At 73.9% G+C, this 56,232-nt stretch carries 49 protein-coding genes, 2 rRNA genes and 1 riboswitch; of the genes, 35 read left to right on the plus strand and 16 right to left on the minus strand.

Going from position 1 to position 56,232, the window contains the following annotated elements:
• The 13 genes from ACIQBJ_RS16525 to ACIQBJ_RS16585 form a co-directional block, all read left to right on the plus strand.
• Nucleotides 1-93, plus strand: a 23S ribosomal RNA gene (locus ACIQBJ_RS16525); the annotation flags it as partial.
• Between the two features lie 84 nt (nucleotides 94-177).
• Nucleotides 178-294: ribosomal RNA gene (gene rrf / locus ACIQBJ_RS16530) — 5S ribosomal RNA — on the plus strand.
• 99 nt (nucleotides 295-393) lie between these two features.
• Nucleotides 394-1,005 (plus strand): CDP-alcohol phosphatidyltransferase family protein, encoded by a 612-nt coding sequence (locus ACIQBJ_RS16535; RefSeq protein WP_400709841.1) that lies wholly within the window; start codon nucleotides 394-396, stop codon nucleotides 1,003-1,005.
• 125 nt (nucleotides 1,006-1,130) lie between these two features.
• A complete protein-coding gene (locus tag ACIQBJ_RS16540; RefSeq protein WP_400709844.1) occupies nucleotides 1,131-3,626 on the plus strand; it encodes a sugar phosphate nucleotidyltransferase in 2,496 nt (831 codons plus the stop codon).
• A gap of 126 nt (nucleotides 3,627-3,752) precedes the next feature.
• Nucleotides 3,753-4,787, plus strand: a complete 1,035-nt coding sequence (locus tag ACIQBJ_RS16545; protein ID WP_400709847.1) for a DUF881 domain-containing protein — start codon at nucleotides 3,753-3,755, stop codon at nucleotides 4,785-4,787.
• Nucleotides 4,784-5,116, plus strand: coding sequence for a small basic family protein (locus ACIQBJ_RS16550; RefSeq protein ID WP_043908904.1), 333 nt, complete (start codon nucleotides 4,784-4,786; stop codon nucleotides 5,114-5,116). Before ACIQBJ_RS16545 ends, ACIQBJ_RS16550 begins: the two co-directional genes overlap by 4 nt.
• Before the next feature lie 9 nt (nucleotides 5,117-5,125).
• A complete protein-coding gene (locus ACIQBJ_RS16555) occupies nucleotides 5,126-6,031 on the plus strand; it encodes a DUF881 domain-containing protein (RefSeq protein ID WP_400709850.1) in 906 nt (301 codons plus the stop codon).
• Nucleotides 6,032-6,212: 181 nt separating this feature from the next.
• Complete coding sequence (locus ACIQBJ_RS16560; RefSeq protein WP_400709853.1) at nucleotides 6,213-7,076, plus strand: FHA domain-containing protein; 864 nt, start codon at nucleotides 6,213-6,215, stop codon at nucleotides 7,074-7,076.
• A gap of 65 nt (nucleotides 7,077-7,141) precedes the next feature.
• Complete coding sequence (locus ACIQBJ_RS16565) at nucleotides 7,142-7,885, plus strand: MerR family transcriptional regulator (RefSeq protein WP_400711312.1); 744 nt, start codon at nucleotides 7,142-7,144, stop codon at nucleotides 7,883-7,885.
• Nucleotides 7,886-7,972: 87 nt separating this feature from the next.
• Nucleotides 7,973-8,446, plus strand: coding sequence for a bifunctional nuclease family protein (locus tag ACIQBJ_RS16570; RefSeq protein WP_400709856.1), 474 nt, complete (start codon nucleotides 7,973-7,975; stop codon nucleotides 8,444-8,446).
• A 269-nt stretch (nucleotides 8,447-8,715) separates the two neighbouring features.
• Nucleotides 8,716-9,396, plus strand: a complete 681-nt coding sequence (locus ACIQBJ_RS16575) for a MerR family transcriptional regulator (protein WP_400709859.1) — start codon at nucleotides 8,716-8,718, stop codon at nucleotides 9,394-9,396.
• A 94-nt stretch (nucleotides 9,397-9,490) separates the two neighbouring features.
• Nucleotides 9,491-10,204 (plus strand): vancomycin high temperature exclusion protein, encoded by a 714-nt coding sequence (locus ACIQBJ_RS16580; protein WP_400709862.1) that lies wholly within the window; start codon nucleotides 9,491-9,493, stop codon nucleotides 10,202-10,204.
• 63 nt (nucleotides 10,205-10,267) lie between these two features.
• The gene (locus ACIQBJ_RS16585; protein WP_400709865.1) at nucleotides 10,268-11,698 is read left to right on the plus strand and encodes a DNA polymerase IV; all 1,431 of its coding nucleotides are present in this window, start codon (nucleotides 10,268-10,270) and stop codon (nucleotides 11,696-11,698) included.
• Nucleotides 11,699-11,968: 270 nt separating this feature from the next.
• Here the strand turns inward: ACIQBJ_RS16585 and ACIQBJ_RS16590 are convergent, their stop codons facing one another.
• Together ACIQBJ_RS16590 and ACIQBJ_RS16595 are read right to left on the minus strand one after the other, a co-directional pair.
• Nucleotides 11,969-13,444 (minus strand): MFS transporter, encoded by a 1,476-nt coding sequence (locus ACIQBJ_RS16590; protein ID WP_400709868.1) that lies wholly within the window; start codon nucleotides 13,442-13,444, stop codon nucleotides 11,969-11,971.
• A 165-nt stretch (nucleotides 13,445-13,609) separates the two neighbouring features.
• Complete coding sequence (locus ACIQBJ_RS16595; RefSeq protein ID WP_400709871.1) at nucleotides 13,610-14,767, minus strand: PRC and DUF2382 domain-containing protein; 1,158 nt, start codon at nucleotides 14,765-14,767, stop codon at nucleotides 13,610-13,612.
• Nucleotides 14,768-14,957: 190 nt separating this feature from the next.
• Nucleotides 14,958-15,064: riboswitch (glycine riboswitch) on the plus strand.
• A 218-nt stretch (nucleotides 15,065-15,282) separates the two neighbouring features.
• On the opposite strand from ACIQBJ_RS16595, the gene gcvP reads away from it, so the two are divergent.
• The gene (gene gcvP, locus ACIQBJ_RS16600; RefSeq protein ID WP_400709874.1) at nucleotides 15,283-18,153 is read left to right on the plus strand and encodes an aminomethyl-transferring glycine dehydrogenase; all 2,871 of its coding nucleotides are present in this window, start codon (nucleotides 15,283-15,285) and stop codon (nucleotides 18,151-18,153) included.
• A 236-nt stretch (nucleotides 18,154-18,389) separates the two neighbouring features.
• Here gcvP and ACIQBJ_RS16605 read toward each other — a convergent pair whose 3' ends face one another.
• Nucleotides 18,390-18,764: a DUF1844 domain-containing protein gene (locus ACIQBJ_RS16605; protein ID WP_400709877.1), complete on the minus strand. Its 375-nt coding sequence runs from the start codon at nucleotides 18,762-18,764 to the stop codon at nucleotides 18,390-18,392.
• Nucleotides 18,765-19,218: 454 nt separating this feature from the next.
• Between ACIQBJ_RS16605 and infC the strand changes: the two genes are divergently transcribed.
• The 7 genes from infC (at nucleotide 19,219) to pheT (ending at nucleotide 26,656) form a co-directional block, all read left to right on the plus strand.
• Entirely contained in the window at nucleotides 19,219-19,947 is a 729-nt protein-coding gene (infC, locus tag ACIQBJ_RS16610; protein WP_400711315.1) for a translation initiation factor IF-3, read from the plus strand.
• 131 nt (nucleotides 19,948-20,078) lie between these two features.
• A complete protein-coding gene (gene rpmI, locus ACIQBJ_RS16615) occupies nucleotides 20,079-20,273 on the plus strand; it encodes a 50S ribosomal protein L35 (protein WP_030268653.1) in 195 nt (64 codons plus the stop codon).
• Nucleotides 20,274-20,378: 105 nt separating this feature from the next.
• Entirely contained in the window at nucleotides 20,379-20,765 is a 387-nt protein-coding gene (rplT, locus tag ACIQBJ_RS16620) for a 50S ribosomal protein L20 (RefSeq protein ID WP_400709880.1), read from the plus strand.
• A 106-nt stretch (nucleotides 20,766-20,871) separates the two neighbouring features.
• Nucleotides 20,872-21,735, plus strand: a complete 864-nt coding sequence (locus ACIQBJ_RS16625) for a TrmH family RNA methyltransferase (RefSeq protein ID WP_400709883.1) — start codon at nucleotides 20,872-20,874, stop codon at nucleotides 21,733-21,735.
• Nucleotides 21,736-21,786: 51 nt separating this feature from the next.
• A complete protein-coding gene (locus tag ACIQBJ_RS16630; RefSeq protein ID WP_400709886.1) occupies nucleotides 21,787-22,896 on the plus strand; it encodes an ATP-binding protein in 1,110 nt (369 codons plus the stop codon).
• Nucleotides 22,897-23,024: 128 nt separating this feature from the next.
• Nucleotides 23,025-24,146, plus strand: coding sequence for a phenylalanine--tRNA ligase subunit alpha (gene pheS, locus ACIQBJ_RS16635; RefSeq protein ID WP_400709889.1), 1,122 nt, complete (start codon nucleotides 23,025-23,027; stop codon nucleotides 24,144-24,146).
• Nucleotides 24,146-26,656 (plus strand): phenylalanine--tRNA ligase subunit beta, encoded by a 2,511-nt coding sequence (pheT, locus tag ACIQBJ_RS16640; RefSeq protein ID WP_400709892.1) that lies wholly within the window; start codon nucleotides 24,146-24,148, stop codon nucleotides 26,654-26,656. The genes pheS and pheT overlap by 1 nt, the downstream gene beginning before the upstream one ends.
• Before the next feature lie 102 nt (nucleotides 26,657-26,758).
• On the opposite strand, the gene ACIQBJ_RS16645 is transcribed toward pheT, so the two are convergent.
• Both ACIQBJ_RS16645 and ACIQBJ_RS16650 read right to left on the minus strand, forming a co-directional pair.
• Nucleotides 26,759-27,157: a hypothetical protein gene (locus ACIQBJ_RS16645; RefSeq protein WP_400709895.1), complete on the minus strand. Its 399-nt coding sequence runs from the start codon at nucleotides 27,155-27,157 to the stop codon at nucleotides 26,759-26,761.
• Nucleotides 27,158-27,195: 38 nt separating this feature from the next.
• On the minus strand, nucleotides 27,196-27,723 hold the full coding sequence (locus ACIQBJ_RS16650; protein WP_400709898.1) for a GNAT family N-acetyltransferase: 528 nt from the start codon (nucleotides 27,721-27,723) through the stop codon (nucleotides 27,196-27,198).
• A gap of 191 nt (nucleotides 27,724-27,914) precedes the next feature.
• Here ACIQBJ_RS16650 and ACIQBJ_RS16655 point away from each other — a divergent pair, with 191 nt between their 5' ends.
• Both ACIQBJ_RS16655 and ACIQBJ_RS16660 read left to right on the plus strand, forming a co-directional pair.
• A complete protein-coding gene (locus tag ACIQBJ_RS16655) occupies nucleotides 27,915-28,745 on the plus strand; it encodes a chitosanase (protein WP_400709901.1) in 831 nt (276 codons plus the stop codon).
• A 168-nt stretch (nucleotides 28,746-28,913) separates the two neighbouring features.
• On the plus strand, nucleotides 28,914-29,321 hold the full coding sequence (locus ACIQBJ_RS16660; RefSeq protein ID WP_400709904.1) for a hypothetical protein: 408 nt from the start codon (nucleotides 28,914-28,916) through the stop codon (nucleotides 29,319-29,321).
• Nucleotides 29,322-29,416: 95 nt separating this feature from the next.
• Here the strand turns inward: ACIQBJ_RS16660 and ACIQBJ_RS16665 are convergent, their stop codons facing one another.
• Nucleotides 29,417-30,286, minus strand: a complete 870-nt coding sequence (locus ACIQBJ_RS16665) for a 3-hydroxybutyryl-CoA dehydrogenase (RefSeq protein ID WP_400709907.1) — start codon at nucleotides 30,284-30,286, stop codon at nucleotides 29,417-29,419.
• Between the two features lie 269 nt (nucleotides 30,287-30,555).
• On the opposite strand from ACIQBJ_RS16665, the gene ACIQBJ_RS16670 reads away from it, so the two are divergent.
• Nucleotides 30,556-31,374 carry an SDR family NAD(P)-dependent oxidoreductase gene (locus tag ACIQBJ_RS16670; protein ID WP_400709910.1) on the plus strand — a complete coding sequence of 273 codons (819 nt, stop codon included), beginning with the start codon at nucleotides 30,556-30,558 and terminating at the stop codon, nucleotides 31,372-31,374.
• Between the two features lie 7 nt (nucleotides 31,375-31,381).
• On the opposite strand, the gene ACIQBJ_RS16675 is transcribed toward ACIQBJ_RS16670, so the two are convergent.
• The 3 genes from ACIQBJ_RS16675 to ACIQBJ_RS16685 all read right to left on the minus strand — a co-directional run bounded on the left by ACIQBJ_RS16675 (nucleotide 31,382) and on the right by ACIQBJ_RS16685 (nucleotide 34,544).
• Nucleotides 31,382-32,413: a ketopantoate reductase family protein gene (locus ACIQBJ_RS16675; protein ID WP_400709913.1), complete on the minus strand. Its 1,032-nt coding sequence runs from the start codon at nucleotides 32,411-32,413 to the stop codon at nucleotides 31,382-31,384.
• 91 nt (nucleotides 32,414-32,504) lie between these two features.
• A complete protein-coding gene (locus ACIQBJ_RS16680; protein ID WP_400709916.1) occupies nucleotides 32,505-33,344 on the minus strand; it encodes a polysaccharide deacetylase family protein in 840 nt (279 codons plus the stop codon).
• A 267-nt stretch (nucleotides 33,345-33,611) separates the two neighbouring features.
• Nucleotides 33,612-34,544 carry a DMT family transporter gene (locus ACIQBJ_RS16685; protein ID WP_400709919.1) on the minus strand — a complete coding sequence of 311 codons (933 nt, stop codon included), beginning with the start codon at nucleotides 34,542-34,544 and terminating at the stop codon, nucleotides 33,612-33,614.
• A gap of 138 nt (nucleotides 34,545-34,682) precedes the next feature.
• Here ACIQBJ_RS16685 and ACIQBJ_RS16690 point away from each other — a divergent pair, with 138 nt between their 5' ends.
• The gene (locus ACIQBJ_RS16690; protein ID WP_400709922.1) at nucleotides 34,683-36,092 is read left to right on the plus strand and encodes a PLP-dependent aminotransferase family protein; all 1,410 of its coding nucleotides are present in this window, start codon (nucleotides 34,683-34,685) and stop codon (nucleotides 36,090-36,092) included.
• Here the strand turns inward: ACIQBJ_RS16690 and ACIQBJ_RS16695 are convergent.
• Nucleotides 36,085-37,035, minus strand: coding sequence for a rhomboid family intramembrane serine protease (locus tag ACIQBJ_RS16695; protein ID WP_400709925.1), 951 nt, complete (start codon nucleotides 37,033-37,035; stop codon nucleotides 36,085-36,087). The two genes, ACIQBJ_RS16690 and ACIQBJ_RS16695, sit on opposite strands and share 8 nt — an antisense overlap.
• Nucleotides 37,036-37,157: 122 nt before the next feature.
• Nucleotides 37,158-38,369, minus strand: coding sequence for a methyltransferase (locus ACIQBJ_RS16700; RefSeq protein ID WP_400709928.1), 1,212 nt, complete (start codon nucleotides 38,367-38,369; stop codon nucleotides 37,158-37,160).
• Between the two features lie 67 nt (nucleotides 38,370-38,436).
• Here ACIQBJ_RS16700 and ACIQBJ_RS16705 point away from each other — a divergent pair, with 67 nt between their 5' ends.
• Nucleotides 38,437-39,378 (plus strand): ADP-ribosylglycohydrolase family protein, encoded by a 942-nt coding sequence (locus ACIQBJ_RS16705; protein ID WP_400709931.1) that lies wholly within the window; start codon nucleotides 38,437-38,439, stop codon nucleotides 39,376-39,378.
• Nucleotides 39,379-39,716: 338 nt separating this feature from the next.
• On the opposite strand, the gene ACIQBJ_RS16710 is transcribed toward ACIQBJ_RS16705, so the two are convergent.
• Both ACIQBJ_RS16710 and ACIQBJ_RS16715 read right to left on the minus strand, forming a co-directional pair.
• Entirely contained in the window at nucleotides 39,717-40,931 is a 1,215-nt protein-coding gene (locus ACIQBJ_RS16710) for a beta-ketoacyl-[acyl-carrier-protein] synthase family protein (RefSeq protein ID WP_400709934.1), read from the minus strand.
• A 200-nt stretch (nucleotides 40,932-41,131) separates the two neighbouring features.
• Nucleotides 41,132-41,848: a MerR family transcriptional regulator gene (locus ACIQBJ_RS16715; protein ID WP_400709937.1), complete on the minus strand. Its 717-nt coding sequence runs from the start codon at nucleotides 41,846-41,848 to the stop codon at nucleotides 41,132-41,134.
• 77 nt (nucleotides 41,849-41,925) lie between these two features.
• Here ACIQBJ_RS16715 and ACIQBJ_RS16720 point away from each other — a divergent pair, with 77 nt between their 5' ends.
• Nucleotides 41,926-43,143 carry an erythromycin esterase family protein gene (locus ACIQBJ_RS16720; RefSeq protein WP_400709940.1) on the plus strand — a complete coding sequence of 406 codons (1,218 nt, stop codon included), beginning with the start codon at nucleotides 41,926-41,928 and terminating at the stop codon, nucleotides 43,141-43,143.
• Between the two features lie 79 nt (nucleotides 43,144-43,222).
• A complete protein-coding gene (locus ACIQBJ_RS16725) occupies nucleotides 43,223-44,737 on the plus strand; it encodes a hypothetical protein (protein ID WP_400709943.1) in 1,515 nt (504 codons plus the stop codon).
• A 324-nt stretch (nucleotides 44,738-45,061) separates the two neighbouring features.
• Here ACIQBJ_RS16725 and ACIQBJ_RS16730 read toward each other — a convergent pair whose 3' ends face one another.
• The 3 genes from ACIQBJ_RS16730 to ACIQBJ_RS16740 all read right to left on the minus strand — a co-directional run bounded on the left by ACIQBJ_RS16730 (nucleotide 45,062) and on the right by ACIQBJ_RS16740 (nucleotide 48,006).
• Nucleotides 45,062-45,700 carry a hypothetical protein gene (locus ACIQBJ_RS16730; RefSeq protein ID WP_400709946.1) on the minus strand — a complete coding sequence of 213 codons (639 nt, stop codon included), beginning with the start codon at nucleotides 45,698-45,700 and terminating at the stop codon, nucleotides 45,062-45,064.
• Between the two features lie 62 nt (nucleotides 45,701-45,762).
• Nucleotides 45,763-46,677 carry a ribokinase gene (locus ACIQBJ_RS16735; protein WP_400709949.1) on the minus strand — a complete coding sequence of 305 codons (915 nt, stop codon included), beginning with the start codon at nucleotides 46,675-46,677 and terminating at the stop codon, nucleotides 45,763-45,765.
• Nucleotides 46,678-46,788: 111 nt separating this feature from the next.
• On the minus strand, nucleotides 46,789-48,006 hold the full coding sequence (locus ACIQBJ_RS16740; RefSeq protein ID WP_400709952.1) for a hypothetical protein: 1,218 nt from the start codon (nucleotides 48,004-48,006) through the stop codon (nucleotides 46,789-46,791).
• Between the two features lie 130 nt (nucleotides 48,007-48,136).
• Here ACIQBJ_RS16740 and argC point away from each other — a divergent pair, with 130 nt between their 5' ends.
• From argC to argH, 7 genes are all read left to right on the plus strand, one after another.
• Complete coding sequence (gene argC, locus ACIQBJ_RS16745) at nucleotides 48,137-49,165, plus strand: N-acetyl-gamma-glutamyl-phosphate reductase (RefSeq protein ID WP_400709955.1); 1,029 nt, start codon at nucleotides 48,137-48,139, stop codon at nucleotides 49,163-49,165.
• Nucleotides 49,166-49,185: 20 nt separating this feature from the next.
• Nucleotides 49,186-50,340, plus strand: coding sequence for a bifunctional glutamate N-acetyltransferase/amino-acid acetyltransferase ArgJ (argJ, locus tag ACIQBJ_RS16750; protein ID WP_400711318.1), 1,155 nt, complete (start codon nucleotides 49,186-49,188; stop codon nucleotides 50,338-50,340).
• A 24-nt stretch (nucleotides 50,341-50,364) separates the two neighbouring features.
• Nucleotides 50,365-51,297: an acetylglutamate kinase gene (gene argB, locus ACIQBJ_RS16755; RefSeq protein ID WP_400709958.1), complete on the plus strand. Its 933-nt coding sequence runs from the start codon at nucleotides 50,365-50,367 to the stop codon at nucleotides 51,295-51,297.
• Nucleotides 51,294-52,493, plus strand: a complete 1,200-nt coding sequence (locus ACIQBJ_RS16760) for an acetylornithine transaminase (RefSeq protein WP_400709961.1) — start codon at nucleotides 51,294-51,296, stop codon at nucleotides 52,491-52,493. The genes argB and ACIQBJ_RS16760 overlap by 4 nt, the downstream gene beginning before the upstream one ends.
• Before the next feature lie 25 nt (nucleotides 52,494-52,518).
• Complete coding sequence (locus ACIQBJ_RS16765; RefSeq protein ID WP_400709964.1) at nucleotides 52,519-53,067, plus strand: arginine repressor; 549 nt, start codon at nucleotides 52,519-52,521, stop codon at nucleotides 53,065-53,067.
• A 112-nt stretch (nucleotides 53,068-53,179) separates the two neighbouring features.
• Nucleotides 53,180-54,373: an argininosuccinate synthase gene (locus tag ACIQBJ_RS16770; RefSeq protein ID WP_400709967.1), complete on the plus strand. Its 1,194-nt coding sequence runs from the start codon at nucleotides 53,180-53,182 to the stop codon at nucleotides 54,371-54,373.
• Nucleotides 54,374-54,462: 89 nt separating this feature from the next.
• A complete protein-coding gene (gene argH, locus ACIQBJ_RS16775; RefSeq protein ID WP_400709970.1) occupies nucleotides 54,463-55,884 on the plus strand; it encodes an argininosuccinate lyase in 1,422 nt (473 codons plus the stop codon).
• Nucleotides 55,885-56,232: the final 348 nt, after the last annotated feature.

The raw sequence follows: 56,232 nt of genomic DNA on the forward strand, positions 1-56,232 counted from the left end.
GGCTCCCAGTAGACGACTGGGTTGATAGGCCGGATATGGAAGCCTCGTGAGGGGTGGAGTTGACCGGTACTAATAGGCCGAGGGCTTGTCCTCAGTTGCTCGCGTCCACTGTGTTGTTCTGAAACAACGACCCCCGGCCCGTGCAGGGTTGGGTGCGGTCGGACAGTTTCATAGTGTTTCGGTGGTCATAGCGTGAGGGAAACGCCCGGTTACATTCCGAACCCGGAAGCTAAGCCTCACAGCGCCGATGGTACTGCAGGGGGGACCCTGTGGGAGAGTAGGACGCCGCCGAACAATCATTGTGGAGAAGCCCCCTGACGGGAAGTCAGGGGGCTTCTTTGCTGTAGGGTCAGTCCGCACACTTGTCACTGGTAGTACAGGAGGCTCCCCAAGGTGGAGGTCCAGGAGACGCGAGTCCAGACCGACCGGGTCCTCACGATCCCGAATCTGCTGAGCATGGCTCGGCTGGTGGGCGTGCCGATCTTTCTGTGGTTGGTGTTGTGGCCGGTTTTCGGGGGGCCGCGGAATGACGGGTGGGCGATCGTCATTCTGATGCTGAGCGGGATCAGTGACTACCTGGACGGGAAGCTGGCCCGGCGGTGGGGGCAGATCAGCCGGCTGGGGCAGTTGCTGGACCCGGCGGCGGACCGGTTGTACATCCTCTCGACGCTGGTGGGGTTGACCTGGCGAGAGATCCTGCCGTGGTGGTTGACGGCGGTGCTGGTGGCGCGGGAGCTGTTCGTCGGGGTGGTGCTGCTGCGGCTGAACCGGGCGGGGTACGGGCCGCTGAACGTGAGCTTCCTGGGGAAGGCGGCGACGTTCAATCTGATGTACGCGTTTCCGCTGTTGCTGCTGGGGGTCGGTGAGGGGTGGGTGCACCGGGTTGCGGGAGTGGTCAGTTGGGCGTTCATCTGGTGGGGGACGACGCTGTACTGGTGGGCCGGCGCCTTGTATGCGGTACAGGCCCGGCAGATCCTGAAGACGGAGCGGGCGACTGCCGTTTGAGACCGGCCTGAGACGTTTCACACGGCCCTCACGGTGAGTCGGATTCTTTGTTCCGGGTAGGGATGCGTCGGACCGGTTTGATGGACCCGAAGGGGTTCACCACCGCGAAGGAGGACGCACCCGTAATGAAAGCCGTAGTGATGGCGGGCGGGGAGGGCACTCGACTCCGCCCCATGACCTCCAGCATGCCCAAGCCACTGTTGCCCGTTGCCAATCGGCCGATCATGGAGCACGTGCTGCGGCTGTTGAAGAGGCACGGCCTCAGTGACACCGTGGTGACGGTGCAGTTCCTGGCCTCGCTGGTCAAGAACTATTTCGGCGACGGTGAGGAACTGGGAATGCACCTCACCTACGCGAACGAGGAGACGCCGCTGGGGACGGCGGGCAGCGTGAAGAACGCCGAGGACGCGCTGCGGGACGATTCGTTTCTGGTGATCTCCGGTGACGCGCTCACCGACTTCGACCTTTCCGAGCTGATTGCCTTTCACCGGGAGAAGGGCGCACTGGTGACGGTGTGTCTCACCCGGGTGCCGAACCCGCTGGAATTCGGCATCACCATCACGGACGACGAGGGCAAGGTCGAGCGCTTCCTGGAGAAGCCGACCTGGGGCCAGGTCTTCTCGGACACCGTGAACACCGGTATCTACGTCATGGAGCCCGAGGTCTTCGACTACGTCGCGGCCGGCGAGTCGGTGGACTGGTCCAGTGACGTGTTCCCGCAGTTGCTCAAGGAGGGCAAGCCGGTGTTCGGCTATGTCGCCGAGGGCTACTGGGAGGACGTGGGCACGCACGAGAGCTACCTGAAGGCGCAGGCGGACGTCCTGGAGGGGAAGGTCCAGGTCGAACTGGACGGGTTCGAGATCTCGCCCGGGGTGTGGGTGGCCGAGGGTGCGGAGGTGGACCCGGAGGCGGTGCTGCGCGGGCCGCTGTACATCGGTGACTACGCCAAGGTCGAGGCCGGCGTGGAGCTGCGCGAGCACACCGTACTGGGCTCGAACGTGGTGGTGAAGCGCGGGGCGTTCCTGCACAAGGCCGTGGTGCACGACAACGTGTACATCGGGCCGCAGAGCAATCTGCGCGGGTGCGTGGTCGGCAAGAACACCGACGTGATGCGGGCCGCGCGGATCGACGAGGGGGCGGTGATCGGTGACGAGTGCCTGATCGGCGAGGAGTCGGCGATCGCGGGCAGCGTCCGGGTCTACCCGTTCAAGACGATCGAGGCCGGCGCGTTCGTCAACACCTCGGTGATCTGGGAGTCCCGCGGGCAGGAGCACCTGTTCGGGGTGCGCGGCGTGTCGGGCATCCTGAACGTGGAGATCACGCCGGAGTTGGCCGTGCGGCTGGCGGGGGCGTACGCGACCACCCTGAAGAAGGGGGCGACGGTCACCATCGCGCGTGACCACTCGCGGGGTGCGCGGGCGCTGAAGCGGGCGATGATCTCGGCGCTGCAGACCAGTGCGATCGACGTCCGCGACCTGGAGAACGTGCCGATGCCGGTGGCGCGGCAGGCGACGGCGCGGGGGAGTGCGGGCGGGATCTTCCTGCGGACGACTCCCGGGGTGCCGGACTCGCTGGACATCCTGTTCTTCGACGAGCGCGGGGCGGACCTGTCGCAGGCCGGGCAGCGGAAGCTGGACCGGGTGTACTCGCGGCAGGAGTTCCGGCGGGCGTTCCCGGGCGAGATCGGCGACCTGCTCCACCCGGCGAGCGTGTTCGACTCGTACGCGACGAACCTGTTGCGGGCGGTGGACACCTCGGGGGTGCGGGAGGCCGGGCTGAAGGTCGTGGTGGACGCGGCGCACGGCAGTGCCGGGCTGGTGCTGCCGAGCATCCTGGGGCGGCTCGGGGTGGAGGCGCTGACGGTGGCCGGCGGTCTGGACGAGGCGCGGCCGACCGAGGACGCGGACACCCGGAAGGCGGCGCTGGCGAGGCTGGGCGAGCTGGTGGCGTCCTCGCGGGCGGCGTTCGGGGTGCGGTTCGACCCGGTGGGTGAGCGGGTGTCCTTCGTGGACGAGCTCGGCCGGGTGATCCAGGACGACCGGGCGCTGCTGGTGCTGCTGGACCTGGTGGCGGCCGAGCGCCGTTCCGGGCAGGTGGCGCTGCCGGTGACGACGACGCGGATCGCCGAGCAGGTGGCGGCGTACCACGGCACGCAGGTGATCTGGACGACGACCTCGCCGGACGACCTGGCGAAGGCCGCGGCGGCGGACCACACCATCTTCGGCGGGGACGGGCGCGGCGGTTTCGTGGTGCCGGAGTTCTCCGGGGTGCTGGACGGGGCGGCGGCGTTCGTGCGGCTGGTCGGCCTGGTGGCGCGGACGCAGCTGACGCTGAGTCAGATCGACGCGCGGATCCCGCAGGCGCACATCCAGAAGCGGGACATCGCGACGCCGTGGGCCGCGAAGGGCATGGTGATGCGCTCGGTGGTGGAGGCGGCGGGCAACCGCAAGCTGGACACCACGGACGGGGTGCGGGTGGTCGAGCCGGACGGCCGGTGGACGCTGGTGCTGCCGGACCCGGCGGAGGCCGTGACGCACCTGTGGGCGGAGGGCCCGGACGACGAGGCGACGGAGCGGCTGCTCGACGAGTGGGCGGCGGTCGTGGACGGCGCCGGGCGGTAGCGCGCCGAGTGGGGGGCGGGGCCGGTCGGTCCCGCCCCCCCGCGCTCGGGGTTTGTCACGATCCTGTGCCGAAACCGTCCTGCCGGGCCGGGGCCTGGTCGTGTGGCGGCTTCCGGTCGTGAAACGATGTGCCGCATGCCAGCAACGCCGACGCCGAGTGACCGGGAGGGGCGCTTCCGCCGCCCGGACGCCTCGATGTCCTTGCTGACCACGGTGATGGACCACTCGCTGGACGACGGCTACGCGGAGGCGGCCCGGGCGCGCGGCGCGGAGGGCAGTTCGCGGTTGCCGGCGACGGCCAGGGGCCGGTTGGTGCTGGCCGTGGGGCTGGCGCTGGCGGCGGCCGTGGTGACGGTGGGGGCGGTGAACACGCAGGCCGCGGCGCCGGTGCTGGCGAAGGAGCGGGACGCCCTGGTGAGCCGGGTGAACGACGCGAACAAGGCGGCGGACGCCCTGCAGCGGCAGGTGGAGCAGGACCGCGACCGGGTCGAGCAGGCGCAGGCGCAGGCGTTGGCGTCCGGTGACGACGGCGGGGTGGCCGAGCTGGCGGCGCGGACCGGGACCGGGGAGATCACCGGGCCGGGCGTGAAGCTGGTGATCGACGACGCCTCGGGGACGGGCGCGGGCGGCAACGTCAGCGATCCGCGGAACGCGGAGAGCTTCGGGAACAGCGGCCGGGTCAAGGACCACGACCTGCAGTACGCGGTGAACGGCCTGTGGCTGGCCGGCGCGGAGGCGGTGTCGGTGAACGGGCAGCGGCTGACCGCGCTGTCGGCGATCCGGGCGGCCGGTGACGCGATCCTGGTGGACAACCGTCCGCTGGTGCCGCCGTACACGGTGCTGGCGATCGGGGACGGGCCGCGGCTGGCGCAGTCCTTCCAGGACAACGAGGGCGGCCGGTACCTGAAGATCATCCAGGACAGCTACGGGATCAGGTCGACGGTGACGGCGCAGAAGTCGCTGACGCTGCCGGCCGCGCTGGGCGTGACGCTGCGGGTGGCCGGGGCGGAGCCGTCCGGGTCGCCGTCGCCGTCGGCGTCCGCTTCGGTGTCGTCCTCGCCGTCCCCGTCCCCCTCTCCGTCCGCGAAGGCGTCGAGGACGCCGTCGGGGCGGTCGACCGTGAAGTCCACTCCCTCCGGAACAGGAGCTGCTGCACCGTGATTGCCGTACTGGGTCTCGTGATCGGCGTCGTCGTCGGCGTGTTCGTGCAGCCGGAGGTGCCGAACGCGGTGGTGCCGTACCTGCCGATCGCCGTGGTGGCGGCGCTGGACGCGGTGTTCGGCGGGGTGCGGGCGATGCTGGACGGGATCTTCGACGACAAGGTCTTCGTGGTGTCGTTCCTGTCGAACGTGGTGGTGGCCGCGCTGATCGTGTTCCTGGGCGACCAGCTGGGCGTGGGGTCGCAGCTGTCGACCGGTGTGGTCGTGGTGCTGGGCATCCGGATCTTCTCGAACGCGGCCGCGATCCGCCGGCACGTGTTCCGGGCGTAGGGAGCGGCTGTGGGCGAGGAGAAGAAGGAGCACCCGGAGGCGGAGTCGGTGCCGGACGCACCGGACGTGTCGGAGGAGCCGGACACGCCGGAGCCGGTGCGGGAGCTGCTGGAGGAACCGGCGGTGGAGCCGGTGCAGGAGTCCGGGGCGGAGTCCGGGGTGACGGCGCGTCAGCCGGTGCGGCTGCCCGCGGAGGGGCGGGCGCGGCTGAAGGCGGCGATGTGGCCGCCGCGGGTCTCGCGGGGGCAGCTGGTGGTGGCGCTGCTGCTGTTCGCGCTGGGGCTGGCGTTGGCGATCCAGGTGCGGTCGACGAACGACCACAGCCAGCTGCGCGGGGCGCGGCAGGAGGACCTGGTGCGCATCCTGGACGAACTGGACGGGCGCCAGCAGCGTCTCCAGTTGGAGAAGACGCAGCTGGAGCAGTCCCTGGCGCAGTTGGAGAACTCGTCCAACCAGGCCAAGGAGGCGCAGGAGCAGACCAGGAAGAAGGCGGCCGAGCTGGGGGTGCTGGCGGGGACGGAGAAGGCGACCGGCCCGGGGATCGTGCTGACGATCGATGATCCCCAAGGGCAGGTGAAGGCGGATATGCTGCTGGACACCCTGCAGGAACTCCGAGCGGCGGGGGCGGAGGCGATTCAGATCAACGACGTGCGCGTGGTGGCCGGAACGTACTTCACCGACAACCCGTCGGGCGGCGGCGTGCAGATCGACGGGAAGGGCGTCTCGCAGCCGTTCCGCTTCGTCGTGGTGGGCAATCCGCAGGACCTCACCCCGGCCCTGAACATTCCCGGCGGGGTGGTGCGCAGCCTGGAGAAGCAGCAGGCGCGGGCGACCATCGTCCAGCAGCAGAAAGTGGTGGTGGACGCGTTGGCCACCCCGAAGCCGTTGCAGTACGGCAAGCCGGCGGCGAAGTGACGGGGCGCGCTCCGTACGGTTCGTCAGCTGCGGTCGGCCCCCGGTGGTGGGTGTCCGCGGCGGATCGGCGACACTGGGTCTTACCGATCGTCAGTCCCCGGTCCGATGCCGGGCCCACCGCCACACCGAGCCTTGAACCCTGCCCCGCGGGCGGTTCTGTCACACGCAAGGGGATTCGCCCGTGAGTTTTTTCTCGAAGCTTTTCGGCCGTAACAAGCAGGCCGCGGCGGAGGCGCCGACCGCGCGCTACCGGCAGGACGAGGCGGGTGTGCCGCCGATGCGCCCGGCGCCGGACGGGCAGCGTCCGCTGTACCGGGACGACGTGACCCAGGGCGCGGGCATCCCGACCGGGCAGTTCGACGCCGGTTACGGCGCGTCGGTTGATTCGACGGGCGGGCCGCGCATAGGTTTCGCGTCAGGACCCTCAACCTCCGGTGGAGGGTTTGCCCCGGACCCCTATGCCCCGCACGTCCAGTCGGGTGTGCCGCGCCAGGAGGCTGCGAACATGGCTGGCACCAGCCCCTGCCCGCGGTGCGGGAACCAGAACCCGGCGACGGCCCGTTTCTGTTCGAACTGCGGGACGCAGCTGCGTGGCGGCTTCCCGGAGGGTGCGGCCGAGACCACCTCGACCATCTCGATCTCCGGCATCGAGTCGTACGACCCGAACGCCACCTCGACGGGCGCCACTCCGGCGCTGTCGGCCGAGGTGATGGCGGCGATCGACGCGCTGCCGCCGGGCTCCGCCCTGCTGATCGTGCAGCGCGGCCCGAACTCGGGCAGCCGGTTCCTGCTGGACTCGGACCTGACCACGGCCGGGCGGCACCCGCAGGGTGACATCTTCCTGGACGACGTGACGGTGTCGCGTCGGCACGTGGAGTTCCGCCGGCAGCGCGACGGCGGCTTCTCGGTCGCGGACGTGGGCAGCCTGAACGGCACCTACGTGAACCGGGAGCGGATCGACGAGGTGCTGCTCGGCAACGGCGACGAGGTGCAGATCGGGAAGTACCGGCTGGTGTTCTTCGCCAGCCACCACCGGGGGTACTGACCACTTCTCCGTTTGGAGCCCGAGTGACCCCACAGACCCCGACCCCGTCCCTCGGGACCTCGCCCGTGCCGGCCTCGCGCCGCGCGGGCGAGGTGCGCCGGCGGGGTGACGAACTGCTGTCGATCGGCGCGGTGCTGGCCTTCCTCCGGGACGACTTCCCGGAGGTGACGATCTCCAAGATCCGCTTCCTGGAGGCGGAGGGCCTGGTCGAGCCGCAGCGCACCCCGTCCGGCTACCGGAAGTTCTCGGCGGCGGACCTGGAGCGGCTGGCCTACGTGCTGCGGATGCAGCGCGACCACTACCTCCCGCTGCGGGTGATCCGCGAGCACCTGGACGCGATCGAGCGCGGCGAGCAGCCGCCGGCGCTGCCGGGGGCGGAGGCCAGGCCCGGGCCGCTGGAGGAGGCGGACCGGGAGCTGGTGGCCGGGGCGGCCGCCGCGGGCGGGGTCCGGCTGGGCCGGGCGGAGCTGATCGCGGCCGCGGAGGCGCAGGAGCGCGAACTCGTCGAGTGGGAGGCGTACGGGCTGGTGCAGTCCGGGCCGGACGGCGGGTACGACGGCGAGGCGCTGCAGATCGCCCGGCTGATCGCGGAGTTGGGCCGGTTCGGGCTGGAGCCGCGGCACCTGCGGGCGATGAAGGCGGCGGCGGACCGCGAGGTGGCGCTGGTGGACCAGGTGGTGGCGCCGCTGCGGCGGCACCGCAATCCGCAGACCAGGGCGCACGCGGAGGCGACGGCGCGGGAACTGGCCACCCTGTCGGTGCGGTTGCACGCGGCGATGGTGCAGGCGGGGTTGCGGGCCCGGTCCTGACCCCGACGGGGCGGGCGGCGTCCGGATCGCGGTGGCCGCTGCCTGCTGCGCTTTCCTATCGGGAGCGCGCGCCATAGGGTTGCTGGTGTGAATGAGCTAGACGTCGTGGGTGTCCGGGTGGAGATGCCCTCCAACCAGCCGATCGTGCTGCTCCGGGAGGTCGGCGGGGACCGCTACCTGCCGATCTGGATCGGTCCGGGCGAGGCGACCGCGATCGCCTTCGCCCAGCAGGGCATGACTCCGGTGCGGCCGTTGACGCACGACCTGTTCAAGGACGTGCTGGGTGCGTTGGGGCACCAGTTGACCGAAGTGCGGATCAACGACCTGCGGGACGGCGTCTTCTACGCGGACCTGGTGTTCGCGGGTGGTGTCGAGGTGAGTGCGCGCCCCTCGGACGCGATAGCGCTGGCGCTGCGCACCGGCACGCCGATCTACGGGAGCGAGGAGGTGCTGGCCGAGGCCGGCATCTCGATCCCGGACGAGCAGGAGGACGAGGTCGAGAAGTTCCGGGAGTTCCTGGACCAGGTCTCGCCGGAGGACTTCGGCGGGGGCCCGCAGTAGTCGGCGGGTGACGGTCCGTTATCCGGACGGGCGGCGGGCCGCAACTCGGCTGTGGTAGAAAGCCATTCCGCTACCCACGCATGGGGCACGAATAACCACACGATGGTGTGAAGTTTGTGGAAGCCCCCGGCGTGGCGATCGTTGACGGTGCTCGGGCGACTGCCTACCGTCAGGTGATGGCCCGCCGTGGGCCACCCGTGGACCGGCGGCCCGGTTCGGGCCCGCACCGGGCCCGCGGGGCCCGGGGACGGAATGGACGGAGGTGGGCGATGAACGGCACCGGCGACGAGACGCGTTCCGGATCGCTGTGCGCGGTGCACCTGCCGCGGGCCGGCCGTGCGCTGATCGGGCGGCCCTGGCGGCCCGAGCCGGAGGGCGAGGAGCCGCCGCGGCTGGTCGGCCGTTTCCCCGCCGTCCAGCCCGGACAGCCCGCGATCGAGCGGATCGCGCCGACGTCCGAGCTGATCGGCTACCGCGGCCCGACCGCGTGCGCCGCCGCGGGCATCACCTACCGGCAGCTCGACTACTGGGCGCGCACCGGCCTGCTGGAGCCCTCGGTGCGCTCCGGGTACCCGGCCGGGGCCCAGCGGCTGTACAGCTTCCGCGACATCCTGCTGCTCAAGATCGTTAAGCGGCTGCTGGACGCCGGGGTGTCGCTGCAGAACATCCGGGTGGCGGTGGGCCACCTGCAGTCCGCGGAGCGGACCGACCTGGCCGGGCTGACGCTGATGTGCGACGGCGCGACGGTCTACGAGTGCACCTCCCCGCAGCAGGTGGTCGACCTGCTGAACGGCGGCCAGGGCGTGTTCGGGATCGCGGTGGGCGCCGTCCGGCAGGAGCTGGAGACCACCCTGGGCCGCCTGCACGGCGAGCGCACCGACACCGGCGAGACCCTGGTCGGCCACGACCCGGCCGACGAGCTGGCGCAGCGCCGCAACCGCGCGGTCTGACGGCCGGGCGGTCCGACGGCCCGTCGGGCGCGTCCGCGGCGGGCGGGGAACCGGTGCGGGGCGGCGGGTCGTCCTGGTCGGTGTGCTGACGATCATGAGGTGGCTGGGGCGCCGTTGGCGGGCGCTGCGGGCGCGCGGCCTGCCCGGGTGGGGCGGCCGGCGCGGGCAGCGCCGCTGGTTCCAGGCCGTGGTGCTGTGCTCCGTGCTGGCGCTGGCGCCGAGCGCCTGGCTGTACCTGGGCCAGTCCGGGAAGGTCGGGACGGTGGCGAGCGCGCCGGACGCGCCGGTGGCAGTGGTGTTCGGGGCCGGGCTGGTCGACGGCAGGCCCTCCCCGTACCTGGCGCACCGGCTGGACGCGGCGCTGGAGCTGTACCGGGCCGGGAAGGTGCGGGCGCTGCTGGTCACCGGCGACAACGGCACCGTCGAGTACGACGAGACCGACGCGATGCGCGGCTACCTGATCGAGCGCGGCGTGCCCGCGGTGCGGGTGGTCGGCGACTACGCGGGCTTCGACACCTGGGACTCCTGCACCCGGGCGCACCGGATCTTCGGCGTCGACCGCGCGGTGCTGGTCAGTCAGACCTTCCACGTGCGCAGGGCGTTGGCGCTGTGCGAGGCGGCCGGCATCGACGCGTACGCGGTCGGCGTCGAGGAGTGGCACGACACCACCTGGAAGTACGGCGGGCTGCGGGAGATCCCCGGCGCGGTCAAGGCCGCCGCGAACGTGCTGCTGACGCCCGATCCGGCGCTGCTGGGTCCGCGCGAGGAGGGTGTGGCGAAGGCGCTGGCGGACGCGGCGCGCGGCTGAGCGGCCGGGCGGGACGGGTGGGGCGGGCCCCGGATTGTCGGTGGCGCGCGGGATGATCGGGCGGTGCGGACCGTGCCGAGCATCATCCACCTCGACATGGACGCCTTCTTCGCCGCGGTGGAGCAGGCGTCCAAACCGAGCCTGCGCGGGAAGCCCGTCATCGTCGGCGGGCTCGGCGGCCGCGGCGTGGTCTCCACCGCCTCGTACGAGGCCCGCAGGTTCGGCGTGCACTCGGCGATGCCGATGGCGCAGGCCCGCCGGCTCTGCCCGAACGCGGCCTTCCTGAGCGGCCGCTTCGAGGCGTACCGGGCCAACAGCGAGATCGTGATGGGCCTGCTCCGGGAGCGCTCGCCGCTGGTCGAGCCGCTCAGCCTGGACGAAGCCTTCGTGGACCTGGTGGCCGGGCCGTACGGGCCCGCGCTCGACGGGGTGACGCCCGAGGAGGGCGCGCAACTGGTGCTGGCGCTGGCCGAGGACCTGCGGGCCGACATCGTGGAGCGGACGGGACTGACCGCCTCGGTCGGGGCGGCCGGCTCCAAGCTGATGGCGAAGATCGCCTCCGAGCAGGCCAAGCCGGACGGGCTGGTGCTGATCGCGCCCGGCTCGGAGCGCTCGGTGCTCGCCCCGATGCCGGTGCGGGCGCTGCCCGGGATCGGCCCCGCGACCGAACAGGCGCTGCGGCGGGCCGGAATGACGACCGTCGCCGAGCTGGCGGAGGCCGGGGCGGACGAACTGGTCGCGCTGCTGGGCAAGGCCCACGGCACGGGCGTCTTCCAGATGGCGCTCGGCTGGGACGAACGGCCGGTGGTGGCGGACCGGGACGCCAAGTCGGTCTCGGTGGAGGACACCTTCGAGGTCGACCTCGCCGACCGGGAGCGCATCCTGCGCGAGGTCGACCTGCTGGCCGCGCGCTGCGTGCGCCGGCTGCGGGCGACGGGGCGGTCCGGGCGGACGGTGGTGCTCAAGGTCCGGCGGTTCGACTTCTCCACGCTGACCCGCTCCGAGACGCTGCGCGGGCCCACCGACGACGAGGACGTGATCGCCTCGACGGCCCGGCGGCTGGCGCTGGCCGTGGACGTGACGGGCGGGGTGCGGCTGCTGGGGGTCGGGGTCGCGCAGCTCGCGGACTTCACCCAGGAGGACCTGTTCGCGCAGGCGGAGCGGGAGGAGCGGGAGGAGCGGGAGGAGGCGGCCGTGGCCGCCGCTGCCGCCGCTGCCGCCGCTGCCGCCGCGGCCGTCGTGGTCGAGGAGGCGGTGGTGACGGCGGAGGTGGAGCAGGCGGCGGAGGAGCCGGTGGCCCGCCGCTGGTGGCCCGGACAGGACGTGACGCACCGTCAGTACGGGCCGGGGTGGGTGCAGGGCAGCGGGGTGGGCCGGGTGACGGTGCGGTTCGAGACGCCGTGGTCGGGAGTGGGGCGGGTGCGGACGTTCGCGGTCGACGACGAGGAACTGGAGGCGTCGGGAGCGCTGCCGCTGCGCGAGCCGGGGGCGTGACAGGGGGAGAGGGCTGGGCGCGGGGCGGGGCCGGTCGGTGGGTTCGAGGTGGGGGGTGTGGCTGGGCGCGCAGTTCCTCGCGCCCCTGGGTGGGGGCGTGTTCGGGGATCGGTGGGCGGGTTGGTGGGTCTGAGGCGTGGGGGCGGTTGAGCACGTAGTTCCTCGTGCCCCTGGGTGGGGGTGTGGCCGGGGATGCGCGGACACCCCCGCCGATGCCCGTGGCGGGGGTGTCCGTGGTGCTCGCGTGTGTCCAGGACGCGAGGGACGCCGTCAGGCGTCGGCCGGGGTGAGCGCGGGCTCGGGGGCGGGGCGCTCGGTGGGGGTGGCGGTGGACTTGATGCGGCGGATGCCGAAGGGGACGACCGCCGCGACCAGGCACATCGCGCCGGCCACCCAGAAGGCGTGCTGGTAGGCGTTCAGGGTGGGGAGCTGGACCGGGACGGGCAGCTTCAGGGTGTCGCCGGTGAGGATGGCGGCCATCACGGCGGTGCCGATCGCGCCGCCGACGGTGCGCAGCACGGCGTTCATGCCGTTGGCGATGCCGGACTGCTCGGCCGGGACGGCGCCGTTGATGTAGGCGGGCATCGCGGCGTAGGCGAGGCCGACGCCGAGGCCGAAGACCGCGGAGGAGAGGTAGATGTCGAACTCGGCGCCGTGGCGCACCGCGAGGTAGGCCATCGAGACGGCGCCGAGCAGGCCGCCGAGGACCAGCGGGAGGCGCGGGCCGCGGCGGGCGATCAGCAGGGCGCCGAGCGGGGCGGCGACCATCGAGCCGATCGCGGAGGGCAGCAGCATGATGCCGGCGTGCAGGACGGTGGCGGTGAAGCCGTAGTGGGCGAGCTTCTCCGGGGTCTGCGCGAAGTTGCTGATCACCATGAACGAGCCGTACATGCCGAAGCCGATCAGCAGGCCGGAGATGTTGGTGAAGGCGACGGCGGGGCGGGCCATCATCGACAGGTCGACCAGCGGGTGGGCGACCTTGGACTCGACCACGATCCAGAGCAGGGCGACCACGGCGGCGACGGCGAACAGGCCGAGGGTGCGGTTGGACGTCCAGCCCCAGTGGTTGCCCTGGCTGACGGCGATCAGCAGGGCGGAGAGCCAGCCGGCCAGGGTGAGCGCGCCGAGCGGGTCGGCGCCGCCCTCCTTGTCGACGACCGGGTCGGCGGGCACCCGGAGGACCACCAGGGCGACCGCGATCAGGCCGAAGACCAGGCCCATCCAGAAGATCGACTTGTAGCTCCAGTGCTCCAGCAGCAGGCCGGTGGCGACCAGACCGAGGCCGGAGCCGACGCCCATGGAGGCGGAGATGGCGGCGACGCCGCCGGTGACCTTCTGCTTGGGCAGCTCGTCGCGGACGATGCTGATGGCCAGCGGCAGCACGCCGCCGCCGGCGCCCTGCAGGACGCGGGCGACGACCAGCCAGGTGAAGGAGTGGGTGCTCACCGCGAGGGCGGAGCCGAGTACCAGGCCGGCCAGCGAGACCAGCAGCATCGGCTTGCGTCCGCGCAGGTCGCCGAAGCGGCCGAGCAGCGGGGTGAGGACGGCCGCGGAGAGCAGGTTCGCCGTCATCAGCCAGGTGACGGTGGAGCCGGAGACGTCCAGCTCGCGGGCCAGGCCGGGCAGGATCGGGACGACCGCGGTCTGCACCACGCTGAAGGCCAGCATGGCGAGGATCAGGGCGGGCAGGACCCGGGCGCTGGTGGGCTTGGCGGCCGTGGCGGTGGGCTGTGGTGCCTCACTCACGGGGACTCCTCCGGAAACGTTGCTTCAGACAGGCGATAGTGCATGAACTGAAGTAACGATGTCGGGAGATGCTTCAGTCTGTCAAATATCTAATGGTGAAGCTTTGGCAAAGTCCCCGGCCCCGGCCCGCCGAGGCGGACCGGGGCCGGGGGGGGTGTCGACCCGTCAGGCCGAGCGCAGCGGCTCCGGCCGGGCGTGCTCGCCGCCGTTGCCGTTCGCCGGCGCCGGCTGCGTCCGGGCCGCCGTCGGCGACTGCGGCTGCGCGTTCCACGGCTGGTGCCGCTGCGGGGCCGCGGCGTCGGTGTCCATCGCGGCGTCGTGCACCTCCACCTGCTCGCGGCGCAGCTCCTCGCGGACCACCTCCTCCTCGGTGTACCGCTCCACCACCAGCCGGACCCGCTCGATCGGCGCCAGGTACTTGCGCACCACCGGGCGCTCCTCGCGCAGCGTGACCTCCTCGACCGCCTCGGCGATCTCCTGGTCGGTCAGCGCCGCCCGCTCCGCGTCCGACACCGGGATGCGCTCCACCCGGACCCGCTCGCGCACCACCGGCACCCGGCGCTCCACCTGCTCGGTGGTCACGTACTTGCGCAGCCGGGTGGTGCCCACCGCGTGCCACTCGGTGGTGATGTCGATCCGCTCCTCCCGGCAGGTGATCTCCACCGGCGCGGTCGGCTCCACCGAGGCGGGGCGCTGCTGGGCGGCGGGGGCCGACCGGTCCTGGGGCTGCTTGTCGGCGCCGGCCTTCGCCGCGGTGAAGGCGGCGGCCGGGGTGGCGACGGTGTTGGTGCCGCCCGCCGTCGGTGCCGGTTCCGGTGTCTGGGCCGGTGCCGGGGTCGAGACCGGGGCCGCGGCCGCGGCCGGGCGGTCGGTGGCGACGGTGCCGAAGTCCCGGTCGCGGGCCGGGGCGGTCGCCTCCGCCGGGTGCTCCTTCGCGCCGCCGGCCGCCGCGGTGCCGGCCGCGGCCTTCGCCGCCGTCGGGCCCTCGGGTGCCGACCCGGCGTCCGCGCCGCCGGTGTCCAGCCCGTAGTAGCGGTACAACTGCAGCTCCTGCGCGGGGGAGAGGTGCTGCCCCACCCCGAAGTCCGGGGACTCCTTGATCAGCGACTTGTCGTAGGGGACGCGCAACTCGTCGCCCGCGAACTCGCTGGTGGTCAGCGGGACGAAGGCGTCCCGGCCGAAGATCCCCGTGCGGACGGCCGCCCACTCCGGTTCGCCGGTGGCGTCGTCCAGGTACACCTCGTCGACCGTGCCGATCTTGTCACCGTTCCGGTCGACCGCCTTGTGTCCGATCAGGTCGCGCGGATCGATATCGGTCTGCACGCTGTCCTCCAGTCCTGCTGCTCCTCGATGGGCCGTGAGAAGGGGCGGCCGGAGGAGCGTGCCGGACCGCCACTCCACACCAAACGGCACGTAACGGACGGTGGCACTCCGGAAGCCGCCGTCCGGGGCAGATCACAGGGCCGGACCGGTGAACCGGAAGGCCCGCGCTGGTAACCTCGGAGGCGACCGCCGAGCCCGCTCGGGAGAGTCCCGACCCCGCCGAACAGGGGGGATGCGGGGCGCCGAAGGAGCAACCCCTCCCCGGAATCTCTCAGGCATCCGTACCGAACGGGACCAGGTCACTCTGGAAAGCAGGGCAGGACCGTCGGCACCGATTGCCACCGGGCCCCACCCTCGCCGACGGTGCAAGCCGACCGGGCCACCACCCGGGCGCGCGAAGCTCTCAGGTACCGATGACAGAGGGGGAGGCTGACGGGTTCGTACGCCCAGGCGCTCCCACGGCCGCCGACCGCGTGCGTACCACCGCCGGTCCGCGACCAGGAGGCCCGACCCCCATGAACGCCCAGCCGACGCTCAGCGACCTTGAGCAGGCCAGCCCCTTCGAGCACCGCCACATCGGTCCCGACAGCGACGCCCAGCAGAAGATGCTGGCCCACATCGGCCACAGCTCGCTGGACGAGCTGTCCGCGGCGGCCGTCCCCGACGCCATCCGCAGCCTCACCGCGCTCGGCCTGCCCGCCGGCCGCAGCGAGGCCCAGGTCCTCGCCGAGCTGCGCGAGCTGGCCGACCGCAACCAGGTCCTCACCTCGATGATCGGCCTCGGCTACTACGGCACCTTCACCCCGCCGGTGATCCTCCGCAACGTGCTGGAGAACCCGGCCTGGTACACCGCCTACACCCCGTACCAGCCGGAGATCTCCCAGGGCCGCCTGGAGGCGCTGCTCAACTTCCAGACCGCGGTCGCCGACCTGACCGGCCTGGACACCTCCGGCTCCTCGCTGCTCGACGAGGGCACCGCCGCCGCCGAGGCGATGTCCCTGGCCCGGCGCGTCACCAAGGTCAAGGGCGGCGTCTTCCTGGTCGACGCCGACACCCTGCCGCAGACCGTCGCGGTGATCCAGACCCGTGCCGAACCGACCGGCGTCGAGGTCGTGGTCGCCGACCTGAGCGACGGCATCCCCGCCGAGATCGCCGAGCGCGGCGTCTTCGGCGTGCTGCTCCAGTACCCCGGCGCGTCCGGCGCGGTGCGCGAGATCAAGCCCGTCATCGACCAGGCGCACGAGCTCGGCGCGATCGTCGCCGTCGCCGCCGACCTGCTCGCCCTCACCCTGCTGCGCTCGCCCGGCGAGCTCGGCGCCGACATCGCCTGCGGCACCTCGCAGCGCTTCGGCGTCCCGATGGGCTTCGGCGGCCCGCACGCCGGCTACCTGGCCGTCCGCGCCGCGTACGCCCGCAACCTGCCCGGCCGCCTGGTCGGCGTCTCGGTCGACGCCGACGGCAACCGCGCCTACCGGCTCGCCCTGCAGACCCGCGAGCAGCACATCCGCCGCGAGAAGGCCACCTCCAACATCTGCACCGCGCAGGTGCTGCTCGCCGTGATGGCCTCGATGTACGCCGTCTACCACGGCCCCGACGGCCTCGCCGACATCGCCCGCCGCACCCACCGCTACGCCGCCGCGCTCGCCGCCGGCCTGCGCGCGGGCGGCGTCGAGCTCGCCCACGACGCGTTCTTCGACACCGTCACCGCCGTGGTGCCGGGCCGGGCCGACGAGGTCGTCGCCGCGGCGCTGGCCGGCGGCGTCAACGTGTTCCGGGTCGACGGCGACCGGGTCTCGGTCTCCTGCGACGAGACCACCACCCGCGAGCACCTGGCCGCCGTGTTCGCCGCCTTCGGCGTCACCGCCGAGATCGCCGAGGACGCCGACGCGCTGCCCGTCGCGCTGCTGCGCGAGGACGAGTACCTCACCCACCCGGTCTTCCACAGCCACCGCTCCGAGACCGCGATGCTGCGCTACCTGCGCCGCCTCTCCGACCGCGACTACGCGCTCGACCGCGGCATGATCCCGCTGGGCTCCTGCACCATGAAGCTCAACGCGACCACCGAGATGGAGCCGGTCACCTGGCCCGAGTTCGGCCAGCTGCACCCGTTCGCGCCGGTCGACCAGGCCGAGGGCTACCTGACCCTGATCCGCGGGCTGGAGCAGCAGCTGGTCGAGGTCACCGGCTACGACGCCGTCTCGATCCAGCCGAACGCCGGCTCGCAGGGCGAGCTGGCCGGCCTGCTGGCCGTCCGCGCGTACCACCGGGCGAACGGCGACACCCAGCGCGACGTCTGCCTGATCCCGTCCTCCGCGCACGGCACCAACGCGGCCTCGGCGGCGATGGCCGGCATGCGGGTGGTGGTCGTCAAGACCCTCACCGACGGCGACGTGGACGTCGAGGACCTGAAGGCGAAGATCGCCCAGCACGGCGAGCAGCTGGCCGTCCTGATGGTCACCTACCCGTCCACGCACGGCGTGTTCGAGACCGAGATCACCCAGATCTGCGCGCTCGTCCACGAGGCCGGCGGTCAGGTGTACGTCGACGGCGCCAACCTGAACGCGCTGGTCGGCCTCGCCAAGCCCGGCAAGTTCGGCGCGGACGTCTCGCACCTGAACCTGCACAAGACCTTCTGCATCCCGCACGGCGGCGGCGGCCCCGGCGTCGGCCCGGTCGCGGTGCGCGCGCACCTCGCGCCGTACCTGCCCAACCACCCGCTGCAGGCCGAGGCCGGCCCCGCGACCGGTGTCGGCCCGATCTCGGCCGCGCCCTGGGGCTCGGCGGCGATCCTGCCGATCTCCTGGTCGTACGTCCGGCTGATGGGCGGCGAGGGCCTCAAGCGCGCCACCCAGGTCGCCGTGCTGAACGCCAACTACATCGCCAAGCGGCTGGCCCCGCACTACCCCGTGCTCTACACCGGCCCCGGCGGGCTGGTCGCGCACGAGTGCATCATCGACCTGCGGCCGCTCAGCAAGGAGACCGGCGTCAGCGTCGACGACATCGCCAAGCGGCTCATCGACTACGGCTTCCACGCGCCGACCATGTCGTTCCCGGTCGCCGGGACGCTGATGATCGAGCCGACCGAGTCCGAGGACCTGCACGAGATCGACCGCTTCTGCGAGGCGATGATCGCGATCCGCGGCGAGATCGAGAAGGTCGGCAACGGCGAGTGGGCGGCGGACGACAACCCGCTGCGCAACGCCCCGCACACCGCGTCGATGCTGGCCGGCGAGTGGGCGCACCCGTACACCCGCGAGGAGGCGGTCTTCCCGGCGGGCGTCAACCCGGCGGACAAGTACTGGCCGGCGGTGCGGCGGATCGACGGCGCGTACGGTGACCGGAACCTGGTCTGCTCGTGCCCGCCGCTGGACGAGTACGACGCCTGAGAGCCCGGCGCATAGCGGGGAAGCCGCCCACCGAGGGATGTTCCTCCGGTGGGCGGCTTCCGCTTTCGGGTCTTCCGCTGCGCGCAGTTCCCCGCGCCCCTGGCGGGGCGGGGAGGGAGACGCCTTCGGCCAGGGGGAGGGGAACGGAGAAGCCGCCCGCCGGGGAGTGTCCTCGGTCGGGCGGCTTCCGCTGCGTGCGGGTCCTCGCGCTCCTGGCGGGGCGGGAGGACGGGGCGTCAGGAGTAGACGGGGCCCGTGAACTTCTCGCCGGGGCCGGCGCCGGGGGCGTCGGGGACGAGGGAGGCCTCGCGGAAGGCCAGCTGGAGGGAGCGGAGGCCGTCGCGGAGAGGGGCGGCGTGGAAGTTGGAGATCTCGGGGGCTCCGGCGGTGACCAGGCCGGCCAGGGCGGTGATCAGCTTGCGGGCCTCGTCGAGGTCCTTGTCGGCCTCGCCGCCCTCGGCGAGGCCGCACTTGACGGCGGCGGCGCTCATCAGGTGGACGGCGACGGTGGTGATCACCTCGACCGCGGGGACCTCGGCGATGTCGCGGGTCAGGTCGTCGAAGCCGAGGGCCCCGTCGGACTCGGGCGCGTGGTCGGGCTGGCTGGTCACGGTGTCACTCCGGAGGGGTTGGTGCGAAAGCGCGGTACGGAAGGAGCGTACAAGGCGGGCGGGGAGGGGCCGGAATACCGGTCGGGCCCGGAACGCTGGTATGATTCGAGACTGACCGGCCGGGGGACTCTTCGGAGCGCTCGGCCAGCAAGTGGAGGCTCCACCTCGCGGAGGCCCGGAAGGGCGGCCGCGGCAGTCTCCCACCTGATCGGCCGAAGGGCCGACGGGTCCGGTCCGCGACGGGCGCCCGTGAGGGAACGCCGGTCGCCAGTGGTGCCCGAGAGGGCGTCCGGAACGTGTGGAGCCCCGCCTGTACCGTGCGGGGCTTTTTTCGTGCGCTCGGTGCCCTCGACGGGCAGCGGAGCATGAATGAAGCCCCGCCCAGTGGTCGAAACCACTACGTGCGACCGCCGCCCGACGGTCGCATCGGAAAAGGTGCAACCGAGGAGGCCCCATCAGCACCGAGCCCCGCATCAACGACCGGATCCGCGTCCCCGAGGTGCGACTCGTCGGTCCCAGCGGCGAGCAGGTCGGCATCGTCCCGCTCGCGAAGGCGCTGGAGCTTGCCCAGGAGTACGACCTGGACCTGGTCGAGGTCGCCGCCACGGCGCGCCCGCCGGTGTGCAAGCTCATGGACTACGGCAAGTTCAAGTACGAGTCGGCGATGAAGGCCCGTGAGGCGCGCAAGAACCAGGCGCACACGGTCATCAAGGAGATGAAGCTCCGGCCGAAGATCGACCCGCACGACTACGACACCAAGAAGGGTCACGTCGTCCGGTTCCTCAAGCAGGGTGACAAGGTCAAGATCACGATCATGTTCCGCGGTCGTGAGCAGTCCCGCCCGGAGCTGGGCTTCCGGCTGCTGCAGCGGCTCGCGGACGACGTCCAGGACCTGGGCTTCGTGGAGTCGGCCCCGAAGCAGGACGGCCGAAACATGATCATGGTTCTCGGCCCGCACAAGAAGAAGACCGAAGCCATGGCCGAGGCCCGCGCGCTCGCCGACGCCCGCAAGGCGGAGCGGCAGGGCCGCGGACCGGCGGCGGACGAGGCCGATGAGCTCGACGAGACCGCCGAGGCGGTCGAGCTCGTGGAGGACGCGGACGACGCGGAGACCGACGAGGTCACCGAGGCCGCCGAGGTCACCGAGGCCGAGCAGCCCGCCGAGGCCGCCCAGGACGCCTGAGCCGCAGGGCTCAGGACACCGGGCGGGATCGGCAACGCTTCCGGGGCAACCGCCCCGGAGACGAGATCCATCCAGTTCCGGCCCGCACCCCCGGGTGCGGGCCGGAACGGACGACGAGGAGATACGGCGACATGCCGAAGCAGAAGACGCACAGCGGCGCCAGCAAGCGCTTCAAGATCACTGGCTCCGGGAAGGTGCTGCGCGAGCGTGCCGGCCGTCGCCACCTGCTTGAGCACAAGCCCTCGACGCTGACCCGCAAGCTGGCCGGCAACGCCGAGATGGCCCCCGGCGACGCCAAGAAGATCAAGAAGCTTCTCGGCAAGTGATCGCTCGCCCGCGGCCGTGGTCGCGGGCACCGGCTGATCCTTACCGACCGAATCGAATAACGGACCGGCGGCACGATCCGGGGTCCGAACACAAGGAGTAATCAAGTGGCACGCGTCAAGCGGGCAGTCAACGCCCACAAGAAGCGCCGGGTCATCCTCGAGCGGGCCTCCGGCTACCGCGGTCAGCGCTCGCGCCTGTACCGCAAGGCCAAGGAGCAGGTCACCCACTCGCTGGTCTACAACTTCAACGACCGCAAGAAGCGCAAGGGCGACTTCCGCCAGCTCTGGATCCAGCGCATCAACGCCGCTGCCCGTGCCAACGGCATCACCTACAACCGCTTCGTCCAGGGCCTGAAGGCCGCGGGCGTCGAGATCGACCGCAAGATGCTGGCCGACCTCGCGGTCAACGACTCGGTGGCCTTCGTGGCCCTGGTCGAGGTCGCCCGCAAGGCGCTGCCGGAGGACGTCAACGCCCCCAAGGTCGCCGCCTGACCCAGGTGCTCGCACCGCAGCGTTGTTCTCCCGGACCCGCAGGCCGCCCGGCCTGCGGGTCCGTCGCGTATCGCGCACCCGCCCTCCTGTGACGAAGATCGTGAGCATGAGCACCGAGACCCCCCTGCTGACCTCCCTGCGCTCCCCGCGCGTCGTCGCCGCCCGCCGCCTGGCCAAGCGCAACCAGCGCGGCAAGGAGCGGCGCTTCCTCGCCGAGGGCCCGCAGGCCGTGCGGGAGGCGGTGGCGTTCGGGCGGCTGCCGGACGGGGAGCACGCCGTGGTCGAGGTGTACGTGACGGCGGAGGCCGCCGGGCGGCACGCGGAGATCGTGGCCGCCGCCCGGGAGGCCGGGCTGCCGGTGCTGACCGCGACCGAGGAGGTGGTCGCGGACATCTGCGACACCGTCACCCCGCAGGGCATCGTGGCGCTGTGCCGGTTCATCGACACCCCGTTCGAGCAGGTGCTGGCGGCCCGCCCGAAGCTGGTCGCCGTGCTCGCGCACGTGCGCGACCCCGGGAACGCGGGCACCGTGCTGCGGACCGCGGACGCGGCCGGGGCCGACGCCGTGGTGCTGACCGACGCCTCGGTCGACCCGTACAACCCGAAGGCGGTGCGGGCCTCGGTGGGCAGCCTGTTCCACCTGCCGGTGGCGACCGGGGTGCCGGTCGAGGAGGCGGTCGCGCGGCTGCGCGCGGCCGGGGTGCGGGTGCTGGCCGCGGACGGTGCCGGGCAGCGCGACCTCGACCAGGAACTGGACGAGGGCACCCTGGAGGGCCCGTGCGCCTGGGTGTTCGGCAACGAGGCGTGGGGCCTGCCCGAGGAGACCCGCGCGCTGGCGGACGAGGTGGTGCGGGTCCCCATCCACGGGCACGCGGAGAGCCTGAACCTCGCCACGGCGGCCGCCGTGTGCCTGTACGCCTCCGCGCGCGCCCAGCGCTCCCCCGGCGGGTGTCGCGGCGGGGCCCGATAGCGCTAGGGTCGATTCCTGGGCCGGCGAGGGGGCGGGCGGGGGAGGACACCCATGGGCGGCAACGGGGCACCGGGCGGACCGTACGGTGCGCCGGTCGGGCCCGACGACCTGCCGGACGGGCTGGTGGTCGCGGACGCGCACGGCACGGTGACGGTCTTCAACCGCGCCGCGGAACGCCTCACCGGGCGCTCCGCCCGGCACGCGGTCGGCACCGCGCTGGAGGCCGCGCTGCCGCTGGAGGACCTGGACGGCCGCCGCTGGTGGGCGCTGACCGACCCGTACGGCGGGCTGGCGGTGCGCACCGGGCAGCCCGAGCGGAACCTGCTGCTGCCGGGCGGCCGCGAGGTGCTGGTGTGCGCCCGCTACGTGCGGGAGCGGCCGGGCGGGCCGGTGCGGCAAGTGGTGGTGACGCTGCGCGGCACCGAGGCCCGGCGGCGCACGGAGCGCTCGCACGCCGAGCTGATCGCCACCGTCGCGCACGAGCTGCGCTCCCCGCTGACCAGCGTGAAGGGCTTCACGGCGACGTTGCTGGCGAAGTGGGAGCGGTTCAACGACGGCCAGAAGCGGGTGATGCTGGAGACCGTCGACGCGGACGCGGACCGGGTGGTGCGGCTGATCGCCGAGCTGCTGGACATCTCGCGGATCGACGCGGGCCGGCTGGAGATCCGCCGGCAGCGCCTCGACCTGGCGGCGGCGGTGCGCCGGCACGTGGAGGGGAAGGTCGCGGCGGGCATCCCGGCGGAGCGGTTCGACATCCGGGTGGCGGGGCCGCTGGGCGAGCAGTGGGGCGATCCGGACAAGGTCGACCAGGTGCTGGCGAACCTGCTGGAGAACGCGGTGCGGCACGGCGAGGGCACCGTGACGATCGAGCTGGGCCCGGCGAAGGAGCTGGTCGAGCGGGCGGGCACGCCGCCGCGGGTGGTCGAGGGCACCGCCGTCACGGTCAGCGACCAGGGCGCGGGCATCGCGGAGGAGGCGATGCCGCGGGTGTTCACCCGGTTCTGGCGCGGCTCCAAGCGCGGCGGGACGGGCCTGGGCCTGTACATCGTGAAGGGCATCGTGGAGGCGCACGGCGGGGTGATCGGGGTGAGCCGGGCGCCCGGCGGCGGGGCCAGGTTCCGGTTCGTGCTGCCCGCCGGTGTCCCGGACTTCATGCTCTGACCCCCCGCCGGACCCGGTCACCCGCCGTATCCGGTTGCGGGCTGCGACTACACTCGACCTTTGGCGTTCCGGTACGCCCGGCGAGGCAGCAGGACCTGATCACGAGCAGGAGCACGGGAAAGATAGAGATGTCGGCACCCAACAAGTCGTACGACCCGGTCGAGGTCGAGGCCCTCAAGCCCGAGGTGGTGGAACAGGCCCGGGACGAGGCGGTCGCCGCCTTCGCCGCCGCCGCCGACCTCGACGAGCTCAAGCAGGCGAAGGTCGCGCACACCGGCGACCGCTCCCCGCTGTCGCTCGCCAACCGCGAGATCGGCGCGCTGCCCCCGCAGGCCAAGGCCGCCGCGGGCAAGCTGATCGGCCAGGCCCGCGGCGCCGTCAACCAGGCCCTGGCGAAGCGTCAGGTCGAGCTGGAGGCGGAGCGCGACGCCCGGGTGCTGGTCGAGGAGGCGGTGGACGTCACGCTGCCGTTCGGCCGGGCCCCGCGCGGCGCGCGGCACCCGCTGACCACGCTGGCCGAGCGGATCGAGGACACCTTCATCGCGATGGGCTACCAGGTCGCGTCCGGCCCGGAGGTGGAGGCGGAGTGGCTGAACTTCGACGCCCTCAACCTGCACGCCGACCACCCGGCCCGCTCGATGCAGGACACCTTCTTCGTCGAGGCCGCCGACGGCACCGCCGACTCCGGCATGGTGCTGCGCACCCAGACCTCCCCGGTGCAGATCCGCACCATGCTGGCCGGCGAGCCGCCGCTGTACGCGGTCAGCCCCGGCCGGGTGTACCGCACCGACGAGCTGGACGCCACGCACACCCCGGTGTTCCGCCAGGTCGAGGCGATCGCGGTGGACGAGGGCCTGACCTTCGGTCACCTCAAGGGCACCATCGAGGTGCTGGTGGAGAAGCTGATCGGCGGCGGCCTCGAACTGCGCTGGCGGCCCTCGTACTTCCCGTTCACCGAACCGTCCGCCGAGATCGACCTGCAGTGCTTCGTGTGCCGCGGCGCCTCGGTGGGCAACCCGGACCGCCCGTGCCGGACCTGCTCCTCGGAGGGCTGGATCGAGCTGGGCGGCTGCGGCGTGGTCAACCCGCGGGTGCTGGTCGCCGCGGGCATCGACCCGTCCCGCTACAGCGGGTTCGCGTTCGGGCTGGGCCTGGAGCGGATCCTGATGAACCGTCACAACGTCGCCGACATGCGCGACATGGTCGAGGGTGACGTCCGCTTCACCCTCCCGTTCGGGATGGAGATCTGATGCGCGTCCCGCTTTCCTGGCTGCGCGAGTACGTCGACCTGCCGGCGGGCGAGACCGGACGCGACGTCGCGGCCCGGCTGGTCCGGGCCGGCCTGGAGGTCGAGACGGTCGAGCAGCTCGGCACCGACCTCAAGGGCCCGCTGGTGGTCGGCGAGGTGCTCTCGATCGAGGAGCTGTCCGGCTTCAAGAAGCCGATCCGGCACTGCTTCGTGAACGTGGGCGCGGCCAACGGCACCGGCGAGCCGCAGGAGATCGTCTGCGGCGCGACCAACTTCCAGGTCGGCGACAAGGTCGTGGTGATCCTGCCCGGCGGCGTGCTGCCCGGCCCGTTCCCGATCGCGGCCCGGCAGACCTACGGGCACACCTCCGCGGGCATGATCTGCTCGGCCCGCGAGCTGGGCATGGGCGACGACCACCACGGCATCATCGTGCTGCCGCCGGAGTTCGAGGCCGGCACCGACGCGATCGAGCTGCTCCAGCTGGTCGACGAGGTCCTCGACATCGCGGTCACCCCGGACCGCGGCTACTGCCTGTCGATGCGCGGCGTGGCCCGCGAGGCCGCCGCCGCGTACGGGCTGCCGCTGGCCGACCCGGCGCTGCTGGACGTGCCGCCGGCGAACTCGTACGGCTACCTGGTGAAGGTCGCCGACCCGGTGGGCTGCGACCGCTTCGTGGCGCGCACCGTCACCGGGGTCGACCCGGCCGCGAAGTCGCCGATCTGGCTGCAGCGCCGCCTGCAGAAGGCCGGCATCCGGCCGATCTCGCTGGCCGTCGACATCACCAACTACGTGATGCTGGAGGTCGGCCAGCCGCTGCACGCGTACGACCGCGGCCGGGTGGACGGGCCGATCCAGGTCCGCCGCGCCGTCGAGGGCGAGACGCTGACCACGCTGGACGGCGTCAAGCGCGAGCTGTCCGTCGAGGACCTGCTGATCTGCGACAACACCGGCCCGATCGGCCTGGCCGGCGTGATGGGCGGCGCCAGCACCGAGATCCTCGACCCGGTCGTCGACCCGGAGACCGGCGCCGTCACCGGCTCCACCGAGATCCTGGTCGAGGCCGCGCACTTCGAGCCGGTCACCATCGCCCGGGCCGCGAAGCGCCACAAGCTGCCCTCCGAGGCGTCCCGGCGCTTCGAGCGCGGCGTCGACCCGGAGGCCGCCCGGGCCGCCGCGCAGCGCGCCGTCGACCTGCTGGTGCTGATCGCGGGCGGCACCGCCGAGGCCGGGGTCACCGACATCGCGGCCCCGCACCCGGTGCGCACCATCCCGATCGACGCGGACCTGCCGGACCGGGTCGCGGGTGCCGAGTACGGTCGGGAGACCGTCACCCGCCGCCTGCAGGAGGTCGGCTGCACGGTCGTCGGCACCGACGTCCTGGAGGTCACCCCGCCGTCCTGGCGGCCCGACCTGACGGACCCGTACGACCTCGTGGAGGAGGTCGTCCGGCTGGAGGGCTACGACAACGTCCCGGCCCGGATGCCGGTCACCCCGCCGGGGCGCGGCCTGTCCGAGGCGCAGCGCTTCCACCGCCGGGTGGGCGTGGCGCTGGCGGGCGCGGGCTACGTGGAGATCAACGCGTACCCGTTCGTCGGTGACGCCGCGTTCGACGCGCTGGGCCTGGAGGCGGACGACGAGCGCCGCCGCACGGTGAAGCTGGTCAACCCGCTGAACGACGCCGAGTCGGCGCTGCGCACCACGCTGCTGCCGGGCCTGCTGGGCGCGCTGCGCCGCAACGTCGGCCGCGGCAACACCGACCTGGCGATCTTCGAGACGGGCACGGTGTTCCTGCCGAAGGCGGAGCGGAAGGTCGCGCCGCGGCTGCCCGTGGACCGGCGGCCCTCGGACGAGCAGCTGGCCGAGCTGGACGCCGCGCTGCCGGACCAGCCGCGCCGGGTCGCCGTCGCGCTGACCGGCGAGCGGCTGCCGTCGGGCTGGTGGGGCAAGGGCGCGCCGTCCGGCTGGGCGGACGCGGTCGAGGCGGCCCGGGTGGTCGCCGCCGCCGCCGGCGTGGAGCTGACGGTGCGCCAGGCGCAGCGGGCGCCGTGGCACCCGGGGCGGTGCGCGGAGCTGCTGGTGGGCGAGGAGGTCGTCGGCCACGCCGGCGAGCTGCACCCGCGCGTCGTCAAGGCGCTGCACCTGCCGGAGCGCACCAGCGCGATGGAGCTCGACCTGGACCTGCTGTTCGAGGACGGCCGCCGGGTCTCCGGGCCGCCGGTGTCGGCGTACCCGGTGGCGACCCAGGACGTGGCGCTGATCGTGGACGCGGGCGTGCACGCCGCGGACGTCGAGTCGGCGCTGCGCGACGGCGCGGGCGAACTGCTGGAGTCGCTGCGGCTGTTCGACGTGTTCACGGGCGAGCAGGCGGGCGCGGGCAAGAAGTCGCTGGCGTACACGCTGCGCTTCCGGGCCGCGGACCGGACGCTGACGGCGGACGAGGCGTCGGCGGCGCGCGAGTCGGCGGTCGCGGTGGCGGCCGAGCGGACGGGCGCGGTGCTGCGCGGGGCCTGACGGCCGGACCACTGGGGGAGCCCCGTCGCGCGTGCCGCGCGGCGGGGCTCCGTCGTTCCCGGGCGGGTGCCGGGTACGTGCCGGTGGGGCCCGGCGGGGCGGTCAGGCGCAGGTGCTGGCCTTGACGACGGTGACGATCCGCTGCCCGTCGGCGGGGCCGAGCGAGACGGTGGTGGTGGCGAACAGCGAGGCGGCGACCATGCCGAGGTCGGTGCCGTCGTTCTTGCGGATGTCCTTGCAGAGCTCGTCGGCGGAGTCGACGGCCTTCTGCTTGTCCTCGGTGATGCCGGGGAACTCCTTCTCCAGCGCGTTCAGCATGGCGAGTTGCTCGCCGAGGCCGTCGAAGGCGTGGTCGTCGGAGGGGGAGGCGGCGGGTGCCGCGTCGTTCTTCGCGGCCTTGCCGCCGCCGCTGCTGCCGGGGGAGTCGCAGGCGCTGAGGGTGAGGGCGAGGCCGACGGCCAGGCAGCCGAGGGCGGTTCGCGTGATGACGGATGATCGCATGGCCGTCACTGTGCCAGACCGTGCGCACACGTGCACGGTCAACTCCCCTCCGGGGCGGGTGCGTTGAGGGGGCTTTTCGACAGATTCCGGTGCATCACGTGCAGGCCGACGTAGCCGTGGACGGGGTGGTGGAAGCCCTCGGGGACGGTGCCGAGGACGGTGAAGCCGAGGGAGCGGTAGAGCGCCACGGCGGGGGTGTTGGTGGCGACCACGGCGTTGAACTGCATGGCGCGGTAGCCGCGGGCGCGGGCCCAGGCGAGGGCGTCCTCGGCGAGGGCGCGGCCGGTGCCGCGGCCGGCGTGCCCGGGGTCGACCATGAAGCTGGCGCTGGCGACGTGCGCGCCGTTGCCGGCCTGGTTGGTGTTCATCTTGGCGGTGCCGAGCACGGTGCCGTCGGCGGCGACGGCGACCGTCGTGCGGTGCGGGGCGGGCAGCAGCCACCAGTCGCGGCCGGTCTCCCGGTCGAGGTCGACCGGGTAGGTGAAGGTCTCGCCGGCGGCGACGATCTGGTGGAAGAACGGCCAGATGGCGGCCCAGTCCCCGGGGGTGGCGTCACGGATGTCCATTCGGAGCAGCCTGGCCGGTCGGGGGCGGCGGTGGCCAGCGGTTTTCCGCGCCGACCGGTGGCGAGTACCTGACATTCTCGGTCGCACGTCTTGCGGGGTGCCGGAGCGGGCGCTTCAATCCTCGTTAGGAAACTTTCCTAACCCCCTCCCGTGGGCACCCCCATGCCCGCGACCGGCAGACGGAGCGTCAGATGCCCAGCACGAAGCACCGCACCGCCCGCAGCACCCGCACCACCCGCGCCGCCCTCGCGATCCTGATCGGGGCCCTCCCGCTGACCCTGGCCACCGCCGGGACGGGTCACGCGGCGTCGGTCGGCCTCGACGACGCGAAGAAGAAGGAGATCGCCATGGAGCTGGTCTCCTCGGCGGAGAACTCCTCGCTCGACTGGAAGGCGCAGTACAAGTACATCGAGGACATCAAGGACGGTCGCGGCTACACCGCGGGCATCATCGGCTTCTGCTCCGGCACCGGCGACATGCTCGACCTGGTCGAGCACTACACCGACCTCAAGCCCGGCAACGTCCTGGCGAAGTACCTGCCGGCCCTGAAGAAGGTCAACGGCACCGAGTCGCACTCCGGGCTGGGCACCGCCTTCGTCAACGACTGGAAGACCGCCGCCAAGGACACCGTCTTCCAGCAGGCGCAGAACGACGAGCGCGACCGGGTGTACTTCGACCCGGCGGTCAAGCAGGCCAAGTCGGACGGCCTGCGGGCGCTCGGCCAGTTCGCCTACTACGACGCCATCGTGATGCACGGCCCCGGCAACAGCTCCGACAGCTTCGGCGGCATCCGCGCCGCCGCCATGAAGAAGGCCAAGACCCCGGCCCAGGGCGGCGACGAGACCGCCTACCTGAACGCCTTCCTGGACGCCCGCAAGGTGATCATGAAGCAGGAGGAGGCGCACGCCGACACCAGCCGGGTCGACACCGAGCAGCGCGTCTTCCTCACCAACAAGAACTTCGACCTCAACCCGCCGCTGAAGTGGAAGGTCTACGGGGACCCGTACCAGATCAACAGCTGATCCGCGGCCCCGGGCCCGGCACCCCCGAGGTGCCGGGCCCGATCGTTTGTTGACGCTCCGTCAGCACACTTGCTCCGCACGGTGGTTACAGCTTGGACACATCCCGGACGGACCGGCCCCCGGGCTCGGTAGCGTCGGCCCCGAGCCACGCCGTCCCGAGGGGAGACCATGCGCATCCGAGCCGTCCTCGCCGCCCTCTGCCTGACCGCCGTCCTCGCGGTGACGGGCTGCGAGCCGGCCGACGGGGACAGACCCGCCGACACCCCCGACCGCGGGCAGGCCGCCGGCGACGTCGAGGTCACCGGCTGCGCCGTCGACGCCGAACTGCGCTGGCCCGCCGCGACCGTGCGGATCACCAACCGCACCGCCGTCACCAGCAACTACGTGGTGCAGATCGCCTTCCTCGACGGCACCGGGAAACAGGTCGCCGCGGGCGTGGCCGGCGCCACCGCGCTCGCCCCCGGCCACGACACCGTCGAACAGGCCCAGGGGCTGGTCGAGCCGGGCGGCCCGGTCAGCTGCCGGGTCGCCGACGTCGCCCGCTACGCCACCCCGGACACGCTCAAGAGCCGCTGAGGTCGACGCCTCTCCGGCGCCCCGCCGGTGCCCCGCCGGTGCGGCGAGGGCCGCCCGGCGCGGTGCCGGGCGGCCCTCGGAACGGTGACGGGGCGTCAGGCCGTCGCGGTGTAGTCGTAGAAGCCGCGGCCGGACTTGCGGCCCAGCAGGCCCGCGTCGACCATCCGGGACAGCAGCGGCGGGGCCGCGTACAGCGGCTCCTTGTACTCGTCGTACATCGACTCGGCGATCGAGACGATGGTGTCCAGGCCGATCAGGTCGCACAGCCGCAGCGGCCCCATCGGGTGGGCGCAGCCCGCCTCCATGCCCTTGTCGATGTCCGCGGCCGTCGCCACGCCCGACTCGAACATCCGGACGGCGGAGAGCAGGTACGGCACCAGCAGGGCGTTGACCACGAAACCGGCCCGGTCGCGGGCCCGGATCGGCTCCTTGCCGAGCGCCTCGACGGTGAACTGCTCGGCGCGGGTGGTGGTCTCGACGGAGGTGGTCAGGGTCGGGATGACCTCGACCAGCTTCTGCACCGGCGCCGGGTTGAAGAAGTGCAGGCCGATCACCTGCTCGGGGCGGCCGGTCGCCGCGGCCAGCTTCACGATCGGGATGGAGGAGGTGTTGGAGGCCAGGATCGCGTCCCGGCGGGCCACCACCTGGTCCAGGGTCTGGAAGATCTTGACCTTGACGTCCTCGCGCTCCGCGACCGCCTCGACCACCAGGTCCCGGTCGTGGAAGTCGGCCAGGTCGGTGGTGAACGCCAGCCGGGCCAGCGCCGAGTCCCGGTCCTCCTCCGACAGCTTGCCGCGCCGCACGGCCGTCTCCAGGGAGTTCGTCAGCCTGGTCCGGCCCAGCTCCAGCGCCTCGCCACTGGCCTCCGAAACCAGCACGTCCAGGCCGGAACGGGCGAAGACCTCGGCGATGCCCGACCCCATGAGGCCGCAGCCGACTACTCCGACGCGCGCGATGTCACTCACTCAGATGCCCTTCACGAGGAGCCGGGGATCGCCCGGCCCACTGTTGTCACGGCCCCCCGACCCCCTCCCGGGGCGGGCGGCCCGCCCGGACGACGGTACTACCTGCCTTAACGCCCGTTCACCCCGCCTCGTCCCCGCGCGGCCCGGACCGGTGCTCGGCCGAACGGGTGAGGCCGGGCGGTGCGCCGCCGCGCGCTCCCCGTGCGCCCCCGGGCGGGCGACCAGAATGCGAGGGTCCAGCCGCAGGAGGGACCGGAGGGAGCACGCAGATGGGGACCGGATCACTCGCCGGACAGGTCGGACTGATCACCGGCGCCGGACGCGGGATCGGCCGGGAGATCGCCATCGGCCTCGCCGCCGAGGGCATGGCCGTCGGCCTGGTCGGCCGCACCCAGGACCGCCTCACCGCGACCCTCAAGGAGTGCGTCCGGCACGGCGCCCGCGGCGTCGCCGTCACCGCCGACGTCGCCCGCCCCGGCGCCGTCCGGGAGGCCGTCCGCTCGATCGAACGTGACCTCGGCCCCGTCGACCTGCTGATCAACAACGCCGGGCAGGTCGACCGCGCCGAAGTCCCGCTCTGGGAGACCGACCCCGCCCAGTGGTGGCAGGTCGTCGAGACCAACCTGCGCGGCCCCTACAACCTGCTCCGGCACGTCCTGCCCGGCATGGTGCAGCGCCGCCGCGGCCGGGTCGTCAACCTCAACAGCGGCTTCGCGCTGCGCCCCGACGGCAACTACACCGCCTACGCCACCTCCAAGGGCGCGCTGCTCCAGCTCTCCGACAACATCGCCGACTCGGTCGGCCGGTACGGGATCGTCGTCCTCGACATCAGCCCCGGCGCCGTCGCCACCGACATGACCGCCGGCATGCCGATGTTCCACGACATGAAGGCCTGGGGCTCCATCCCCTACATGGTCGCCGTCACCGTCGACGCCGCCCGCGGCCGCTTCGACGGCCTGCACGGCCGCTTCCTGCACGCCGGACGCGACAACCTGGAGACCCTGGTCGCCTCCGCCGGGGCGATCCGCTCCGCCGACGCCCGCACCCTGCGGCTGCGCCCCTACGGGCCGGACGACCCGATGGCCTGAGGGCCCGTCAGGACTCCGCGACACCCGCGCGGGCGGCCGGGTCCGCCAGGTCCGCCAGCGCGGTCAGGTCGGCCTCCGGGAGGGAACCCGCCGGGCGGCCCTCCCGGGCGAACGCCGCGGCCAGCCGCTGCAGGGCCGCGTTCAGCGGCGTCGGCACCCCGTGCAGCCGCCCCAGCAGGGCGATCTCGCCGTTCAGGAAGTCCGCCTCGATGTCGCCGGTGCCGCGCGCCAGCGACTGCCAGGACGAACCGCCGCCGCGCGCCGCGCCCTCCAGCGGCAGCAGCGTCACCCGGTCGCCGCGCACCGCGAGCTGCTCCTCGTCCGACGGGTACCCGATGCCCGCCGCCGCCAGCACCGCCCGGCCCTCCGCCCGCACGCCCCGCCACACCCGCATCCGCAGCTCGCCGTCGACCGGACCGGCCACCGCCTCCAGCGCGTTGCCCAGGTTGCCCAGCAGCTTCGCGTACTTCCAGGCCATCACGTCCTCGACCACCGGCGCGTCGAAGAACGAGTCCGCCAGGTCGGCCGCCACCCGGTGGGCCAACTCGTCCGCGCCGTGCGGGTAGCGCCCCAGGTGCAGCATCCCCGAGCGCGGCGAGCCCGCCGCCGCCACCCGGCCCGGCTCCAGGTGCGTCGACGGCAGCCACACCCGCATCCCGTACACCCGCTCGAAGCGGCGCAGCGCCAGCCGCTCGTTCGCCACCCCGTTCTGCGCGCACACCACCGGCAGCCGCTCCGCCGCCGTGCCGCCGCCCGCGACCGGGCGCGGCGCCCAGGCGTCCAGCAGGGCCGCCGAGTGCTGGGTCTTCACCGCCAGCACCAGGACGTCGTCCGGGGCCAGCGCGACCTCCTCCGGCCCGCCGACCGCCGGGACCGGCAGCCGGTGCACCCCGTCCGGGGTGCTCAGCCGCAGGCCGTCGGCGCGCAGCGCCGCCAGGTGCGGGCCGCGGGCCACCAGGACCACGTTCCGGCCGGACTGGTGGAGCCGACCGCCGATGGTGCCGCCGACCGCGCCGGCGCCCAGGATCACATAGCGCATGGGCCGAGCATCGCACGGCCCGGGCCCGGGAGGTGAAGGAGGGTCAGCGGGCGAGGGAGGGCCGGCGGGTGAGGGAGGGGCGGGGCGGCGGTCAGGCGCAGAGCTCGGAGGCCGTCACCGCGTGCAGGCCCTTCGCGGCCAGGCCGTCCAGGATCGCCGGGAGCGCCTGCGCCGTGCCCGGGTGCCCCATGTGCAGGGCCACCACCGAACCCGCCGCCGCCGACTTCAGCACCCGGTGGGTGACCGTGTCCGCGCCCGGGTCCGCGTAGTCCCGCGGGTCGACGTCGAAGGACAGCACGTGCTCGTACCCCACCTGCCGGGCCTGCTCCTTCACCATCGCGTTCGCGTACTGCGTCGCCGACGGCCGGAACCAGCGCCCGATCGACCCCGTCAGCCGCTGCAGGCGCTCCGCGCACTGCGCTATCTCGTCGTGCGCCTGCTGCGGCCGCATCGAGGAGATGTCCAGGTGGTTCTGGGTGTGGTTGCCCAGCTCGTGACCGCCCGCCAGGATGCGCTGCGCCATCTGCGGCTGCTGGTCCAGCCAGCTGCCCACCACCAGCACCGTCAGCCGGGCGCCGTGCTGCTCCGCCGCCTTCAGCAGGGCCTCGGCGATCGCCGGATCGCCCTGGCCGTGGAAGGTCAGCGCCAGCTGCGGCCTGGTGCGCGGCCCCGACACCACCTCCTGCGGGGTGTTCGCGGCCAGCGGCGGCAGGGCGGGCGCCGACGCGGTCGGGGCGGCGGACGGCGGCACGGCCGGCGACGGGGCGGAGCCCTCGGCGAGGTGCGACGGCTGCGAACGCGCCGCCACCGAGGACTGGGCCGGATCGGTGCCCTCGGAGGAGCTGCCGCAGGCGGCGGCGAGACCCCCGGCGGCGCTCAGCGCGGCCAGGCGGGCGGTGGAACGCAGGACACTGCGGCGGTCGACACTCATATCGGCCCCAGCCTAAGCGCAGATTTCGACCGGACGACAACGGCCACCGCCCGGACGAGTGGCGCGCGGGTGGCGGTGGGGTGCCACGCGCCCCGCATGGGGTAATGGGGGGCGCACGGAGCTGACGGAGGCGGTCGGGCGGGGCGGTTGACGGGGCGTGAGCTGCGCGGAGCGAGTCGTGCGGAACGAGTGGTGCGGAGCGAGTGGTGTGGCGTGGGCCGTGCCGCGGAGCGAACGGGGCGGGCGGGGCGGGCGGGGCGGGCGGGGTCACGGGGTGTCGGCGGCGGGGCGCGGCGGGCGGCCGGGGCCGAGGAGGAGGGCGGCGGTGACCAGGACCGCGCCGAGCAGTTGCGGCGGAGTCGGGACGAGGGAGGTCAGGACCGCGCCCGAGGCGGTCGCGGTGAGCGGGATCAGCCCGCCGAACAGGCCCGCGTGCTCGGCCGGGAGCCTGGTCAGCGCCGAGTACCAGAGCAGGAACGCCACGCAGGTCAGCACCGCCCCCAGGTAGAACAGCGCGAGCAGCTCCGTGCCGCTGGGCAGCCGCGGCGGGCCGGAGGAGAACGCGGCCGTCACGGCGAACATCGGCACCGCCAGGGCGGTGGTGTACGCCGAGACCCGGACCGGCCCCAGCCGCGGCAGCAGCGGGACGGCCAGCAGCGAGAACGCGGCCTCGCAGCACAGCGTGCCCGCCGCGCACAGCAGCCCCACCGCGTCGCCCGACCCGAACCCCTGGGTGAGCGCCGCGCCCGCCACCACCACGGCCGCCGCCGCGAGCAGGCGGGGCGCCGGGCGGCGGCGGGCCAGCAGCGGCGAGAGCACGCCCAGCAGCAGCGGGGTGCAGCCGACGATGCTGCCGACCACCGCCGCGTCGGTGTGCCGCAGCGCCGTCACCAGCAGCAGGTTGAACGCGAACAGGCCGGTGCCGGCCAGCGCCAGCAGCAGGCCGAACTCACGGGCCGTCAGACGCGGCGCCAGGCGGCCCCGGCGGTGGGCGAGCGGCAGCAGGACGGCCGAGGCGAGGGCGTAGCGCACGGTCTGGCCGGTGGCGAGCGGATAGGACGCGGCCAGCGCGGTCACGCCGGTGGAGCCGCCGAGCAGCGTCATCGCCGCGGCGGCCCGCAGCGAGCCGGACAGCCGGGAGCGGTCGGCGGCGGCCGGGACCGGGGCCGAGGCCGGGAGGGCGGGGGAGGAGGTGGACATGGTGGGAACGCTAGGAGGGGAGTGGTACGGAAGACAGTGCCACTGGACGGGTGGAGCAGAGGACCAATTCGGGGCGTCGGGGCGGGCGGTCGGAAGCGGGGCGGCGTTGCCGGTCGGGCTTTCTGGCAGGGTGGGGGTGTGCGGGAGTTGCTGATCACCCTGGGGGACGGCGGGGGCGAGCTGACGGGGCGGTTGACCCGGGAGTTGCGGGCGGCCGTCCGGGAGGGGCGGCTGGTGGCCGGGGAGCGGCTGCCCGCGAGCCGGGTGCTGGCGGCCCAACTGGGCGTCTCACGCGGGGTGGTGGTCGAGGCGTACGAGCAACTCGCCGCCGAGGGCTACCTGGTGGGGCGGCAGGGCTCGGGCACCCGGGTCGCGGCGGGAGTCGCGGACGCCCGCCCCCGTCCGCCCGCCGGAGTCGTCGGGCCGGAGCCCCGGTACGACCTGAAGCCGGGCACGCCCGACCTCGGGATGTTCCCCCGGACGGCCTGGGCCGGGGCGGTGCGGCGGGCCCTGCAGCGGGCCGAGAACCGGGACCTCGGGTACCGCGATCCCGCCGGACTGCCGCAGCTGCGAAGGGAGTTGGCGGCGTACCTGGGCCGGGTGCGGGCGGTCGCCGCGGAGCCGGAACGGGTGATGGCGGTCAGCGGCGTCGGGCAGGGCCTGGCCCTGCTGGTGCAGGTGCTGGCCCGGACGGGGCGGCCGCGGATCGCGGTCGAGGACCCGGGCTCGCCCGGCACCCTGGCGCTGCTGCGCGCCCACGGCGTCCGGCCGATCGGCGTCCCCGTCGACGAAGAGGGCCTGCGGGTCGGGGAGTTGGCGGCGAGCGGCGCGCAGGCCGTGCTGGTCACGCCCGCCCACCAGTACCCCACCGGCGTGGTGCTGTCGGCCCGCCGCCGCACCGAACTCGCCGCCTGGGCCCGGGCCGGCGGCCTGGTGGTCGAGGACGACTACGACGCCGAGTTCCGCTACGACCGCGAACCGCTGGGCGCCGTCCAGGGGTTGGCGCCCGAACGGACGGTGTACCTGGGCTCGCTCAGCAAGACCCTGGCCCCCGGGCTGCGGCTCGGCTGGGCCGTGCTGCCCGGCTGGCTCGCCGAGGACTTCCGGCAGGCCAAGCAGTACGCCGACCTCGGCACCGGCGCGATCGACCAACTCGCCTTCACCGCCCTGCTGGAGAGCGGCGGCTACGACCGCCACCTGCGCACCGTCCGCCCCCGCTACCGGGCCCGCCGCGACGCCCTCGCCGGGGCGCTGCGCACCCACCTGCCGCAGGCCCGCCTGCAGGGCGTCGCCGCCGGCCTGCACCTGTACGCCGACCTGCCGGCCGGCACCGACGAGCAGGCCGTCGCGGACGCGGCGGCGCGGCTCGGCGTCCGGGTCGCCACCGTCGGGCCCGGGCGGCTCGCGCCGGGCGGGCCGGCGCTCGCGCTGGGCTGCGCCGGACTGCCCGAGCAGCGGCTGCGCGAGGCGGCGGCGCTGCTCGGGGAGGCGGCGCTGCTCGGGGAAGCGGGCGGGGCGGTGCGGGAAGCGGGCGGGGCGGTCAGCTGATCGGGACGAGCCGGTCGACGCCGATCACCGCGGCGACCGCGATCAGCGCCAGGACCGCCGTCAGGAGGATCGCCTGGACCGTGCCGCGCTGCTCGCGCGGGGCGTACGCCAGGGCGGCACCCGCGGCGAGGCCGGCGAGCAGGCCGCCGAGGTGGCCCGTCCAGGAGGCGAAGCCCGCCGAGACCACCATCCAGACGATGAAGAACACCATCAACTGGTCGCCGCCCAGCGGGTCGTAGCCCTGGCGGCGGCTCAGCACCCGGTAGCCGCCGACCAGGCCGAAGACCGCGCCGGAGGCGCCCACCGTCAGGGCGTGCGGGGCGAACAGCAGGGTCAGCGCGGAACCGCCGAGCGCGGACAGCAGGTACAGCGCGACCATCCGCAGCACGCCGAGCCGGTCCTCGACCACCCGGCCGAGCATCCACAGCCAGTACATGTTCATCAGCAGGTGCGCGACGCCGAACGGCGCCTCGGTCGGCTGCTGGTGCAGGAAGCAGCCCGTGATGAGCCGGTACCACTCGCCGTGCGCCACGCCGCCGACCGGCAGCGGTGACACGCCGTCCCAGCTCTCCGGGTCGGCGGGCCGCAGCACGCCCAGGCCCAGCATGGCGAAGCGGTTGACGAAGTCCTGCCCGCCCGCGATCTCGGCGAGGTACCCGGCCACGTTCAGCACGATCAGCCCGATCGTGCCGTACGGCCGCGAGGTGATCCGCCCGCCGAACGCCGTCCGGGCCCGCCGGACGCCCTGCTGGCCGGACTTGACGCACTCCACGCACTGGTAGCCGACCGCGGCCTCGCGCCGGCAGTCCGGGCAGACGTGGCGGTCGCAGCGCGAGCAGCGGACGTACGACTCGCGCCCGGCGTGCCGGAAGCAGACCGGGGCCGGGGCCGGCGCCTGGTCGTCGGTGCTCGGCCCGTCCGGCGCGGGCTGTGCGTGGTCCATGGCGGGTTTCTCCCCCCGGTCGTGGCGGTGCTGCCGACCGAGGGGCTCCGGGCCAGGGTGGTTCGGCGGCGAATCGGCGCTCACCCTAGGGCACGGGCCGGACGCCGCTGCCGCGGGGGCGGTCAGCGCCGGACGGCGCTGAGCACCACGAACTTCGGACTGCCCGCCACCGTACGGCAGTTGCCGAACACCCGGCGCAGCGTCACGTGGTACCCCAGGTGCCGGTTGCCGACCACCCGCAGCTCGCCGCCCGGGCGCAGCACCCGGCGGGCGCCGGTGAACATCCGACGGGCGACCGCGTCCGTGGTCGCCTGGTGCGAGTGGAACGGCGGGTTCAGCAGCACGAGGTCCGCGGAGGCGTCCGGGACGTCGGCGAGGGCGTCGCCGACCAGGAACTCGGCGCGGGCGTCCGGCCCCAGGTTGGCCCGGAAGGTCTCCTCGGCGGACGCCACGGCCTGGAAGGACTCGTCCACGAAGAGGAGTTCGGCGCCCGGGTCGCGCAGGGCCGCGGCGGTGCCGACGATGCCGTTGCCGCAGCCCAGGTCGACGATCCGGCGGGGGGCGGGCGAGGCGGGGCCGGGCTCGGGTTCGGGCTCGGGTTCGGGCTCGGGTTCGGGTTCGGGGAGGTGCTGGAGGAAGAAGCGGGTGCCGATGTCGAGGCGGTCGGCGCAGAACACCCCTGCCTGGTTGGTGACCTGACGGCCCGACAGTTCGCCGATGCCGTCCGGGAGGCGGTAGCGCAGCGGCCACGGGTTGGCCGGGGCGGCAGGGTCGGCGGGGTTGCCGCTCGGGGTGGTGTGGATCAGGCGGGCCTTGCGGACGGCGAGCGAGGTGCGGGTCGGCCCGAGGATGCGTTCGAACAGCTGGAGGGTGGAGGTGTGGATCTCGGTCACCATGCCGGTGCCGACCACCACGGCGCCCGGGTGGACCGCCGGGGCCAGCCGGTGCAACTGGTCCTCCAGCAGCGCCAGGCTCTTCGGCACCCGCACCAGCAGCAGGTCGATCCGGTCCGGTGGCGGGTCCTGGGTGCTGCGGACGTCCACCAGGGCCGGGTCCAGGCCGTTGCGGGCCAGGTTCGCGGCGACCGCCCGGGAGGAGAGGTACGAGTCGGTGACCGCCGTCAGCGTGCCCGCCCGCCCCGCGAGCGCCGTCGACAGCGCGCCCCAGCGGTCGCCGAGCACCGTCACCGCCCCCGCCGCGGCGTCCGGGCACTCCTCCGCCAGGTGCCGCAGCAGGTACTCGTCGGAGGCGTCCCAGGCCCGCAGCAGCTCGCGCGGGTCCTCCGGGAAGCGGGCCAGTTCGAACGCGCCCCAGGCGGTGGTGAAACAGTTCATCGTGCCACCAGGCTATCGGAGGGCGGCCGGGCCACCGGCCTGGTGGCGGTGCGAGGAGGAGAGTGGGATGGAGCGGTCCGAGCGGGTGGTCGGCGCCGTGCTGGGGTCGGCGGTCGGGGACGCGCTCGGCGCGCCCTTCGAGTTCGGGCCCGCCGGGATGCTCAGCGCCCGGTACCCCGGCGCGGTGACGATGGACGGCGGCGGCGGGTGGGACCCGGGCGAGGCCACCGACGACACGCAGATGGCCGTCCACCTCGGCGAGTCGCTGCTCGCCCGCCCCGACGGGCTCGACCTGCCCGACATCTTCGCGCGGTTCCGGGAGTGGGCGACCGCCGATCCCAAGGACATCGGCATCCAGACGGAGATCGTGCTCGGCAGCGGGCTGCCCTGGGACCTCGCCGCCGCGATCCACTTCCAGACCGAGGGGCGGGCGGCCGGCAACGGCGCGCTGATGCGGGCCGCCCCCGCCGCGGTGCGGTTCGCGCCCGAGGGACGGGCGGCGACGATGGACGCGGCCCGCCGGATCACCGCGCTCACCCACGGCGACGGGGCCGCGTGGGAGGGCACCGCGATCCTGCACGAACTGCTGCGGGTCGCGCTGGACGGGGACGATCCGGTGGCGGCCGTGCCGTCCGTGCTGGACGCCGTGCGGGAGGAGCACCGGAAGCGGTGGGCCCGGGTGCTCCACGCCGGATGGCATCCGACGCGGGCCACCGAGAGCAACGGTGCGGTGTGGGCCTGTCTCGGCTCGGCGCTCTGGGCGCTGCGCACCACGGACGGGTTCGCCGCCGCGCTGCGGGCCGTCGTGGACCTCGGCGGCGACACCGACACGACGGCCGCCGTCACCGGCGGGCTGGCGGGGGCGGTGTACGGGGCGGCGGCGATACCCGGGGAGTGGGTGGAGGCGCTGCACGTGCCGCTGCCGCCGACGGGACGGGTGCTGCGGGCGGGGGAGTTGGCGGGGATGGCGGTGGCGCTCGACGCGAGGGGGCAGGAGCGGGGGCGGTAGTGGCTCCGGCCCGGGGGCTTTCGCGTCGCGGAGGTCTTCGGCCGGAAACGGGGTCGGCGCGCAGCGGCCTGTCGGTCGCCTGCCCCTCGGCACCGCCGTTCCCCGGGCCCCTGGAGCTTCGCTCCCAGCGGGCCCGGGACGGAGTTTCCTCCCAGTGGGCCAGGGGTGGAGCTTTGCTCTCGGAGGGCCGGGGATGGAGCTTCCCTTCCAGCGGGCTCGGGATGGAGTTTTGCTCTCGGCGGGCCGGGATGGAGCTTCGCTTCCTACTGGCCAGGGGTGGAGCTTTGCTCCCGGTGGGCTCGGGACGGAGCTTCGCTTCGTCGGGGTCGGGGTCGGGGTCAGGTGGTCAGGATCAGGCTGGCGTTGTGGCCGCCGAAGCCGAAGGCGTTGACGAGGGTGGCGGTGGTGGGGAGGGGGCGGCCTTGGGGGAGGAGGTCGAGGGGGTGGGTGGGGTCGGGGGTGGTGAGGTTGCGGATGGGTGGGGCGTACTGGTCGTGGAGGGAGTGGGCGGCGGCGAGGGCGGCGAGGGCTCCGGCGGCGCCGAAGAGGTGGCCGGTCATGGATTTGGTGGCGGTGATGGCGGGGCGGTGGGGGCCGAAGACGCGGGTGAGGGTTTCGGCTTCGGTGAGGTCGCCCTTGGGGGTGGAGGTGGCGTGGGCGTGGACCAGGCCGATGGCCTCGGGGGAGAGGCCGGCGTCGGCGAGGGCGCCCCGGACGGCGCGGGTCTGGCCGTCGGGGTGGCCGGCGGTGATGTGGTGGGCGTCGGAGGTGACGGCCGCGCCGGCGAGGGTGGCGTAGGAGCGGGTGCCGGGGCGCAGGTCGGCGCGTTCGAGGACGAGGACGGCGGCGCCCTCGCCGATCACGAAGCCGTCCCGGCCGGTGTCGAAGGGGCGGGAGGCGCCGGCGGGGTCGTCGTTGCGCAGGGAGTGCGCGCGGGCCTGGGCGAAGCCGGCGAGGGGGAGGGGGTGGAGGCAGGCTTCGGTGCCGCCGGCGACGACGACGTCGGCGCGGCCGAGGCGGATCAGGTCCAGGCCGAGGGCGACGGCCTCGGCGCCGGAGGCGCACGCGCTGACGGGGGTGTGGGCGCCGGCCTTCGCGCCGAGGTCGATGGAGACCCAGGCGGCGGGCCCGTTGGCCATCAGCATCGGGACGGTGTGCGGGGAGACCTTGCGGACGCCGGAGCGTTCCAGGACGTCGTCCTGGTCGAGCATGGTGATGGCGCCGCCGGTGCCGGTGCCGATCACCACGGCGAGGCGTTCGCCGTCGACGGCGGGGCGGCCGGCGTCGGCCCACGCCTCGCGGGCGGCGATCAGGGCGAGCTGTTCGGCGCGGTCGAGGCGGCGGGCCTCGATCCGGTCGAGGACCTCGGAGGGCTCGACGGCGAGCTGGCCGGCGATCCGGATCGGGAGGTCGGCGGCCCACGGGCGGTCCAGGGCGCGGATGCCGTTGCGGCCCTCGCGCATGGCCTGCCAGGTGGCGGGCGAGGTCCCGCCGAGCGGGGTGGTGGCGCCGAGGCCGGTGATCCTCACGGCGGTGGGGTGCGGTGTGGGCATGGGGGTCCTCCCGTTGTGGTGGCAGCACAAGGACCGGCCCGTCGATGGTCGGCCGGGCTGGTCGATGCGGCCCACTCTGCCAAGGGACTTGGGTGACCGTAGGGGTCGATGGCAACCGAGTCGTGCACGGTGGAGTTGTGCAGTTCGTACAAGGCCGCGAGCCCGCGCGGGGGTTGTGGGGTTTCCACAGTGACGCGGTGTCAGGGGGTCGGGGGCGCGGGCCGTTCGATGAGGTCGAGGCAGGCGTGCAGGGCGGCCGCGCCGGACAGCAGGGCGCGGCCACGGGCGGTCAGCCGGGCCTGCCAGGCGGTCAGGGTGGGGCGGACGGCCTCCGGGCCGCCCGCGTCGCGCAGCCGGTGCAGGATCTCCGCCGTGGCGGCCAACCCGTGCCCGCCGCGCCGCAGTTGCTCGGCGAGCCGGAGTTCGCGGACCTGCGCGGGCGTGTACACCCGGTACCCGGTGCGGGCGTCCCGGGACGGGGAGACCAGGCCCGCGCGCTCCCACTCCCGCAGGGTGGCCGGGCGCAGCCCCAGGCGGTGGGCGAGCGGCCCGATGTGCGTCGGACGGTCGGCGGCCGCCGGTGGCGGGTCGTCGGGCAGGTGGGCGAGGGCGGTGCGGGCCGCCTCCAGGGTGCGGCGGTCCTCGGCGAGCCGGGCGTGACCCTCGTCCAGCAACTGCAACGCCCGTTCCAGGGCGCCCGAGTGGACGGCGCACAGGATCGCGGCCGCCTCCCGGTGCCCGTGCCCCGGCACCAGGGCGAGGAACGCCCACAGCGCCGCGGCGTGCCGCTCGTCGTAGTGCCGGTACCCCGACGCGGAGCGCCCGGCGGGCGGGAGGATCCCCGCCTCCTCGTAGTTGCGCACCGCCTGGGTGGACAGGCCGTGCTCCCGGGCCAGGTCGATCGGACGGAGCGGCATGTGGAGACTTTTCTGCTCGAAATCCGGGCTGGAAGCGGAAAAGTCTACACCGAGGCTTCAAAGATACGGTGGAAGCCATGGATCTTCCGCTGCGGGCCGCCGCCCGCCCCTTCTCGCCCGCCGCCGCCACCGCCCTGGTCCCCGCCGGAACCCGCCTGCTCGCCCTCGGCGAACCCACCCACGGCGTCGAGGAGTTCCTCGACCTGCGCAACGCGCTCTTCCGCCACCTGGTCGCCGACCACGGCTACCGCTCCCTCGCCCTGGAGAGCGACTGCCTGGCCGCACGTACTGTCGACGCGTACGTGCAGGGCGGCGACGGGGAACTCGACACGGTGGTGCGCGAAGGGCTGTCGCACGGCTTCGGCGCGTACCGGGGGAACCGCGAACTCGTCCGCTGGATGAGGGAGTTCAACGAGCGGTCGGCGGAGGGCGAGCGGCTGCGCCTGTACGGCGCGGACGGCCCGCTGGAGATCACCGGCGCCGCCGCGCCCGGCCCCGCGCTGCTGCGCCTGCACGACTTCCTCGCCGCCCGGCTCCCCCTCGAACTCCTGCCCCCGCGCGAGGAGTTCGCGCTCCTGCACGGCCCCGACGCGCACTGGACCGAACCCGCCGCCGTCCGCGACCCGTCCCGCTCGGTCGGCCGCACCCCCGAGGCCGGTCGACTGCGCCTGCTGGCCGACGAGTTGGCCGGGGTGCTGGCCGCCCACCGCCCGCAGTTCGCGGCGGAGGACGGCGGGGAGGCGCTCTGGCGGGCCGAGTCGGACGCCCGCACCGCGCTCGGCCTGCTGCGCTACCACGCGGCCGTGGCCGGCGCCGGGCCCGACCGGATCGGCTCGCTGATGCGGCAGCGGGACCTGATGATGGCCGAGAACCTGCGGGCGATCGTCCACCGCGAGGACCGGCGCGGCCCGACCCTGGCCTTCGCGCACAACCGGCACCTCCAGCGCGAAGCCAGCCGCATCCCGTTCGGCGGCCACCAACTCCGCTGGTGGAGCGCCGGATCACTGTTCGCGTCCCACGAGGACGGCTACGCCCACCTCGCCTGCACCTTCGGCAACCGCGGCACCGACGACCACCCCGACCCCGACAGCCTCGAAGGCATCCTCACCACCCTCCCCGACGCCCGCTCCGTCCTGGACCCGCGCCTGCTCGCCGCCGCGGTCGCCGGGCGGGCGGTGGCACGCGTCCCTGCCGACCACACGTACTTCGGCCTGGACCCGGAAGCGCTGGGGGGAGTGGAAGGAGTGCTGTTCGTCCGGGACATCCCGCGGCAGCAGGGCCTGTTCGGCGGATGACGGCCGGGCCGGACGCGAGAGGGCGCCGCGCGGTGGAAAAGGGGAGGCGGGCAGGGGGACGACGAGGGAGGATGCCGGGATGCTTCATCTGTGGGCCGGGGCGGCCGCCAATCCCGCACTGCCGGCGGGGGCCGTGGAACGGCTGACGGCGGTGGACGACTCCACGGTGCGACGGGAACTCGCCGAGCGGGACGACCTGACGGACCGCCAGGTGCACCGACTCGCCGAGCGGGACGGGGTGGCGGCGTCCGGACTGGTCGGAAGCGGCCGGCTGCGGGCCGGGCAGGTCGACCCGGAACGGCGGCCCCGGGCGGCGCTCGCCCTGCTGCAGGCCGGGCTCGCCCCCGTCGAATGGGCCCGCCTGCTGGTCGAACTGCCGCACCTGAGAGCCGAGTTGGCGAAGTGCCCCGGCCTGCCCGGCGAGATCGGGCGACGGCTGGCCGCCGACCCCGACCCCGCAGTCGCCCTCGAACTCGCCGAATCCACCGACGACCCCGCGATCGCCGCGCTGCTCGCCGCCCACCCCTCGGAGCACGTCCGGCAGGCCCTCGGGACGAACCCCGCCACGCCGCCCGACGTCCTCGCCGACCTGATCAACGACCTTCCACCGCTGGAGAGTTGCGAGGTCTGCCGGAAACACCCCGTGCCCTGGACGCACCCGCCGGACTGCCCCGACCCGGACTGCGACCTGCCCGGCGGCGCCGCCTGCGACGGCAGCCACCAGCACGCCCGGCACGGCATCCTGCAGGCCGCCCTCGGACACCCCGCCGCGCCCGCCGCCGTCGCCGCCCGGCACCTCGACCACCCCTCGCCGTTCCTGCGCGCCGCCCTCGCGGAGCGCACCGACCTCGACCCGGCCGCGTACCGGGCGCTCGCCGACGACCAGCAGCTGTGGGTGCTGTCGGCGCTGGCCGAGAACCCGGCCGTCGAGGAAGAACTGATCCGCCGACTCGCCGACCACCCGCACGACCTCGTGCACCGCGCCGCCGCCCACAACCCCCGGGCACCGCTCGACGTCCTCGACCGCCTCGCCGCCACCGGACGCCTCGGCGACGGACTGCTGCCCCGGATCGCCGCCGCCGACCCGGCCGAACTCGACCACCTCGCCGACCGCCCCGGCCCCCGGACCCGCCGCCTCGTCGCACTGCGCCGCGACCTCCCGGCGCCCGTCCGGGACCGCCTCGCCGCCGACCCCGACGCCAAGGTCGCCGCCGCCGTCGCCCCGCACCCCGGGCTCACGGCCACGCAACTGCGCGCCATGCACGCCCGGCACGGCCGCTCCGTCGCCGCAGGCATCGCCGCCAACCCGGACGCGCCCACCGCGCTGCTGCACGAACTCCTCGCCGCCGACCACAACGTCGCCACCCTGCGCGCCCTCGCGACCCACCCCGCCGCCGACGCGGACGTCCTCACCGCCTGCCTCCGCGACCGCCGCGCCCGCCGCCGGGCCGCCGCCCACCCCGCCCTGCCCCCCGACCGACTGCGCACCCTCCTCACCGACCCCGACCCGGTCCTCGCCGAGACCGCCGCCGCCAACCCGTCCCTCCCGGCCGCCGACCTGCTGCGCCTGCTGGCGGACCTGCCGGTGGAGTGAAGGACGGGGGCTTGCGCCCGGGGAGACGCGCAGCCGGTGGCGGGTGGGGAGGGAGGAGACGGTGGGCCGCTGCCGCGAACTCGTCCCGCCCGGTCGCCGACCTGCTGCGCCCGCCGGTGGGGTGAGGAGCGGGGCGATCCGTCAAGGCGCAGGCGGCAGTGGGAGGGGGGCCCGGTCAGGCGGGGGTGGGGGGCAGGGCGTGGGCGGTGGGGCGGCCGTCGGGGCGGGGGTTCGGGGGTGGCGAGGACGGGCTCGCCCAGTGCCGCGAGCGCGGCGAGGTGGTCGGTGCGGCTGATGGCTCTGCCCCGCCCGGACGGGGTGGGGTCAGTGGTTGTGGCGGTGGGAGGGCGGCCGGAGCAGACGGTCCGTCAGGCGGCGGGCCTCGGCGGCGACGGCGTTGCCGGGGCCGGAGTCGGGGTGCGGGTACGGGACGCGGGGCCCTTGCAGCCGGTCGTTCGTCAGCGAGCGGGCGGGTGCGGCGGGCCAGTGGGCGCGCTCGACGGTGACGAGGTGGGCCTCCTCGTGGGCCGCCTCGTCACCGTCGTCGTCGTACGGGGCGAGGTGCAGGCGCAGGCGGTGCTGGGCCGTCCAGCGCACGTCCAGGACGCTCCGGCTGCACCCTTCGGCGAACAGCGGGCGGACGGCCCAGGTGTCCAGCCGGATCAGGAGCAGCGCGCCCAGGAACGCGTACCCGCCGTCGTACTCGCCGGTCCCGACGGCCAGCAGTGGGGCGTCGGGGTGGAAGGCCAGCGCGTTGACCGGGTACTCGCAGGCGAACTCGCGCAGCAGGGCCGGCCGGGCCCCGGTCCCGAACACCCCGAGGCGGAGGGCCTGCCCGTAGCGGTCGGCGCCCGCGACGGCCAGCAGCCCGCGCGGCTCGTCCGCCACGGCGAGGACGGGCTCGCCGATCCCGGCGAGGGCGCGGGCGCGGGCGGGGTCGGCGGGGTCGAGGGGCGAGGTCATGCCGGCATACTCGCAGACCACCGCCGGTCCTTCGCCGGGCGGAGGCGGCGGCCGACGGGGTGTCAGGCGGCGGGGAAGGCGGCGTCGAGCCGTGCCGCGGTGGGCATCGAGGACTGGGCGCCGGGGCCGGTGACGGCGAGGGCGGCGGCGCGGACGGCGCGTTGGGCGGCGGCGAGCAGGCCGGTGCCGCGGGCGAGGGCCTCGGCGAGGGCGCCGCAGAAGGTGTCGCCGGCGCCGACGGTGTCGACGGCGTCCACCGTCGGGGCGGGCAGGTGCACGAGGCCGGGGACGCCGGAGCGCTTGACCAGGGCCCCGTCCGCGCCGAGCGTCACCACGACGGCGCCGCACGGGAGTTCGGACCGTTCCAGCAGGGCGCGGGCCCCGTCGAGGCCGTCCGGCCGCCCGGTGCCGAGCAGGGCGGCGAGTTCGCCCAGGTTGGGGACCAGGACGTCGACGGCGGCCAGCACCTCGGGCGCCACCGCCCGGGCCGGGGCCGGGTTGAGGACGACGGTGCCGCCCTGCTGCCCGGCCCGCAGGACGGCGGCGGCGACCACCTCGGCGGCGATCTCGTGCTGCACCAGCACCACCTCGCCCGGGGCGCGGACGAGCCGCGGCGGCAGGTCCCCGACCGACAGGGCGGCGTTCGCGCCCGGGGCGACCACGATGGTGTTCTCGCCGGCCCGGTCGACCACCACCGAGGCGATCCCGGTGGCGGCGTCCGCGACGGTCAGCACCCCGGTGACGTCCACGCCCTCGGCGGCCAGCGCCCGCAGGACCGCCCCGCCGTCCGCCCCGACCCGGGCGACCAGCCGGACCGCCGCGCCGAGCCGGGCCGCCGCGACGGCCTGGTTCGCGCCCTTGCCGCCGGGGCCCTCCGCGAAGCCCCGCGCGAGCACGGTCTCGCCGGGCGACGGCAACTCCTCGACGGTCAGCACGAGATCCCGGTTGACCGAACCGACGACGGTGACGGGCGGCATCCGGACTCCTCGCTCGGGAACTGCGGGCACTTCGGGAACTGCGGGAGCGCCCGGGGAGGCCGGCGCCGCTCCGCACCAGTGTCCACGGCGGCGCCGGTCCCTGGTGGGACGTCAGGCGTCGGGGACGGTGTCGGCCCCGTCGCGCCGGGCCCGGGCGCGGTTGACGTGGGCCTGGAGCTGCAGCCAGGTCGGGTCGTCGGGGGAGGTTTCGGTGACGCGGGCGAGGTCGTCCGGGGACCAGGTGTCGGAGCCGTCGGTGAGCAGCAGGTCGATGTCCTGGTCCGCCTCCTCCGGGGGCAGGTCCTCGGCGTCGGCGAGGAAGGCGGTCAGGTCGTCGGGTTCGACGGCGGTGGGCGGCGGGGAGACCGAGAGCAGGACCAGGTCGCCGTTGTCGTGCGCGACCAGGAGCTGGCCGGCGGCGGTGGCGGCCAGCGCGGTGAGCGGCGGGCCGGTCAGCGTCTCGTGGGTGACGGCCTCGTCGTCCGCGAGGTCGAGGGCGAGCAGCGTTCCGGTGGGCAGGCCGATCCACAGGACGCCCGGGTCGGCGGCGAAGGCCAGGTTGTGGCGGGACCACTCGGGCAGGCCGTCCTCCTCGGGCAGCACGATCCGGGTGACCAGCCGCAGCGACGGGAACGCGAACACGTCCACGCTCTCCACGTAGGCGTTGCCGCGGACGGCGAGGTACCGGCCGTCGGAGCCGAACAGCGGGGTGCCGTAGCCGTCGACGTCCAGCACCAGGGTGTGGCGCAGCGGGCGCATCGGGCCCGGTCCGGGGCGGTCGGCGGGGCGGGCGAACCGGCAGAGGGTGGCGCCCTGGTCGCTGACCAGGGTGGCGACGAGCGCGCCGGAGGGGTGGGCGGCGACGCCGGTGTCCCAGCCGGGGGCGCGGGTGGTCGCGCCGGTCTCCGGGTCGACGGCGTACGAGGCGTACTCCTCGTCGTCGTCGAAGCCGGCGGCCCACAGGGTGCGGCCGTCGGGGCTGAACGCCAGCGCCCGGTAGGCGGTGGGCGCGGGCAGCGGGGCGAGCGGCCCGTCCGGCGTCCAGCGGGCCACGGCGGGCCCGTCCACGACGGCCAGCAGCGGCAGTTCGGGGTGCCAGGCGGGCGCGGGCACGGCCTCGGGCCGCCACCACGGACCGTTGTCCTCCTCCGACACCCGCTCCAGCGAAGGGAGTTCGCGCAGCCGCCCGTCGGAGCAGTCCCAGACCCGGACCGTCCGGCCGTCGGCGTCGGTCCCGGCCGCCAGTGGCAGCCGGGGGTGGCAGACCAGCTGGTCCACCGGGAATTCGGGATCGGTCACCACACGGGCCAGCACGGCGAGATCGGTCATGCCCGCACCCTAGGCGGCCGCACCGACGGCCCGGTGCGCGGGCCCGGCGCAGAGCGTCGTCCCTGCCGCGCTTCCTTGCATGATTTTGCTTAGCTGCGTATATTCATGCTGGACTTCAGGAGGGAATGCCATGGTAATGCGAGTCGCCGTCGCCGGTGCGAGCGGGTACGCGGGCGGTGAGGTGCTGCGGCTGCTGCAGGGGCACCCGGAGGTCGAGATCGGGGCGCTGACCGGCGGTTCGAACGCGGGGCAGCGCTTCGGCGGACTGCAGCCGCACCTGATCGGATTGGCCGACCGGGTGCTGGAGCCGACGAACCCGCAGACGCTGGCGGGGCACGACATCGTGTTCCTCGGCCTGCCGCACGGCCAGTCCGCCGGGATCGCCGCCCAGCTGGGCGAGGACGTCCTGGTGGTCGACCTGGGCGCCGACCACCGGCTGAGCTCCTCGGCCGACTGGGAGCAGTTCTACGGCTCCCCGCACGCCGGCACCTGGCCCTACGGCCTGCCCGAACTGCCGGGCCACCGGCAGGCGCTGAAGGGCAGCAAGCGGATCGCCGTGCCCGGCTGCTACCCGACCGCGGTGACCCTGGCGATGTACCCGATGTACGCCGCGGGCCTGGCCGAGCCGGAGGCCGTGATCACCGCCGCCTCCGGCACCTCGGGCGCGGGCAAGGCCGCCAAGGCGCACCTGCTGGGCAGCGAGGTGATGGGCTCGATGAGCCCGTACGGCGTCGGCGGCGGCCACCGGCACACCCCGGAGATGGCGCAGAACCTGACGCCGCTCGCGGGCGAGCCGGTCACCGTCTCGTTCACGCCCACCCTGGCGCCGATGCCGCGCGGCATCCTCGCCACCTGCTCGGCCAAGGCCCGGCCGGGCACCACCCCGGCGGCCCTCCGCGCCGCGTACGAACAGGCTTACGGCGACGAGAAGTTCGTCCAGCTGCTGCCCGAGGGGCAGTGGCCGCACACCTCCTCGGTCTACGGCTCGAACGCGGCCGTGCTGCAGGTGGCGCTGGACGAGCACGCCGGGCGGATCATCGCGATCTCCGCGATCGACAACCTGGTGAAGGGCACCGCGGGCGGCGCGGTGCAGAGCATGAACATCGCCCTCGGACTCCCCGAGGAGCTCGGCCTCCCGCTGAACGGAGTCGCACCGTGACGAACGGTCAGAACAGCAGCATCGGCGTCACGGCGGCCAAGGGCTTCCGCGCGGCGGGCGTCACCGCCGGGATCAAGGCGTCCGGCAACCCCGACCTCGCGCTGGTCGTCAACGACGGCCCGCGGCACGCCGCCGCCGGCGTGTTCACCTCCAACCGGGTGCACGCCGCGCCGGTCAAGTGGTCCCGGCAGGTGCTGAACGACGGCGAGTTGACCGCCGTGGTCCTCAACTCCGGCGGCGCCAACGCCTGCACCGGCCCCGAGGGCTTCCAGGACACCCACGCCACCGCCGAGAAGGTCGCCGCCGAACTCGGCACCGGCGCCCTCGAGGTCGCGGTCTGCTCCACCGGCCTGATCGGCGTCCGGCTGCCGATGGACAAGCTGCTGCCCGGCGTCGAGCAGGCGGTGAAGGCCCTCAGCGACACCGGCGGCGAGAGCGCCGCGATCGCCATCAAGACCACCGACACCGTGCACAAGACCGCCCAGGTCACCGCCCCGGCGGGCTGGACGGTCGGCGGCATGGCCAAGGGCGCGGGCATGCTCGCCCCCGGCCTGGCCACCATGCTGGTCGTCCTCACCACCGACGCCGACGTCGACGCCGCCGCCCTGGGCGCCGCGCTGCGCGACGCCACCCGCACCACCTTCGACCGGGTCGACTCCGACGGCTGCATGTCCACCAACGACACGGTGCTGCTGCTCGCCTCCGGCGCCTCCGGACTCGCCCCCGAGCAGGGCGAGTTCGCCGAGGCGGTGCGCACCGTCTGCGCCGACCTGGCCCGGCAGCTGATCGGCGACGCCGAGGGCGCGTCCAAGGACATCCGGATCGACGTCGTCAACGCCGCCACCGAGGACGAGGCCGTCGACGTCGCCCGGACGATCTCCCGCAGCAACCTGCTCAAGTGCGCCATCCACGGCGAGGACCCGAACTGGGGCCGGGTGCTGTCCGCGATCGGCACCACCTCCGCCGCCTTCGACCCGGACGCGCTGGACGTCGCCATCAACGGCGTCTGGGTCTGCCGGAACGGCGGCGTCGGCGAGGACCGCGACCTGGTCTCGATGAAGGGCCGCGAGGTCGTCATCACCGCCGACCTGAAGGCCGGACCGGCCTCGGCCAGCATCTGGACCAACGACCTGACCGCCGAGTACGTGCACGAGAACAGCGCCTACTCCAGCTGACCCGAGGGGGGTCGTCCCACCGCCATGCAGATCGCACCCAAGGGCGAACAGGCCCGCAGCAACGCCGCCCTGCCCAAGGCCCGCACCCTGATCGAGGCGCTGCCCTGGCTGGAGCGCTTCCACGGCAAGACCGTGGTCATCAAGTTCGGCGGCAACGCCATGGTCGACGAGGACCTGAAGGCGGCCTTCGCCCAGGACGTGGTCTTCCTGCGCTACGCCGGCCTGCACCCCGTCGTGGTGCACGGCGGCGGCCCGCAGATCAGCGCCCAGCTGGAGAAGCTCGGCCTGGAGTCCTCGTTCACGGCCGGCCTGCGGGTCACCACCCCCGAGACCATGGACGTGGTCCGGATGGTGCTCGCCGGGCAGGTCCAGCGCGAACTGGTCGGCCTGCTCAACTCGCACGGCCCGTTCGCGGTCGGCATGACCGGCGAGGACGCGCACACCCTGACCGCCGTCAAGCGCTACGCCGTGGTCGACGGCGAGCAGGTCGACATCGGCCTGGTCGGCGACATCGTCAACGTCGAGTCCGGCGCGGTGAAGGCGCTGATCGCCGACGGCCGCATCCCGGTGATCTCCTCGATCGCCCGCAGCACCGACGGCCACGTCTACAACATCAACGCGGACACCGCGGCCGCCGCGATCGCGGTCGCGCTCGGCGCCGAGATGCTGGTCGTGCTGACCGACGTCGAGGGCCTGTACAAGGACTGGCCGCACTCCGACGACGTGATCAGCCAGTTGAGCGCGGGCGAGCTGGAGGAGATGCTGCCCACCCTCGCCACCGGCATGCTCCCCAAGATGGAGGGCTGCCTGCGCGCCGTCCGCTCCGGCGTGGGCACCGCCCGCGTCCTGGACGGCCGGGTCCAGCACAGCCTGCTGCTGGAGATCTTCACCGACGAGGGCATCGGCACCATGGTCGTGCCCGACGACGAGACCACCGTACTGGGGGGCCTGGCATGAGCAACGCAGAGATCACCGAGCGGTACCGGCACACCCTGATGCACAACTACGGCACCCCGCGGATCCCGCTGGCGCGCGGCGAGGGGGCCCGGCTCTGGGACGCCGACGGCAAGGAGTACCTCGACCTGGTCGGCGGCATCGCGGTCAACGCGCTCGGCACCGCGCACCCCGCGATCGTCGAGGCCGTCACCGCGCAGATCTCCACCCTCGGCCACGTCTCCAACCTGTTCATGGCCGAGCCGACGGTCCGGCTCGCCGAGAAGCTGGTCGAGCTGGCCGGCCGCCCGGGCCGGGTGTTCTTCTGCAACTCCGGCGCCGAGGCCAACGAGGCCGCCTTCAAGATCTCCCGGCTGACCGGCCGCACCCACCTGGTCTCGCTCCAGGGGGCCTTCCACGGCCGCACCATGGGCGCCCTCGCGCTCACCGCGCAGCCCGCCAAGCAGGACCCGTTCAAGCCGCTGCCCGGCGACGTCACGTACGTCCCGTTCGGCGACGTCGAGGCGCTGCGGGCCGCCGTCACCACCGACACCGCCGCGGTCTTCCTGGAGCCGATCCAGGGCGAGAACGGCGCGATCCCGCTGCCCGCGGGCTACCTGAAGGCCGCCCGCGAGATCACCCGCGCCACCGGCACCCTGCTGGTCCTGGACGAGATCCAGACCGGCGTCGGCCGCACCGGCCACTGGTACGCCCACCAGGCCGAGGAGGGCGTCGACCCCGACGTCGTCACCCTCGCCAAGGGCCTCGGCGGCGGCCTGCCGATCGGCGCCGTGCTCGCCTTCGGCCCGGCCGCCGAACTGCTGGAGGCCGGGCAGCACGGCACCACCTTCGGCGGCAACCCGGTGGTCGCCGCCGCCGGCCTCGCCGTGCTGCGCACCATCGAGGAGCAGGGCCTGCTGGAGCACGCCGCCAAGCTCGGCGAGCGGCTGCGCGCCGGCGTCGAGGCGATCGGCGACCCGCTGGTCGACCACGTCCGGGGCAAGGGCCTGCTGATCGGCATCGTGCTCACCGAGCCGGTCGCCGCCCGGGTGCAGGCCGCCGCGCAGGAGGCCGGCTTCCTGGTGAACGCCGCCGTCCCGGACGCCGTCCGGCTGGTCCCACCGCTGGTCCTGACCGAGGAGCAGGCCGACGCGTTCCTGGCCGCACTGCCCGCGATCCTCCGAACGGTCCGCGAAGCCGCCCCCGGCGCGAACAGCTGAGCGCCTTTCAGGAGAATCTTCAGTTATGACCGACTCCCGCCCCGAGCCCGCCGCCGCCGGGCCCACGCCGCAGGTCCCGCAGACCCGCACCGCGCGCCACCGGCGGATCGTGGACCTGTTGACCCGTCAGCCCGTCCGCTCGCAGAGCCAGCTCGCCAAGCTGCTCGCCGACGACGGGCTGGTGGTCACCCAGGCCACCCTCTCCCGGGACCTCGACGAGCTCGGCGCGGTGAAGATCCGCAACCGGGACGGCGCGCTCATCTACGCCGTCCCGGCCGAGGGCGGGGACCGCACCCCGCGCGCCCCGATGGGCGAGTCCGCCAGCGAGGCCAGGATGGCCCGGCTGGCGGGCGAGCTGATGGTCTCCGCCACCGCCTCCGGCAACCTGGTGGTGCTGCGCACCCCGCCCGGCGCGGCCCAGTTCCTGGCCTCCGCGATCGACACCGCCGAGGTCTTCGAGATCCTCGGCACCATCGCCGGTGACGACACCGTGCTGCTGATCAGCCGCGACGCGGCGGGCGGGCAGGCGCTGGCCGACCACCTGATGCAACTCGCCCAGGCCAAGTCGCAGTAGCCTCCCGCGGGTTTCGCGCGCGACATGCGGTACTGGTTTGTGAACTCATACGCGGTGGTGCATACTTATGCCTAACGCCGCATGGAACCTGTGTTTGTGAATGGAGATTGCCGTGACCGATCGCGTCGTACTCGCCTACTCGGGCGGTCTGGACACGTCCGTCTGCATCGGCTGGATCGCCGAGGAGACCGGCGCCGAGGTCATCGCCGTCGCCGTCGACGTCGGCCAGGGCGGCGAGGACCTGGACGCGATCCGCCAGCGCGCCCTGGACTGCGGCGCCGTCGAGGCCGAGGTCGCCGACGCCCGCACCGAGTTCGCCGACGAGTACTGCCTGCCGGCCCTCAAGGCCAACGCCCTGTACCAGGGCCAGTACCCGCTGGTCTCGGCGCTGTCCCGCCCCGCCATCGTCAAGCACCTGGTCGCCGCCGCGCAGAAGCACGGCGCCACCACCGTCGCCCACGGCTGCACCGGCAAGGGCAACGACCAGGTCCGCTTCGAGGTCGGCATCCAGTCGCTCGCCCCGAACCTGAAGTGCATCGCCCCGGTCCGCGACTACGCGATGACCCGCGACAAGGCGATCGCCTTCGCCGAGGCCAAGAACCTCCCGATCGTCACCACCAAGAAGAACCCGTACTCGATCGACCAGAACGTCTTCGGCCGCGCCGTCGAGACCGGCTTCCTCGAGGACATCTGGAACGCCCCGATCGAGGACGTCTACGAGTACACCCAGGACCCCGCCGCCCCCCGCGAGGCCGACGAGGTGGTCATCACCTTCGACGCCGGCGTCCCGGTCGCCATCGACGGCCGCAAGGTCACGGTGCTCCAGGCCATCGAGGAGCTCAACAAGCGCGCCGGCGCCCAGGGCGTCGGCCGGCTCGACATGGTCGAGGACCGCCTGGTCGGCATCAAGTCCCGCGAGATCTACGAGGCCCCCGGCGCGATCGCCCTGATCACCGCCCACCAGGCCCTGGAGAACGTCACCGTCGAGCGCGAACTCGCCCGCTACAAGCGGCAGGTCGAGCAGCGCTGGGCCGAACTGGTCTACGACGGCCTGTGGTTCTCCCCGCTCAAGCGCGCCCTGGACGGCTTCATCAACGAGGCCAACCAGCACGTCACCGGCGAGATCCGGATGGTCCTGCACGGCGGCCGCGCCGTCGTCAACGGCCGCAAGTCGGACCAGTCGCTGTACGACTTCAACCTCGCCACCTACGACACCGGCGACACCTTCGACCAGTCCATGTCCAAGGGCTTCATCGAGATCTTCGGCATGTCCTCGAAGATCGCCGCCCGCCGCGACCTGGCCTGATCCACCGTCAGTACCCGTGCCCCGGCCGCCGTTGACGTACGGCGGCCGGGGCGCAGCCACACTTACAGCACTTGAAGGAGCCCCACGCGATGACCGCCGAACAGCCCGCAGACGTCCGCCTCTGGGGCGCGCGCTTCGCCGACGGCCCCTCCGAGGCCCTCGCCAAGCTCTCCGCCTCCGTCCACTTCGACTGGCGGCTCGCCCCCTACGACATCGCCGGCTCCAAGGCGCACGCCCGGGTCCTGCACAAGGCCGGGCTGCTCGGTGACGAGGAGCTCTCCGGCATGCTGGCCGGGCTGGACCAGCTGCTGGCCGACGTCGAGTCCGGCGCGTTCACCGGCACCGTCGCCGACGAGGACGTGCACACCGCCCTGGAGCGCGGCCTGCTGGAGCGCCTCGGCGCCGACCTCGGCGGCAAGCTCCGGGCCGGCCGCTCCCGGAACGACCAGATCGCCACCCTGTTCCGGATGTACCTCCGCGACCACGCCAAGACCATCGGCGCGCTGGTCCTCGACCTCCAGCACGCCCTGGTCGGCCTCGCCGAGGCCCACCCGGACACCGCGATGCCCGGCCGCACCCACCTCCAGCACGCCCAGCCCGTGCTGTTCGCCCACCACGTCCTCGCCCACGTCCAGGCCCTCGGCCGGGACGCCGAGCGGCTCCGCCAGTGGGACACCCGCACCGCCGTCTCCCCCTACGGCTCCGGCGCGCTGGCCGGCTCCTCGCTCGGCCTCGACCCGGAGGCCGTCGCCGCCGAACTCGGCTTCGAGCGCGGCTCGGTCGGCAACTCCATCGACGGCACGGCCTCGCGCGACTTCGTCGCCGAGTTCGCCTTCGTCACCGCGATGATCGGCATCAACCTCTCGCGGATCGCGGAGGAGATCATCATCTGGAACACCAAGGAGTTCGGCTTCATCACGCTGCACGACGCCTTCTCCACCGGGTCGTCGATCATGCCGCAGAAGAAGAACCCCGACATCGCCGAACTCGCCCGCGGCAAGTCCGGCCGCCTGATCGGCAACCTCACCGGCCTGCTCGCCACCCTCAAGGCCCTCCCGCTCGCCTACAACCGCGACCTCCAGGAGGACAAGGAGCCGGTCTTCGACTCCTGCGACACCCTGGAGGTCCTGCTCCCCGCCTTCACCGGCATGATCGCCACCCTGACCGTTCACCGCGAGCGCCTCGAAGAGCTGGCCCCCGCCGGCTTCTCGCTCGCCACCGACATCGCCGAATGGCTGGTCAAGCAGGGCGTCCCGTTCCGGGTCGCGCACGAGGTGGCCGGCGCCTGCGTCAAGGTCTGCGAGGCCGAGGGCATCGAGCTCTCCGACCTGACCGACCAGCAGTTCGCCGCCATCTCCGCCCACCTCACCCCCGAGGTCCGCACCGTCCTCTCCGTCCACGGCGCCATCGCCTCCCGCAACGGCCGCGGCGGCACCGCCCCGTCCGCCGTCGCCGTGCAGCTCGCCGAGATCAAGGACGACCTCGCGGCCCAGCAGGACTGGCTCGCCTGACACCCCCTCCTGTGACGGTGCGTCAACTCTTTTTCCCCCAAGAGCGGTTGACGCACCGATTGGCTGCGCCCCGCGTTCCGGCCCGGTCGGCATCAGGCCGGAACACGAGCGGCGGGCCGGAGGCGCAGTGGACGAGCGGGATCGGACCGTGCACATCACGGCCGCTGGACCGGGAAGCATCCCCGCAGGGGAGCATCGTGCACCTGCACCCGCCCGGCCGGAGCCCCGCCGCCCGGCCCCACCCGGTCGGCACCGTCCCGCCGCGGGCCGACGGCCACCGGGCGGGCCCGGACCGTCCTGGCCGGGGCCCTGCCCGACGCCCTCGCCGAGCTCACCGGGCTGCTCGGC

Origin of the sequence: Kitasatospora sp. NPDC088391, assembly GCF_044753345.1 — a bacterium.
Classification (GTDB): domain Bacteria; phylum Actinomycetota; class Actinomycetes; order Streptomycetales; family Streptomycetaceae; genus Kitasatospora.

Bases quoted from the DNA above. Each gene is read 5' to 3' on its own strand.
- ACIQBJ_RS16540 (WP_400709844.1), top strand. From the start codon at position 1,131: ATGAAAGCCGTAGTGATGGCGGGCGGGGAGGGCACTCGACTCCGCCCC.
- ACIQBJ_RS16545 (WP_400709847.1), top strand. From the start codon at position 3,753: ATGTGCCGCATGCCAGCAACGCCGACGCCGAGTGACCGGGAGGGGCGC.
- ACIQBJ_RS16575 (WP_400709859.1), top strand. From the start codon at position 8,716: ATGAACGGCACCGGCGACGAGACGCGTTCCGGATCGCTGTGCGCGGTG.
- ACIQBJ_RS16580 (WP_400709862.1), top strand. From the start codon at position 9,491: ATGAGGTGGCTGGGGCGCCGTTGGCGGGCGCTGCGGGCGCGCGGCCTG.
- gcvP (WP_400709874.1), top strand. From the start codon at position 15,283: ATGAACGCCCAGCCGACGCTCAGCGACCTTGAGCAGGCCAGCCCCTTC.
- rpmI (WP_030268653.1), top strand. From the start codon at position 20,079: ATGCCGAAGCAGAAGACGCACAGCGGCGCCAGCAAGCGCTTCAAGATC.
- ACIQBJ_RS16625 (WP_400709883.1), top strand. From the start codon at position 20,872: ATGAGCACCGAGACCCCCCTGCTGACCTCCCTGCGCTCCCCGCGCGTC.
- ACIQBJ_RS16630 (WP_400709886.1), top strand. From the start codon at position 21,787: ATGGGCGGCAACGGGGCACCGGGCGGACCGTACGGTGCGCCGGTCGGG.
- pheS (WP_400709889.1), top strand. From the start codon at position 23,025: ATGTCGGCACCCAACAAGTCGTACGACCCGGTCGAGGTCGAGGCCCTC.
- pheT (WP_400709892.1), top strand. From the start codon at position 24,146: ATGCGCGTCCCGCTTTCCTGGCTGCGCGAGTACGTCGACCTGCCGGCG.
- ACIQBJ_RS16645 (WP_400709895.1), bottom strand. From the start codon at position 27,157: ATGCGATCATCCGTCATCACGCGAACCGCCCTCGGCTGCCTGGCCGTC.
- ACIQBJ_RS16650 (WP_400709898.1), bottom strand. From the start codon at position 27,723: ATGGACATCCGTGACGCCACCCCCGGGGACTGGGCCGCCATCTGGCCG.
- ACIQBJ_RS16655 (WP_400709901.1), top strand. From the start codon at position 27,915: ATGCCCAGCACGAAGCACCGCACCGCCCGCAGCACCCGCACCACCCGC.
- ACIQBJ_RS16660 (WP_400709904.1), top strand. From the start codon at position 28,914: ATGCGCATCCGAGCCGTCCTCGCCGCCCTCTGCCTGACCGCCGTCCTC.
- ACIQBJ_RS16670 (WP_400709910.1), top strand. From the start codon at position 30,556: ATGGGGACCGGATCACTCGCCGGACAGGTCGGACTGATCACCGGCGCC.
- ACIQBJ_RS16675 (WP_400709913.1), bottom strand. From the start codon at position 32,413: ATGCGCTATGTGATCCTGGGCGCCGGCGCGGTCGGCGGCACCATCGGC.
- ACIQBJ_RS16680 (WP_400709916.1), bottom strand. From the start codon at position 33,344: ATGAGTGTCGACCGCCGCAGTGTCCTGCGTTCCACCGCCCGCCTGGCC.
- ACIQBJ_RS16685 (WP_400709919.1), bottom strand. From the start codon at position 34,544: ATGTCCACCTCCTCCCCCGCCCTCCCGGCCTCGGCCCCGGTCCCGGCC.
- ACIQBJ_RS16695 (WP_400709925.1), bottom strand. From the start codon at position 37,035: ATGGACCACGCACAGCCCGCGCCGGACGGGCCGAGCACCGACGACCAG.
- ACIQBJ_RS16700 (WP_400709928.1), bottom strand. From the start codon at position 38,369: ATGAACTGTTTCACCACCGCCTGGGGCGCGTTCGAACTGGCCCGCTTC.
- ACIQBJ_RS16705 (WP_400709931.1), top strand. From the start codon at position 38,437: ATGGAGCGGTCCGAGCGGGTGGTCGGCGCCGTGCTGGGGTCGGCGGTC.
- ACIQBJ_RS16710 (WP_400709934.1), bottom strand. From the start codon at position 40,931: ATGCCCACACCGCACCCCACCGCCGTGAGGATCACCGGCCTCGGCGCC.
- ACIQBJ_RS16715 (WP_400709937.1), bottom strand. From the start codon at position 41,848: ATGCCGCTCCGTCCGATCGACCTGGCCCGGGAGCACGGCCTGTCCACC.
- ACIQBJ_RS16720 (WP_400709940.1), top strand. From the start codon at position 41,926: ATGGATCTTCCGCTGCGGGCCGCCGCCCGCCCCTTCTCGCCCGCCGCC.
- ACIQBJ_RS16725 (WP_400709943.1), top strand. From the start codon at position 43,223: ATGCTTCATCTGTGGGCCGGGGCGGCCGCCAATCCCGCACTGCCGGCG.
- ACIQBJ_RS16730 (WP_400709946.1), bottom strand. From the start codon at position 45,700: ATGACCTCGCCCCTCGACCCCGCCGACCCCGCCCGCGCCCGCGCCCTC.
- ACIQBJ_RS16735 (WP_400709949.1), bottom strand. From the start codon at position 46,677: ATGCCGCCCGTCACCGTCGTCGGTTCGGTCAACCGGGATCTCGTGCTG.
- ACIQBJ_RS16740 (WP_400709952.1), bottom strand. From the start codon at position 48,006: ATGACCGATCTCGCCGTGCTGGCCCGTGTGGTGACCGATCCCGAATTC.
- argC (WP_400709955.1), top strand. From the start codon at position 48,137: ATGGTAATGCGAGTCGCCGTCGCCGGTGCGAGCGGGTACGCGGGCGGT.
- argB (WP_400709958.1), top strand. From the start codon at position 50,365: ATGCAGATCGCACCCAAGGGCGAACAGGCCCGCAGCAACGCCGCCCTG.
- ACIQBJ_RS16760 (WP_400709961.1), top strand. From the start codon at position 51,294: ATGAGCAACGCAGAGATCACCGAGCGGTACCGGCACACCCTGATGCAC.
- ACIQBJ_RS16765 (WP_400709964.1), top strand. From the start codon at position 52,519: ATGACCGACTCCCGCCCCGAGCCCGCCGCCGCCGGGCCCACGCCGCAG.
- argH (WP_400709970.1), top strand. From the start codon at position 54,463: ATGACCGCCGAACAGCCCGCAGACGTCCGCCTCTGGGGCGCGCGCTTC.